General features: G+C 41.8%; 62 protein-coding genes (1 of these 62 running past the window's edge). 19 read left to right on the forward strand and 43 right to left on the reverse strand.

The features are described 5' to 3' along the window. Window positions 1-140 precede the first annotated feature (140 nt). The 13 genes from WFH04_RS09275 to WFH04_RS09335 form a co-directional block, all read right to left on the reverse strand. On the reverse strand, window positions 141-1,196 hold the full coding sequence (locus tag WFH04_RS09275) for a YkvI family membrane protein (protein ID WP_336823773.1): 1,056 nt from the start codon (window positions 1,194-1,196) through the stop codon (window positions 141-143). Window positions 1,197-1,476: 280 nt separating this feature from the next. Then, window positions 1,477-1,995, reverse strand: coding sequence for a type 1 glutamine amidotransferase domain-containing protein (locus WFH04_RS09280; RefSeq protein WP_336823774.1), 519 nt, complete (start codon window positions 1,993-1,995; stop codon window positions 1,477-1,479). Window positions 1,996-2,068: 73 nt separating this feature from the next. Continuing rightward, window positions 2,069-2,677, reverse strand: a complete 609-nt coding sequence (locus WFH04_RS09285; RefSeq protein WP_408020183.1) for a DNA-3-methyladenine glycosylase — start codon at window positions 2,675-2,677, stop codon at window positions 2,069-2,071. A gap of 85 nt (window positions 2,678-2,762) precedes the next feature. After that, complete coding sequence (locus WFH04_RS09290; protein ID WP_336823776.1) at window positions 2,763-3,272, reverse strand: P-loop NTPase family protein; 510 nt, start codon at window positions 3,270-3,272, stop codon at window positions 2,763-2,765. Further along, window positions 3,265-3,918 (reverse strand): uracil-DNA glycosylase, encoded by a 654-nt coding sequence (locus WFH04_RS09295; RefSeq protein WP_336823777.1) that lies wholly within the window; start codon window positions 3,916-3,918, stop codon window positions 3,265-3,267. The genes WFH04_RS09290 and WFH04_RS09295 overlap by 8 nt, the downstream gene beginning before the upstream one ends. A 339-nt stretch (window positions 3,919-4,257) precedes the next feature. Then, on the reverse strand, window positions 4,258-4,941 hold the full coding sequence (locus WFH04_RS09300) for a hypothetical protein (RefSeq protein ID WP_336823778.1): 684 nt from the start codon (window positions 4,939-4,941) through the stop codon (window positions 4,258-4,260). 280 nt (window positions 4,942-5,221) lie between these two features. Continuing rightward, window positions 5,222-6,427 (reverse strand): MFS transporter, encoded by a 1,206-nt coding sequence (locus WFH04_RS09305; protein ID WP_336823779.1) that lies wholly within the window; start codon window positions 6,425-6,427, stop codon window positions 5,222-5,224. Window positions 6,428-6,530: 103 nt separating this feature from the next. Continuing rightward, window positions 6,531-8,477 carry a flagellar assembly protein A gene (locus WFH04_RS09310; protein ID WP_336823780.1) on the reverse strand — a complete coding sequence of 649 codons (1,947 nt, stop codon included), beginning with the start codon at window positions 8,475-8,477 and terminating at the stop codon, window positions 6,531-6,533. 148 nt (window positions 8,478-8,625) lie between these two features. After that, window positions 8,626-9,588 carry a siderophore ABC transporter substrate-binding protein gene (locus tag WFH04_RS09315; RefSeq protein WP_336823781.1) on the reverse strand — a complete coding sequence of 321 codons (963 nt, stop codon included), beginning with the start codon at window positions 9,586-9,588 and terminating at the stop codon, window positions 8,626-8,628. 14 nt (window positions 9,589-9,602) lie between these two features. Next, window positions 9,603-10,364, reverse strand: coding sequence for an iron ABC transporter ATP-binding protein (locus WFH04_RS09320; protein WP_336823782.1), 762 nt, complete (start codon window positions 10,362-10,364; stop codon window positions 9,603-9,605). Continuing rightward, window positions 10,361-11,311, reverse strand: a complete 951-nt coding sequence (locus tag WFH04_RS09325; protein WP_336823783.1) for an iron chelate uptake ABC transporter family permease subunit — start codon at window positions 11,309-11,311, stop codon at window positions 10,361-10,363. Before WFH04_RS09325 ends, WFH04_RS09320 begins: the two co-directional genes overlap by 4 nt. Continuing rightward, window positions 11,304-12,254, reverse strand: coding sequence for an ABC transporter permease (locus tag WFH04_RS09330; protein ID WP_336823784.1), 951 nt, complete (start codon window positions 12,252-12,254; stop codon window positions 11,304-11,306). The genes WFH04_RS09325 and WFH04_RS09330 overlap by 8 nt, the downstream gene beginning before the upstream one ends. Before the next feature lie 668 nt (window positions 12,255-12,922). Further along, a complete protein-coding gene (locus WFH04_RS09335; protein ID WP_336823785.1) occupies window positions 12,923-13,789 on the reverse strand; it encodes a DUF6612 family protein in 867 nt (288 codons plus the stop codon). 228 nt (window positions 13,790-14,017) lie between these two features. On the opposite strand from WFH04_RS09335, the gene WFH04_RS09340 reads away from it, so the two are divergent. After that, a complete protein-coding gene (locus WFH04_RS09340; protein ID WP_336823786.1) occupies window positions 14,018-15,736 on the forward strand; it encodes an ABC transporter ATP-binding protein in 1,719 nt (572 codons plus the stop codon). Between the two features lie 87 nt (window positions 15,737-15,823). On the opposite strand, the gene hflX is transcribed toward WFH04_RS09340, so the two are convergent. The 4 genes from hflX to putP all read right to left on the reverse strand — a co-directional run bounded on the left by hflX (window position 15,824) and on the right by putP (window position 20,550). Next, window positions 15,824-17,095, reverse strand: coding sequence for a GTPase HflX (gene hflX / locus WFH04_RS09345; RefSeq protein ID WP_336823787.1), 1,272 nt, complete (start codon window positions 17,093-17,095; stop codon window positions 15,824-15,826). 244 nt (window positions 17,096-17,339) lie between these two features. After that, complete coding sequence (locus tag WFH04_RS09350) at window positions 17,340-18,044, reverse strand: VOC family protein (protein ID WP_336823788.1); 705 nt, start codon at window positions 18,042-18,044, stop codon at window positions 17,340-17,342. Window positions 18,045-18,367: 323 nt separating this feature from the next. Then, a complete protein-coding gene (locus WFH04_RS09355) occupies window positions 18,368-18,733 on the reverse strand; it encodes a DUF2871 family protein (RefSeq protein WP_336823789.1) in 366 nt (121 codons plus the stop codon). A gap of 329 nt (window positions 18,734-19,062) precedes the next feature. Next, on the reverse strand, window positions 19,063-20,550 hold the full coding sequence (putP, locus tag WFH04_RS09360) for a sodium/proline symporter PutP (RefSeq protein ID WP_336823790.1): 1,488 nt from the start codon (window positions 20,548-20,550) through the stop codon (window positions 19,063-19,065). 160 nt (window positions 20,551-20,710) lie between these two features. Between putP and WFH04_RS09365 the strand changes: the two genes are divergently transcribed. Together WFH04_RS09365 and WFH04_RS09370 are read left to right on the forward strand one after the other, a co-directional pair. After that, on the forward strand, window positions 20,711-21,187 hold the full coding sequence (locus WFH04_RS09365) for a nucleoside deaminase (RefSeq protein WP_336823791.1): 477 nt from the start codon (window positions 20,711-20,713) through the stop codon (window positions 21,185-21,187). 44 nt (window positions 21,188-21,231) lie between these two features. Beyond that, the gene (locus tag WFH04_RS09370; RefSeq protein WP_336823792.1) at window positions 21,232-21,597 is read left to right on the forward strand and encodes a DUF2188 domain-containing protein; all 366 of its coding nucleotides are present in this window, start codon (window positions 21,232-21,234) and stop codon (window positions 21,595-21,597) included. A gap of 95 nt (window positions 21,598-21,692) precedes the next feature. Here the strand turns inward: WFH04_RS09370 and WFH04_RS09375 are convergent, their stop codons facing one another. Both WFH04_RS09375 and WFH04_RS09380 read right to left on the reverse strand, forming a co-directional pair. Further along, window positions 21,693-23,336, reverse strand: coding sequence for an AMP-binding protein (locus tag WFH04_RS09375; protein WP_336823793.1), 1,644 nt, complete (start codon window positions 23,334-23,336; stop codon window positions 21,693-21,695). 120 nt (window positions 23,337-23,456) lie between these two features. Next, window positions 23,457-25,016, reverse strand: a complete 1,560-nt coding sequence (locus WFH04_RS09380) for an FMN-binding glutamate synthase family protein (RefSeq protein WP_336823794.1) — start codon at window positions 25,014-25,016, stop codon at window positions 23,457-23,459. Window positions 25,017-25,106: 90 nt separating this feature from the next. On the opposite strand from WFH04_RS09380, the gene nfsA reads away from it, so the two are divergent. From nfsA to WFH04_RS09395, 3 genes are all read left to right on the forward strand, one after another. Continuing rightward, window positions 25,107-25,838, forward strand: a complete 732-nt coding sequence (nfsA, locus tag WFH04_RS09385; RefSeq protein ID WP_336823795.1) for an oxygen-insensitive NADPH nitroreductase — start codon at window positions 25,107-25,109, stop codon at window positions 25,836-25,838. A 78-nt stretch (window positions 25,839-25,916) separates the two neighbouring features. Beyond that, window positions 25,917-27,101 (forward strand): class I SAM-dependent methyltransferase, encoded by a 1,185-nt coding sequence (locus WFH04_RS09390; RefSeq protein WP_336823796.1) that lies wholly within the window; start codon window positions 25,917-25,919, stop codon window positions 27,099-27,101. Between the two features lie 4 nt (window positions 27,102-27,105). After that, window positions 27,106-27,432: a nucleoside triphosphate pyrophosphohydrolase gene (locus WFH04_RS09395; RefSeq protein ID WP_336823797.1), complete on the forward strand. Its 327-nt coding sequence runs from the start codon at window positions 27,106-27,108 to the stop codon at window positions 27,430-27,432. A gap of 69 nt (window positions 27,433-27,501) precedes the next feature. Here WFH04_RS09395 and WFH04_RS09400 read toward each other — a convergent pair whose 3' ends face one another. From WFH04_RS09400 to WFH04_RS09410, 3 genes are all read right to left on the reverse strand, one after another. After that, complete coding sequence (locus WFH04_RS09400) at window positions 27,502-28,077, reverse strand: integrase (protein WP_336823798.1); 576 nt, start codon at window positions 28,075-28,077, stop codon at window positions 27,502-27,504. A 190-nt stretch (window positions 28,078-28,267) separates the two neighbouring features. Then, window positions 28,268-28,906, reverse strand: coding sequence for a tetratricopeptide repeat protein (locus WFH04_RS09405; RefSeq protein WP_336823799.1), 639 nt, complete (start codon window positions 28,904-28,906; stop codon window positions 28,268-28,270). Between the two features lie 112 nt (window positions 28,907-29,018). After that, window positions 29,019-29,684 (reverse strand): Dph6-related ATP pyrophosphatase, encoded by a 666-nt coding sequence (locus tag WFH04_RS09410; RefSeq protein ID WP_336823800.1) that lies wholly within the window; start codon window positions 29,682-29,684, stop codon window positions 29,019-29,021. Between the two features lie 406 nt (window positions 29,685-30,090). On the opposite strand from WFH04_RS09410, the gene sigV reads away from it, so the two are divergent. After that, window positions 30,091-30,591 (forward strand): RNA polymerase sigma factor SigV, encoded by a 501-nt coding sequence (gene sigV, locus WFH04_RS09415; protein ID WP_336823801.1) that lies wholly within the window; start codon window positions 30,091-30,093, stop codon window positions 30,589-30,591. Continuing rightward, window positions 30,584-31,456, forward strand: coding sequence for an anti-sigma-V factor RsiV (rsiV, locus tag WFH04_RS09420; RefSeq protein ID WP_336823802.1), 873 nt, complete (start codon window positions 30,584-30,586; stop codon window positions 31,454-31,456). Before sigV ends, rsiV begins: the two co-directional genes overlap by 8 nt. A 65-nt stretch (window positions 31,457-31,521) precedes the next feature. Here rsiV and WFH04_RS09425 read toward each other — a convergent pair whose 3' ends face one another. The 9 genes from WFH04_RS09425 to WFH04_RS09465 all read right to left on the reverse strand — a co-directional run bounded on the left by WFH04_RS09425 (window position 31,522) and on the right by WFH04_RS09465 (window position 39,748). Further along, on the reverse strand, window positions 31,522-32,052 hold the full coding sequence (locus tag WFH04_RS09425) for a DinB family protein (RefSeq protein ID WP_336823803.1): 531 nt from the start codon (window positions 32,050-32,052) through the stop codon (window positions 31,522-31,524). A gap of 160 nt (window positions 32,053-32,212) precedes the next feature. Next, on the reverse strand, window positions 32,213-32,713 hold the full coding sequence (locus WFH04_RS09430) for a PCYCGC motif-containing (lipo)protein (protein ID WP_336823804.1): 501 nt from the start codon (window positions 32,711-32,713) through the stop codon (window positions 32,213-32,215). A gap of 63 nt (window positions 32,714-32,776) precedes the next feature. Then, window positions 32,777-33,181 carry an HIT family protein gene (locus WFH04_RS09435; RefSeq protein WP_336823805.1) on the reverse strand — a complete coding sequence of 135 codons (405 nt, stop codon included), beginning with the start codon at window positions 33,179-33,181 and terminating at the stop codon, window positions 32,777-32,779. Window position 33,182: 1 nt separating this feature from the next. Then, window positions 33,183-34,565 (reverse strand): class II fumarate hydratase, encoded by a 1,383-nt coding sequence (fumC, locus tag WFH04_RS09440; RefSeq protein ID WP_336823806.1) that lies wholly within the window; start codon window positions 34,563-34,565, stop codon window positions 33,183-33,185. Window positions 34,566-34,665: 100 nt separating this feature from the next. Next, the gene (locus WFH04_RS09445; RefSeq protein ID WP_336823807.1) at window positions 34,666-35,121 is read right to left on the reverse strand and encodes an NUDIX hydrolase; all 456 of its coding nucleotides are present in this window, start codon (window positions 35,119-35,121) and stop codon (window positions 34,666-34,668) included. 105 nt (window positions 35,122-35,226) lie between these two features. After that, the gene (locus WFH04_RS09450) at window positions 35,227-36,510 is read right to left on the reverse strand and encodes an ABC transporter permease (protein WP_336823808.1); all 1,284 of its coding nucleotides are present in this window, start codon (window positions 36,508-36,510) and stop codon (window positions 35,227-35,229) included. Then, a complete protein-coding gene (locus WFH04_RS09455; protein ID WP_336823809.1) occupies window positions 36,500-37,198 on the reverse strand; it encodes an ABC transporter ATP-binding protein in 699 nt (232 codons plus the stop codon). The genes WFH04_RS09450 and WFH04_RS09455 overlap by 11 nt, the downstream gene beginning before the upstream one ends. A gap of 462 nt (window positions 37,199-37,660) precedes the next feature. Then, the gene (gene floT, locus WFH04_RS09460; RefSeq protein WP_336823810.1) at window positions 37,661-39,190 is read right to left on the reverse strand and encodes a flotillin lipid rafts scaffold protein FloT; all 1,530 of its coding nucleotides are present in this window, start codon (window positions 39,188-39,190) and stop codon (window positions 37,661-37,663) included. A 24-nt stretch (window positions 39,191-39,214) separates the two neighbouring features. Further along, the gene (locus WFH04_RS09465; protein WP_336823811.1) at window positions 39,215-39,748 is read right to left on the reverse strand and encodes an NfeD family membrane protein; all 534 of its coding nucleotides are present in this window, start codon (window positions 39,746-39,748) and stop codon (window positions 39,215-39,217) included. A gap of 226 nt (window positions 39,749-39,974) precedes the next feature. Between WFH04_RS09465 and WFH04_RS09470 the strand changes: the two genes are divergently transcribed. The 3 genes from WFH04_RS09470 to WFH04_RS09480 all read left to right on the forward strand — a co-directional run bounded on the left by WFH04_RS09470 (window position 39,975) and on the right by WFH04_RS09480 (window position 41,961). Next, window positions 39,975-40,595 carry a DUF47 domain-containing protein gene (locus WFH04_RS09470; RefSeq protein WP_336823812.1) on the forward strand — a complete coding sequence of 207 codons (621 nt, stop codon included), beginning with the start codon at window positions 39,975-39,977 and terminating at the stop codon, window positions 40,593-40,595. Between the two features lie 13 nt (window positions 40,596-40,608). Further along, the gene (locus WFH04_RS09475; protein WP_336823813.1) at window positions 40,609-41,607 is read left to right on the forward strand and encodes an inorganic phosphate transporter; all 999 of its coding nucleotides are present in this window, start codon (window positions 40,609-40,611) and stop codon (window positions 41,605-41,607) included. Between the two features lie 153 nt (window positions 41,608-41,760). After that, the gene (locus tag WFH04_RS09480) at window positions 41,761-41,961 is read left to right on the forward strand and encodes a cold-shock protein (protein ID WP_336823814.1); all 201 of its coding nucleotides are present in this window, start codon (window positions 41,761-41,763) and stop codon (window positions 41,959-41,961) included. 328 nt (window positions 41,962-42,289) lie between these two features. On the opposite strand, the gene WFH04_RS09485 is transcribed toward WFH04_RS09480, so the two are convergent. The 4 genes from WFH04_RS09485 to WFH04_RS09500 all read right to left on the reverse strand — a co-directional run bounded on the left by WFH04_RS09485 (window position 42,290) and on the right by WFH04_RS09500 (window position 44,592). Beyond that, complete coding sequence (locus WFH04_RS09485; protein ID WP_336823815.1) at window positions 42,290-42,424, reverse strand: hypothetical protein; 135 nt, start codon at window positions 42,422-42,424, stop codon at window positions 42,290-42,292. After that, on the reverse strand, window positions 42,421-42,900 hold the full coding sequence (locus WFH04_RS09490) for a hypothetical protein (protein WP_336823816.1): 480 nt from the start codon (window positions 42,898-42,900) through the stop codon (window positions 42,421-42,423). The genes WFH04_RS09485 and WFH04_RS09490 overlap by 4 nt, the downstream gene beginning before the upstream one ends. Window positions 42,901-42,946: 46 nt before the next feature. After that, window positions 42,947-43,597, reverse strand: coding sequence for a pentapeptide repeat-containing protein (locus WFH04_RS09495; protein WP_336823817.1), 651 nt, complete (start codon window positions 43,595-43,597; stop codon window positions 42,947-42,949). A 128-nt stretch (window positions 43,598-43,725) separates the two neighbouring features. Beyond that, on the reverse strand, window positions 43,726-44,592 hold the full coding sequence (locus WFH04_RS09500) for a methyltransferase domain-containing protein (RefSeq protein WP_336823818.1): 867 nt from the start codon (window positions 44,590-44,592) through the stop codon (window positions 43,726-43,728). A 154-nt stretch (window positions 44,593-44,746) separates the two neighbouring features. On the opposite strand from WFH04_RS09500, the gene WFH04_RS09505 reads away from it, so the two are divergent. Continuing rightward, complete coding sequence (locus tag WFH04_RS09505) at window positions 44,747-45,877, forward strand: CAP domain-containing protein (protein WP_336823819.1); 1,131 nt, start codon at window positions 44,747-44,749, stop codon at window positions 45,875-45,877. Between the two features lie 73 nt (window positions 45,878-45,950). After that, a complete protein-coding gene (locus tag WFH04_RS09510; RefSeq protein WP_336823820.1) occupies window positions 45,951-47,090 on the forward strand; it encodes a zinc-dependent alcohol dehydrogenase in 1,140 nt (379 codons plus the stop codon). A 44-nt stretch (window positions 47,091-47,134) separates the two neighbouring features. Here WFH04_RS09510 and WFH04_RS09515 read toward each other — a convergent pair whose 3' ends face one another. Further along, entirely contained in the window at window positions 47,135-47,692 is a 558-nt protein-coding gene (locus WFH04_RS09515; RefSeq protein WP_336823821.1) for a superoxide dismutase family protein, read from the reverse strand. A 112-nt stretch (window positions 47,693-47,804) separates the two neighbouring features. On the opposite strand from WFH04_RS09515, the gene WFH04_RS09520 reads away from it, so the two are divergent. Beyond that, window positions 47,805-48,128: a hypothetical protein gene (locus WFH04_RS09520; protein WP_336823822.1), complete on the forward strand. Its 324-nt coding sequence runs from the start codon at window positions 47,805-47,807 to the stop codon at window positions 48,126-48,128. A 13-nt stretch (window positions 48,129-48,141) separates the two neighbouring features. On the opposite strand, the gene WFH04_RS09525 is transcribed toward WFH04_RS09520, so the two are convergent. Continuing rightward, window positions 48,142-48,822, reverse strand: a complete 681-nt coding sequence (locus tag WFH04_RS09525) for a phosphoribosylaminoimidazolesuccinocarboxamide synthase (protein ID WP_336823823.1) — start codon at window positions 48,820-48,822, stop codon at window positions 48,142-48,144. Between the two features lie 146 nt (window positions 48,823-48,968). After that, window positions 48,969-50,012: a GGDEF domain-containing protein gene (locus tag WFH04_RS09530; protein ID WP_336823824.1), complete on the reverse strand. Its 1,044-nt coding sequence runs from the start codon at window positions 50,010-50,012 to the stop codon at window positions 48,969-48,971. 204 nt (window positions 50,013-50,216) lie between these two features. On the opposite strand from WFH04_RS09530, the gene WFH04_RS09535 reads away from it, so the two are divergent. Then, on the forward strand, window positions 50,217-50,936 hold the full coding sequence (locus WFH04_RS09535; RefSeq protein WP_336823825.1) for a YebC/PmpR family DNA-binding transcriptional regulator: 720 nt from the start codon (window positions 50,217-50,219) through the stop codon (window positions 50,934-50,936). Between the two features lie 567 nt (window positions 50,937-51,503). Then, the gene (gene dacB / locus WFH04_RS09540) at window positions 51,504-53,024 is read left to right on the forward strand and encodes a D-alanyl-D-alanine carboxypeptidase/D-alanyl-D-alanine endopeptidase (protein ID WP_408020184.1); all 1,521 of its coding nucleotides are present in this window, start codon (window positions 51,504-51,506) and stop codon (window positions 53,022-53,024) included. 302 nt (window positions 53,025-53,326) lie between these two features. Here dacB and WFH04_RS09545 read toward each other — a convergent pair whose 3' ends face one another. Beyond that, window positions 53,327-53,710, reverse strand: a complete 384-nt coding sequence (locus tag WFH04_RS09545; RefSeq protein WP_336823827.1) for a hypothetical protein — start codon at window positions 53,708-53,710, stop codon at window positions 53,327-53,329. Window positions 53,711-53,906: 196 nt separating this feature from the next. On the opposite strand from WFH04_RS09545, the gene WFH04_RS09550 reads away from it, so the two are divergent. Genes WFH04_RS09550 through WFH04_RS09560 form a run of 3 tightly spaced genes read left to right on the forward strand, consistent with a single transcriptional unit; the run spans window position 53,907 to window position 55,668 of the window. Further along, window positions 53,907-54,800, forward strand: coding sequence for a prenyltransferase/squalene oxidase repeat-containing protein (locus tag WFH04_RS09550; protein WP_336823828.1), 894 nt, complete (start codon window positions 53,907-53,909; stop codon window positions 54,798-54,800). A 19-nt stretch (window positions 54,801-54,819) separates the two neighbouring features. Then, the gene (locus WFH04_RS09555; protein WP_336823845.1) at window positions 54,820-55,167 is read left to right on the forward strand and encodes a VOC family protein; all 348 of its coding nucleotides are present in this window, start codon (window positions 54,820-54,822) and stop codon (window positions 55,165-55,167) included. A gap of 30 nt (window positions 55,168-55,197) precedes the next feature. After that, window positions 55,198-55,668 carry a DinB family protein gene (locus WFH04_RS09560; protein ID WP_336823829.1) on the forward strand — a complete coding sequence of 157 codons (471 nt, stop codon included), beginning with the start codon at window positions 55,198-55,200 and terminating at the stop codon, window positions 55,666-55,668. Between the two features lie 101 nt (window positions 55,669-55,769). Here the strand turns inward: WFH04_RS09560 and WFH04_RS09565 are convergent, their stop codons facing one another. The 4 genes from WFH04_RS09565 to WFH04_RS09580 all read right to left on the reverse strand — a co-directional run. Next, a complete protein-coding gene (locus WFH04_RS09565; protein ID WP_336823830.1) occupies window positions 55,770-56,006 on the reverse strand; it encodes a hypothetical protein in 237 nt (78 codons plus the stop codon). A gap of 15 nt (window positions 56,007-56,021) precedes the next feature. Further along, the gene (locus WFH04_RS09570) at window positions 56,022-56,408 is read right to left on the reverse strand and encodes a hypothetical protein (protein ID WP_336823831.1); all 387 of its coding nucleotides are present in this window, start codon (window positions 56,406-56,408) and stop codon (window positions 56,022-56,024) included. A gap of 116 nt (window positions 56,409-56,524) precedes the next feature. Further along, window positions 56,525-57,493, reverse strand: coding sequence for a S66 family peptidase (locus WFH04_RS09575; RefSeq protein WP_336823846.1), 969 nt, complete (start codon window positions 57,491-57,493; stop codon window positions 56,525-56,527). 14 nt (window positions 57,494-57,507) lie between these two features. Continuing rightward, window positions 57,508-57,671, reverse strand: the end of a protein-coding gene (locus WFH04_RS09580; protein WP_336823832.1) for a GNAT family N-acetyltransferase. The gene runs 295 nt beyond the window's last position; 164 of the gene's 459 nt are visible here — the last part of the coding sequence; its start codon lies off the right edge, out of view; the stop codon is at window positions 57,508-57,510.

Genomic DNA, 57,671 nt, shown 5'->3' on the forward strand with positions numbered 1-57,671 from the left:
GGAAAGCGTCCGACCGCAGTGGAAATCAACTTTTCTAGTATTACTTCTATTTTAAAAGAAAAAAGACTGTAGGCAAACACCAAAAATTCCTGGTGTTTGTCTACAGTCTGACGCGATCACAACATAGTGATCGCGTTTTCTTATCGATGTACTTTTTTGGGCAACTTAATTGAAGAGTATATTAATACAGCCATTAGGAATAAACCGAAATAACCGATTGTAGGATAACAGTACGCCACTAAATCTGTAAACTTTACAAAACTTAGCACAAAACCTATAACTAACGTAATCAAAACGAACATTTTAAAGCGTTTCGTGCCGATTGTAACGAATCTCGCTCCAAACGCGTAAAACATGCTGACCGCTGTATTGAAAATCATGCCATACAATACGAATGCCATAAGCGTAGCCAAAATCGGAGATATCTCATTTATAATTGCCAACATTGGCAAATCTACATCTGCTACCATATCCACTTTTGAGAAAATCGCCAAATGACTCAAAATGATTAAAATCCCTAATCCTAAACCGCCTACTAATCCGCCAAGCGCCGCAACTTTCTCATTTTTCTCCGCTCCTCCCATAACGAGCGACATCGAAGCACCTAACGCAATGTTGAAGGATACATAATTTATCCCAGAAATGAACCAGTTCGGCAATGTTGTGCGGACATTTGTAGCAACCGGATCCAATACAGCAAATGAAGTATCCATTGTCACCAAACAATAAACGGAAACGACGACAACCGCCAAAATGAGAAAAGGCGTAATGCTTCCGATTACTGCCACGACTTTATCGACATTCATCAAAATCGTTACAAAAACAAGAACTACCATTAACAAGCTGCCTATGTAAGACGGAATGCCAAATTGCTGTTCCAAGTTCGAACCTGCTCCAGCCAACATTACGACACCGACACCGAATAATGTAAAAATGATGATATAGTCAACAATAACTCCAATATAACGTCCACTTATTTTGTAAATTACTTCTTTATGAGAAGTTGTCTTCAATCGGCTTCCAAGTCGCGTCAACGTCATCCCCATATATGCAAACAAAACGGTGGATAATATAGCTGCCGCAATTCCCATCATTCCGAAACTCGTAAAATATTGCAGAATTTCTTGACCGGAAGCAAACCCCGCACCGACAATGATCCCGATGAAAGCGCTCCCCATTTTAAGAACCCTTTTCATATGCATTGTTCCCCCTCGTTGTAAATCTATCTAATACTGTCTGAACATTATGATCCGCATCATTGTCTCGTTTAAATTTACCATGTACAAAACAGTATTTCAAGAACATTACGTATTATCCATTTACATAATAAATTTACTAAAATACTCAGCAGTTACCGCTCGTTTATAGAAGCTGATAAACGAGCCACCACAAAAAAAGAAGATCCCTGTCCCTCCTACGGACAGAGATCCCCTAAAAAAACTGCCCGGCATCACAGCAGGACAGTTCCATTCAAACTTATTTGCCTTCCAATAACTTTTTCGATTCACGGACAAATGCCGGAATGTCATCGGGTGTACGGCTCGTTACCAGCTGGTTTTGACAGACAACGACTTCCTTATCGGCATATTTCGCTCCGGCATTTTCCATATCCACTTTGATGGATTTATATCCGGTTGCATCGCGGCCGTCTAAAGTTTTCGCTGTAATCAGCAGCTGAGGTCCGTGACAGATGGCGAATACTGGTTTCTTATCGTCCATGAATTTCTTCACGAACTGTACGAAACGATCATCCGCGCGCAGTTGGTCTGGTGAAAATCCGCCTGGAATGAAAAGCGCATCGAAATCATCCGGATTCGCTTCATCGATCCCTAAATCGATTTTCACTGTCGCTTTTTCTTGTTTGCCTTTCACTTCTTTTCCAGCTTCCTTCTCAATCGTCACCACTTCATGCCCTGCTTCTTTAAAAGCGTCCGCAGGCTCCGTGTATTCCGAGTCTTCAAATAGGTTTGTTAGGACTGTTGCAATTTTTGCCATCTCTATGAACACTCCTTCGTTTTACTGAATTGATTACACTTTTATCTTTTCCACAACGGACTCCGACCTAAACCTATGGACGATACTTCGAGACGAAAGAATTATTATTTTCATAGAAACGCCAAGGATAATGGACCGCTTCACCAGAATTGCCTATCCCTACTCTCGGTCCGCTTACAACTTCCGAAGCACCCGGACCTTTGGCAATAAAAAGCGGTTCGTCACCCCAATGATGGCCATAATACGCCATTGTGACACCTAACGCTTTAGATAGTTTCCCGGGGCCATTCGTCCAATCTGTCATCTTCAAATGCTCCCCTCTGCGATCGCGGATTAGCTCAAAGCCCTCAACAGGCTCCGCAGCTCTAATTAAAACGGCATGCGGCGTTCCGATCGGTCCGCTTACAACGTTCATAAGCGTGTGCGTATGCATTTGATACGTATATACTAAACCTGCTTCCCCAAACATGATCTCGGTCCGCTTCGTTCGACGATTGCCATAGCTATGTGCAGCGCGGTCTTCGGGCCCGTGATAAGCTTCCGTTTCAACAATGCGTGCTGCAATGACTCCTTCAGGCAGCTCATGCACAATCATTTGACCAACTAAATTGCGTGCAAGCTCCAATACAGGCATATGAAAAAAAGATTTTTCTATAGGAAAATACATGTGCTGTTCCTCCATCATTTCCGTTCACGTTATACAATCATTCCCTTATGGGAGCAACAAAAAACAGAATCGTCACCATTGAAACTGTAAGCCTTTCTAATTACAGCTCCGCAAGCCAACGATCCGTTTCTTTTGGTGAAGTAAGGACAACTAAATCCGCGTCACATCTGTCCAACATTTGAAAAACACCGGGTCGCTTCTTTTTCGAATACGTCCAAATGAATTTTACAAACTCCCAATCAAGCTTCTCAGTACACCCTTCTGCCATATCCGGGCGGGCTTTTCCATGATACATAATCCTACGCTTAAAAACGCGGGCTAAACAAAGCCAATTGGGATAATCAAGGAAGATGACCAAATCGGCGTACTTCGCTCGCATCTCAATCGTCGAATTGAAATTTCCATCTATAATCCATTCCTCTTCCATCAATGCCCGTTGAAGCTTCTCTCTAAAAACTGGCTTCGGCGTTGGGACCCATCCTTCATTCCAATAAAGGGCATCTAAATGGAGGACGGGAAGTTGAAGTTTCTTCCCAAGTTCCTTCGAAAGCGTTGATTTCCCTGCTCCACTACAACCAATCACAAGAATTCTTTTATAGGGATCAGACATTTCGCATTTCCTCTAACAATTTGCCAATTGATAGCCAGTCAGCATCCAAATCAGGGCGGTGGGATGGCCTATAAAAAACGGATGCCGGATGAAACGTCGGTACGATCCGGTACAAACGCTCCGTCCATTCATATGCTGTTGACGATAAATCAGGCAAGCAACGTACAGGCTTTTCCAGCAACTGTCCATGCAACTCTGTCACCTTTGCTTCCTTGCCAAGCAATCGTTGCAAGCCAACATTGCCCAACGTGACGATCAATTTCGGTTTAACGTTTGCCAATTCATAATCCAACACCGGAGCATGTGCCAAAATTTCTTTTTGCGTTGGCGGCCGATTGTATTTCCGTTCCGTCAACGTACCATCCCGCTCCTTTTTCATCCCCCATCTATATGGCCTGCTCCTCACCGCACTCGTTATGTATACATCTTCACGCGATAATCCGATTGACCCTAAGGACCTCATCAACTCTTTGCCTGCCCTGCCGACAAAAGGAATGCCATCCACTATTTCAAACTCTCCCGGGGCCTCCCCAATTAGCATAAGCTCGGGACGCTCAGGACCTTCCCCATAGACAAAACCTTCAACAGGAAATCCATTAATCCGTTCCTTACCGACCGCAGCAATCGATTCCGGTATCCGAAACATCAGCACACTCCCTCCCAAAACACTTCTCCCTTTAACAATACCCTTCTTGAATGAAGAATAAAAACCTTTTGAAACGCCACATCATCACTGCCTACAGAAACGCAAAAAAAATTATACATAAATGCATAAAAATCAACAAAGAACACATAAATACTTACAATAACGCATAATCAACTCCAAAAAAGCATAAAACTACACTCCCGCGCATAAATCAAATAAATAACGCATAACCACCGCAGCTCCACTATTTCATTCCGTTCAATACTTCCATATAACGACCAATTATCCCTCCCTTACTAAATAAAAAAACTGACCGCCCGTAAGCAGTCAGTCTGTCAATTAGCCTTCTAATATTTCCTTAATGTCCGGATCGTTTTGATTGCCAATCATAAACTCAAGCCAATTTCCTGATTCATTGCTAAGTAAATATTGAAGTCCATTTTTGTCAATAAACTTTTCGGAGTCGTCGCCATCTTGCTTCGGATCAGACAATCCAAGCTCTTTTAACAAGCCTTTCGTTTCTGCATCGCTAACGTTCGGATTAGCGGATTCGATAATTGCTTGCACTAAACCGATTGTTTGCTCCCGGGACTCGTAGCCACCCACTTCCAATAAAACTGCTTTTAAATCTCCGCCATCTTCCTTTACAAGCCCATTTAAATGGACATCTTCGTGCAGTTCAATCGTAGTCGCTTTCAGCCCTTGTTCTGTATCTTCCCACTCCATATCGCCAATTGTAAAATCCAAGTTTGCCTCAGCGGATTTTTCATTGAAAACTTTTGTAAATTCCTCCATCGTCACGCCGATGGACTCATCATCTGCCAATTCGTTTTCATCCTCTTCGTCCTCCGCTTTCTCTTTTTCTTCTTCATTCACTTCATTCTCATTAGCGCTTTCTTCAGCAGCGACTGCCGGAGTTTCATTTTTTGGCGCTGAAGTTTCCTCATTGTCTTTGTCGTTGCTGCATGCAGCAAGCGCAAACACCATCATGAGGCCAATTAAAATTTGAAATTTCTTAGTCATCGTTATCTCTCCTATCAATTTTCAACTTTCTACTATAAATATCCTCTGTTTATATTGCAAAGGATAACTGACTATTTCAACAAAATTACACCATTTGACCCTAAACATTATGAGTAGAATGGCATACTCATAAAAAACTTCTTTCATTAATCGTCTAATCAAACTAAAAAAATGCAGTTCTTACTATTTCATTTCAACTAACGACTTAGACAATAAAAAAAGCTATAAAACATCCCAGCATCTCTACTGCAATGTTTTATAGCCTTATTGTGATTTACTATTATTCCAATTCAACTTGCTTCGTTTCGACACCTAAAAAAACGACTGCAAAAACTGCTACAAGTATCGAACCGCAGAAGATGCCAAAAATAATTCCAAAACCATAGCCTGCCTGCAGCATCCAACCGACCAACAATGGTCCAAAAATACCGCCAATTCGGCCGACAGCAGCCGCGATGCCTGAACCTGTCGCCCGGACAGAAGTCGGATATTGCTCCGGAGAGTAAGCGTATAGCGCGCCCCAAGCCCCTAAATTGAAGAACGACAGAAAAGCCCCGGAGAATAACAATAATGTCAACGACTCCGCATTCCCAAAGACTAACGCACTCAACGCCGTTCCGATCAAATAAGTCGAGAGGACAAATTTTCGCCCAGCCCTCTCTATCAAATACGCCGCTGTAAAATATCCGGGCAGCTGAGCAAGCGTCATAAGCAGCACATATCCGAAGCTTTGAATCATATCGAAACCTTTCATGACCATCACGCTTGGTAGCCATAAAAACATCCCGTAATAAGAAAAGACGACCATAAACCAAACAATCCATAGTGTCAGCGTCCTACGTGCATACGGCTTTGACCAAACGATCTTCAATCGTTGCCTAAATGATTGCTTCGGCTTTCCGTCTCTTTCGAATTTCGGTGAGTCCGGTAAATTCCGCCGTAGATAAATCGCATAAAAGGCCGGCAAAGCCGTTAATATTAATGCAATGCGCCATCCGAACTCTGGAATGACAAAGTAAGCAATTAATGCAGCCAATAGCCATCCGGCCGCCCAGAAGCTTTCAAGCAGCACGACTACTTTCCCACGTTCTTTAGCCGACACGCTTTCGGAAACTAACGTGGAAGCGACCGGCAACTCTCCACCAAGTCCAGCTCCAACTAAGAAGCGCAAAAGCAAAAAAATTGTCAACGATGTCGTCAATGCTGATAATCCGCTCGCAAGCGAAAATAATACCAATGTCAGCATGAATACCGACTTGCGCCCGATTCGGTCTGCCAAAAGTCCGAATCCAAAAGCGCCAACCGCCATGCCGATCGAATTGACACTGCCGATCCAGCCCATTTGTTCAGTCGATAAATGCCAATCAACTGCTACTGCAGCGATTACAAATGACAATATGCCGACATCCATCGCATCAAACAACCAGCCAGTCCCCGAGATAACTAATAATTTATTGCGTGAAATCGGCTCATTCTTTTTATTCACAATCCGTCTACCCTTCGTTTAGTAGTGTCATGACACATGTCATTATACTATTGACACGATCAGGCGACAAGGTCTATCGTTTCACACGGAATGTTTTCAACATTCATTCAATTAAAAGCTCATTACCGACAATGCGGGCATGGACACCTAACTTGTCTTCGTAAAAATGGTATACACGTTCACCTAACCAAATTTCCGTTCCGTAGTGGGCAAGACCGATTGAAATAATTCCACCCTCGCCCGTTTTAATAACTGTCTTTACACCGTTCGAGGAGCCTGCTTCTTGAATGGATACCTTTTGCTCAGCATACACTTCTCCCCCTCGGCATACACCTTCTATGAAAACCTTCTCCGTGGCAGAAACTGTACAATTGTGTAGCCCTTTTTCTGTAACATCGATTATGCCGCTGCAAGACAAAATGCTATTCACCGCATAAGGTAATTTCAATACAGGCCTGTTCGCATCCGGAGCAGAAATTTGACTATAAAGCACTCGCCCATTATCTAAGAACTCTTCGAATTGTGCAGCATTCCGAATGATTGTCAAAGACGTATCCGTAAAAAGTCCATCCAATTTACTTATGAAGTCTGTCCATTCAGGCGCTAAATCTGCTTGATGCAAATCAACCTTCTGTAAAAACAGCTGCTTCTCTTTCTGATAATCAAAATACCGATCCTTTAAAATAATTCTGAACAGATCTTTTAATTCTCTCGCATCAATTTCATCCATGCCAATTCCACGGATATGAATGATTTGCCGAATCGTTTCAGCAATCTGTTCAAAATAAACGATCAACCCTTGTAAAAGCGAAGAAATCTCCGACAAATCCGCCTCTTTTTTACCGACCGTAACAGTTGAAGAGAAAACATTTCCCTCGATATAAGCAGATTGCTCCGATTCTATAGTCGCCTTACGGACAGATCCTCCAATGCACACTTTCCCAGTAGCACTTACACACATTGAGGGAGTGACATCTTTGCTTATCATTACATCGCCGGTAAAACGGATATTGCCGCTTGATAGATCGACATTTCCTTCATGTATGTATTCGTGTTGTACGTCTATTTTTATATAAGAACCGTGATTCTCTAAATGAAATATACCTGATGACAAGGCATAGATTTCATTATCCCTCATTTCAACATGGTCGCCTAACCGGATATCCAAATCTTGAACCGGATCCGTCGGCACTTTATTGCCGAAAAGATCCATACCATCCACACCCGCTACCGCAGGCAAATAAGCTGCTATCCGCTCATTTTTCTGGACAGAAATAATGCGATTCATTTCCCGATAGTCAACTTTTTCTTGTTTGTTGCAAGTATCCCCATTCGTTTTTACGTAAAGTTGAATATCGCCATTAATGCCCTCCACTGGCAAATGACCTCTCGCTACGATTGCTTCAAAGTCGATGAGCGTCTCTGTCGCTTCTTCAATCGCTTTCAAATTCAACCTCTCAGTAATTCCTAATTCAGAAAGCTTTTCGATAATCTGTTCCGCCTCTAAATTGTTGAACAGCTCAATTTCCTCATGAGCTTCTATATGAAGTATGTCACTAAAATCTGTATTTTGTAATGTCCGCTTAATCCGCATGCCTGGCGTCACTCTTATTATGGCGATGATATTTTGTTCAATTAAAGTAATCGAAAATTGAGGAGGTGAAATTTCATCGTTCATACGGATTCGGATATCATCTTCCGGATATGCGATAAAGCGATCTTTTATCGCAACTCCATTTTTCAAGACTGTCACGTTATTTTTAGGTATGATAACGGGAAAATTAGGTGCATCTGCAACAACCTCTACCCGTTTCCCGATAATTCGTGCACCAGTTGCCGCTTCTGCAGTTCCCGAAGGCATGACAGGCACCTTTACTTGTAATTGCGTTACACATACTTCCGCCAATCTATTTTTAAGGCCGTATACGCCTGAACCTGGGTTTACGATTACATCTACTTCGACATCTTCAAGCTTCAATCCTAACTCTTCTAAAGCGATGTCGACAGCCGATTCAACTGTAGGTGCCTTTACCCTGACCGATTTCCCCATCTTTCCACCTCACGTTCATCTTTTTAACCTATATTATCATAACCATATGTTACGACGGTATTATGATAATATACTAATCCAAACGAAAAAGAAACGTTCCGAGAAGCCGATAGACGGCCCTAAGAACGTTTCTTCATGTAATCAAATATTATAGCGCTGTTTCGACTTCTCTTACCATCTCTTTAATAGACTGAAGTCCGCCGCCAGATAGGTACCAGTAGTCTGGATCAAGATAAATAATTTTACCGTTTTCATAGGCAGAGGTTTTTTTCACAAGCTCATTTTCAACAGTCTCTTTCGCGCCGATTTCTCCACCTACAGCTGCACTACGGTCAATTACGAAAAGAATATCCGGGTTTTTCTCTAAAACATATTCAAATGTAACTCCTTGGCCGTGTGTAGAAGCTTCTATTCCCTCATCCGATTGTTTAAACCCGAATACATCATGGATAATGCCGAATCGTGATTTTGAACCGTAAGCGCTTGTTTTCCCTTCATTAGCCAAAATGATAAGCGCTTTGTCTTCCGTTCCAGATGTTTTTTCATTAATTGCAGCAATATCTTCATCGATTGCCGCTAGTTCATCTTTAACTTGATCTTCTTTGCCAAAGATTTCACCGATTACTTCAATGTTATGTTTAAAAGATTCCATATAGTTCTCATTATCGACTCCTACGTAAATCGTAGGTGCGATTTCCGTGAATTCATCATACATAGCAGATTGACGGCCAGAAATAATAATTAAATCTGGATTTAAAGCATGGATTGCTTCGAAGTCAGGCTCTTTTAAGCTCCCAACGTTTGTATATTTATCATCATCGAATTTAGAAAGATAGCTTGGGATATTCGTTCTAGGCAATCCTGCAACTGCATCAATTCCTAACTCATCCAACGTATCAAGCGTACCAAAGTCAAAAACAACAACTTTTTTCGGGTTTTTCGGAACTTCTACAGCTTTGTCACTTAATTCATGTTCTACAGAAATTACTTGTTGCTCTTCTGCTTTATCGCTGTTACTGCTGTTATTGCCCTCATTATTATCTTTAGAGCCGCAAGCTGAAAGCACTAGTAGAAATGCTGCCAATAGCAGAGTAAATGAAATCTTTTTCATTCTAACCATCCTTTTTATGAATTAAAATAAACACATATACGGCAATTATTCATTTTTTTAATTGGTATTTCCATATCGTAAATTTCTCTTAATGCATCTGAATTGATAATGTCATGCGTCGGTCCGTCTTTGACAATCCTACCGTCTTTTAAAGCAACAATCCGATCTGAATAGACAGACGCGAAGTTAATGTCATGCAATACGATGACGACGGTCTTCCCTAAATCATCAACCAATCTGCGCAAAATTTTCATGATTTGCACGGAATGCTTCATATCCAAGTTATTAAGCGGTTCATCTAACAATATATAATCCGTATCTTGTGCGATAACCATAGCGATAAATGCCCGTTGACGTTGCCCGCCAGACAGTTCATCCATATAATCATGCTGCATATCCATCAATCCCATATAATCCATAGCTTGCTCAACGATGCGAATATCTTCCGCAGTCAGCTTGCCGCGAGAGTACGGGAATCGACCAAATGAAACCAATTCACGGATCGTCAGCCGCACATTCATGAAATTGGACTGTTTCAAAATGGAAACCCGTTTCGAAAACTCATTGGACTTCATTTTCCGGACATGATCATTATCTACAAGCACTTCTCCAGTGTCCGCATCAATTAAACGACTTACCATTGAAAGCAATGTCGACTTACCCGCCCCATTTGGGCCGATGAAAGAAGTAATTTTACCTCGGTGAATATCGACATTTACTTTTTCCACAACGGCTTTCTTCCCATAGAATTTAGACAACTCTCGAACTTGGATCATGTGGATCGACTCTCCCTTAATAGTAAATAGATGAAATAGATGCCGCCGACAAAGTTAATAATGACACTAAGCGTTGTCGAGAATGTAAACACACGCTCAACAACCCATTGTCCTCCGACAAGTGCAATAATACTCATGACCGATGCACCTGCTATAAGAACTTTATGTTTGTAAGTTTTGAAAAATTGATAGGATAAGTTGGCGACGATCAAACCGAAAAACGTAATCGGCCCAACTAAAGCTGTCGAAACTGCAATAAGCACAGCTGAAATAATAAGCATTAAACGAACGATTCGGTCATAAGGAACACCTAAGTTAATGGCGGTGTCTCTGCCTAAAGACAGAACATCAAGGTCGTTAAACCATTTCCACCCAAAAACAAAAGTCAGTAAGACGATTCCTACAGCCCACCAAACCAAATCTCCATTCACATTGTTAAAACTTGCGAACATCTTATCCTGCACTTGTAAAAATTCGTTTGGATCGATCAGCACTTGGAAGAAAGTCGTGATGCTCCCGAAAAACGTTCCTAAGATAATCCCTACTAATAATAGGAAATAGATCGGCTGATTTCCCCTGCGGAATAAAAATTGGTGCAAAATAAGCGCAAAGAAAAACATTATTAAAATTGATAAAACAAAGTTCACATGCTGATTGACAACTGTTATATGGGTAGAACCAAGAAAGAAAATAATAACAGTTTGCAGCAATAAATATAATGAATCCAGTCCCATAATGCTTGGTGTCAAAATACGGTTATGCGTAATCGTTTGGAATACAACAGTTGAATAGGCGATCGCAACCCCAGTAATGGCCATTGCTAAAACTTTAATACCGCGACGAGGCAATGCATAATCAAAGCTTCCGTTCAACCCTTGGAATAAATACAACGCACAAGCTGCTGCGGCAAACGCCGATAATATAATGAGTTTCGTTGAATTACGCATATGCCTTCCTCCTAAACAACAAGTAGAGGAAGATTCCGCTTCCGATTACACCAACCATAAGGCTAATTGATATTTCATAAGGATAAATGAGCACCCTTCCCAAAATATCGCATATTAGCAAGAAATTCGCACCTAACAAAGCTGTATGCGGCAACGTTTTCTTCAAATGATCTCCTTTGAAGATCGAAACGATGTTTGGAATAATCAATCCTAAAAAAGGAATCATCCCTACTGTCAAAATGACCGTAGTCGTAATTAGAGCGACTAAAATGAGGCCGATATTGACAATCCGCTTATAAGCAAGTCCCAAGTTCTTGGAGAAATCTTCACCCATACCGGCGACCGTAAAACGATTCGCATACAGGTAAGCTATGATGAGGACGGGTATGCTTATGTACAATATTTCATATCGCCCTTTCATGATCATCGAAAAGTCACCTTGTAACCAGGCCGACATATTTTGGATGACATCTGCTTTATAGGCGAAAAAAGTAGTGATCGAAGAAAGGATATTTCCAAACATCAACCCGACAAGCGGAATGAAAATGGCATCCTTAAATTTAATTCGATCCAAAATTTTCATAAACAATAACGTTCCCGCAAGCGCAAATACAAATGCCACGATCATCTTCTCAAACATCGTTGCGTTTGCGAATAAAAGCATAGATACTAAGATCCCTAATCGGGTAGCATCCAGTGTTCCTGCCGTTGTTGGCGAAACGAACTTGTTTCGACTTAACTGTTGCATAATTAGACCGGTAATACTCATTCCTACACCAGCCAATATAATTGCAATTAGACGAGGCAAACGGCTGATTAAGAATATTTCCATCTCTTCCGACTGGAAGTCCAGTAGATCCGCCGGTGTAATGCTACTTACCCCTACAAAAAGCGATAGGAAGGAAAGTATTATGAGCGCTGTAATCAAATAACGTTTCTTCATGAAGAACTCCGATATCGAATATTTGCGCCTAAATGAGAACAGTTATAATGAAAACGATTATCAATTAGCCGCAAATCCAATTATATCAGTTAAGAATTTCATGTCAACTCATAATTGAAAATGATTATCAATTAAACGATATTTTCTTCTGAATATACCGATCAAACATGCTAAATCTCAGTATTTGCGCAACTTGTGGCAAGTTTCGTAAATATTGAACCGTGGCCGATTAAGCAGCACATACCACGCAGAACCAATGCCATATGTAGAAGTGCATAATTCATTTTAAAGACGCATAAAGTCAGTCAAAAACGCATATTCTCATATACACACGCATATTTCTTTGAGGTAATGCATAAAAACTCCCCAAACATGTATAAGCCTCACTCAAATGCGCACAAATCAGCGTAGCGTTCGCATAACCGGATTTTAAAGTCTTAACTTCTCGACTCATCGCAGCCCCTAGTAGCAACTCCCTTCTTCTCCTTCTGTATTACAATTAAATGGAAACGCCATATTCCCCTCTCTCCAACCTAACTTTCCTCGCAATTATGCAGCCCCTTTCCAAATATTGCCGTGCCACATTTCAGCTCACATCAGCCCTGCCATCCCTATCCAACGACTTTTTACCACAAAAAAACGCCAGCCTCGGCTGGCGCTTTCCTTTATTACATTTCACCGAGATCGATTGCATTGTCGACAACTTCTTGTGGAACGACAATCTCGTCAATCTCATTGATTTTGCTCATTACAGCTTTCATTTTTTGCGTAATGTTCATCTCTTGCTCTTCAACTTTCATGTCCATATCCATATCCAAGTTAAATGCATTCGTGTAGAATGTTTCTTTGTCGATAAAGATTTCGATCGTCAAGCCGTTTACATTCATGTTTTCAATGATTTCAGCTTCTTCTGCGCTTAGATCTTCAGGAATGCTTTCGTTCATTAGTTCTAACATTAACTCGTTGAATTTTTCGCCAGATGCGCTTAACGTTAAAATATATTCGTCATCTGTTTGTTCGAATTTGAAATCGTCCTTGAACTCATTGAACATTTCCATGTCTAAAGTTGGGTCAGTTTCTCCACCCATTTCAGCCATGATTTCATCGTACATGTCGTTTGTGAATTTCAACCATTCACCGGATTCAGGGTCTTGCATATAGAACTCGCTGTCTGTTAAATACAGTTCCATATCCATTTTGCCCATATCAGGTCCCATGTCCACGCTCATTTTTTGGTACATGGAAAGCGGCTCAACGATCATGTCCATATCCATTTTAATATTGCTGTCCATTTCGAAATCTTCACTTGGTACAGAGATTTTTTGATCGACATCAACAACTGCATGCATATTCTTTTGCTCTTCAGAGACAGACATTGCCTTGTTATATACTTCTTGAGCAGTCATCTCGCTCTTATTTGTGACATTGGCTTTTTCTCCTGTTTCACTATCCGTTTTAGGCTCTGCTGTGGAACCGCATGCAGCTAAACCGAGTGCAAGAACTCCTGCTGCCATCCCTTTTAACCACTTATTCATCATTGGTCTCTCCTTTTCTACTAACTTATTTGCTTCCAGTTAATCATACGGGAAGAATGGAAAAGGGTTCCACTGTTTTAAGAAAATAATCGTTTTTGATTCTTTCTACACAGAAGAATTCTCTGAAACTTTTTTCCTTCTTTATCATTCGGAGTTCGAAATTTTAGTAACCTATCTTTACGAATTTCCGCTATAATAGCAATTAACTATAGAAAGGAACAATAGTAAATGCTTAAAAAATTCTTTTCGTATTATAAACCACACAAACGCCTTTTCATTATCGACTTCTCAAGCGCAATAGCTGTCGCATTATTGGAATTGGCATTTCCGATGGCTGTCCAATGGTTTATTGATCAGCTTTTACCTTCGGGCGACTGGGGAAGAATCGTAACGGTCAGCATTTTGCTTTTCACTGTATATTTGTTAAGTACATTCCTTCAATATGTCGTTAGTTATTTAGGTCATAAATTAGGAATTAACATCGAAACAGATATGCGCCAGCAATTATTCAATCATGTGCATCGCCAATCATTCCGGTTTTTCGACAATACGAAAACCGGACATGTCATGAGCCGGATTACGAATGATTTGTTTGACATCGGCGAGTTAGCGCATCACGGGCCGGAAGATGCTTTTATTGCGGTTATGACGATCGTCGGTGCTTTCTTGCTCATGTTCTCAATTAATCCTGAGCTTGCTATTATTGCGATTCTTATGATTCCGTTCCTAATTTTGCTCGTTACATTTTGTAACGTGAAAATGAATGCAGCATGGCAAAATATGTATGGAAAAATCGCGGATGTCAACGCCCGTGTCGAAGACTCCGTTTCAGGAGCACGCGTCGTTAAATCATTTACAAATGAAAACTTTGAAATGGCACGCTTTGAAACAGACAATGGCAATTTCCGCAAAGCGAAACTTGTCGCATATAACGTCATGGCTTGGACTCACTCAAGCATGTATATGATGACAAGACTCGTTACACTCGTCGTATTAGTAGTTGGAGCTTGGTTTACAATCAAAGAAAAACTGTCAATCGGGGAAATGGTCAGTTTCATATTATTCGTTAACATTCTAATTAAGCCTGTCGACAAAATCAGCGCGCTGTTAGAGCTCTATCCAAAAGGGATGGCCGGTTTCCGTAGATTCAGGGACTTAATTGAACAAGAACCTGAAATTCAAGACCGTCCCGGAGCAATCGCCGTTTCTCATTTGAATGGTGATATTTTATTCGATGATGTCCATTTTAGATACGATGACAATAAAGACGTATTAAACGGCATCAATCTATCGATTAAAGCGGGGGAAACAATCGCATTTGTTGGACCTTCAGGTGCTGGTAAAACAACGATTTCTTCACTCATTCCAAGGTTTTATGATGTAAATGAAGGAGCAATTTCGATCGATGGAATTGACATCCGCAATATGACACAGCAATCATTGCGTTCGCAAATCGGAATTGTGCAGCAGGATGTGTTTTTATTCACAGGGACCGTTAAAGAAAATATTGCTTACGGTAAATTGGATGCAACAGATGAGGAAGTATTCGAAGCGGCACAAAAAGCTCATTTGGAGGATTTCATCGCTTCCTTGCCTGATGGCTATGAAACACAAATCGGTGAAAGAGGCTTGAAACTGTCAGGTGGACAAAAACAACGCCTCGCCATCGCTCGCATGTTTTTAAAAAACCCGCCGATCCTCATTTTGGATGAAGCAACTTCAGCTTTAGATACAGAAACGGAGCGAATCATCCAACAATCTTTAAATGAACTCGCAGAAAATCGAACGACATTAGTCATCGCTCACCGCCTCGCGACAATCCGTGATGCAGACCGTGTCATTGTCGTAACAGAAGAAGGCATCGCCGAGGACGGCAAATACGAAGAGTTGGTGAATAAGGGCGGCATTTTCTCCCGCCTACATTCAATTCAATTTCAAGAGGTTTAACTTTTTGAGAATCGGGCATACTATTACCATCCCACCCCCTTTCTCTTTATAAATAAGAACTGCACCGCAACGAAGCGGTGCAGTTTTTTAATGGCTTACGATATACTCCTCAAACTTCGTTTTCTCACTACTGTCCATTTCTACAGTCATAAGTGTTCCACCTTCTTCATATTCCGTATGTTTGACATTCGCTTTATCATTCAAATAAGAAACTATGTCCCCACGTTCAAATGGAATGAGCAACTTGCACGTAATATATTGGCCGAAAACCGTTTTCTTAATCAAATCGATCAGCTCGTCCAATCCTGCCGCTTCCTTTGCAGAAATCCATACCGTACTTCCGCTCGTCCTCGGATAAGGGACTTCCGCTAAATCCGATTTATTATATACATTGATCGTTTGGACGCTTTCCACGCCAATCTCATGCAATGTTTCATTCGTCACTTGCATCATATATGGATAATCCGGATTCGACACATCGACAACATGCAATAGCACATCAGCATTTTTCGCTTCTTCAAGCGTTGAACGGAACGCTTTCACAAGATGGTGAGGCAGCTTGGAAACGAACCCGACTGTGTCCGTTAGCAAAAATTCTTTTTTGTCGGGAAGCTTCAAATGACGGACTGACGTATCCAAAGTCGCGAACAGCATATCTTCCTCGTACACGTTTTTCGTATCGTCGTCATTGAATCGTTGTAATAACTGATTGAGCAACGTTGACTTTCCTGCATTCGTATAGCCGACAATCGATACGACCGGAATCCCGCTCCGCTTTCGCTGTTTCCGTTGCGTTTCCCGTTGCTCCTTCACCTGTTCAAGGTCCCTGCGAAGCTTTGCAATCTGATCCTCGATTTTCCGGCGATCAAGCTCCAATTTTGTTTCACCGGCACCTTTATTTTGAAAACCGCCGCCCGTACCTCCTCCTTGCCTGCTCAATGAAGCACGCAGTCCGACGAGCCGTGGAAGCGAATATTGCAACTGTGCCAACTCCACTTGCATCCGTGCTTCATGCGTCCGTGCCCGACGTGCAAAGATATCTAAAATGAGCATCGTCCGGTCTATTACCTTCACCTCTAACTCTTGCTCTAAGTTACGAATTTGAGAAGGCGACAATTCATCATTAAAGATAACTAAATTCGCCCCCGCCTCCTCATAAAAACGACGGATCTCTTGGATTTTACCTTTTCCAACATAATGAGTCGAATTCCGCCGCTCCAAATTTTGCGTCACACTCCCGACGACCGTCACATCGATCGCCTCAGCTAAGTTTTTCAGCTCTTCCATCTCATACTCAAAATGCTCATCATTTTGTTCCTGTACGCCTACTAATAACGCATACTCCACTAGTATCTCCATAAAAAATCCCCTTTCACAACAACCCAATTCCTAAACACAATAGCATCCGATCGAATCAGCATTGATTTGCAAAGTACAGCATTCTAAACACATCATCAGCATATAAACAAAGCCAAATGCGCATAATTCACTTTGTAAACGCATAATCAATGCTGTCACCTACAAAAAGTCTCCCAGTCCCGCATAATCTGCGTCCATTCACGCAAAAATCATTTAACGCTCAACAATGCTACAAAACAACTTCTTACTCCACAGCAGCGCCAATCACAACTTCTTGCAGTCTTTCACGCTTCAAATCGCCTTCAGCTTGGACAAATTTCAAGCGGACGTTTTCCAGCACAATGTTATGATCATCGCCAACTTTTTGTGACAGCAATACAGCCCACTCTCCAGTCTCCTTCAACGGATCTTCTACTGCAAAAACACACTCATGAATTGCAAGATTTTCATTTTCCGCAGTCAAAATACCCTGTTCGCGAAGCTTCGCAAGACGCTCTTCCTCACTCTCTTCCCACTCAATGAAAAACGGGAAAGGCAATTCGCCTGACACAGGCTGCTCAACAAATAGCATTTTCCATCTCTTCAATTCGCCTGAAGTCGTTTTCCGTTCAGCATCTATCACACCGGAAGTCCGAAATCCTTTATTCTCAATTTCGTCACGAAAACGCTCAATTCCTTCAATTGATAAACAAAGTGTTCCCCATCCATCCCCATACTTAACATCATGTAGCAATAATCGGGTCAATGGATGATCTACATTCTCAGCAATATCCATATGCTCAACGGAAAGCCATTCCACATATGCATTTTTTACATATAATAATGCGTTATGCGTTCCCCACTTCTCGTGGCGCCCACCTTCCACGACATGCTTCCCTTCATCTTTCTTCTCCTTAACAACTTCTTCGGGACTCTTGTTCGTAAAATAAACAACATGATCTAACTTCATAATCCATACCTCCTCAGCCATTTTTCTCACTATACAATATTCAGGCTTGTCCGTTAATCCAATTGATACAGCGATAGATTGATACTATTCAATATGCTTTACAAAGATCAGAGCATAATTAGAATGCATCCTTTATCCCCAATCAATTCCCAGCCATCCATCTATGAGCGGACGGTATTCTTGAATACAACCAATAGCACTTTCAAACAGCGTATCATACAAGGAACCCCCAGGCGATCATTGTGATGCCATAGTCCAATTGTTTGGCAACGATAAAAATCCTCCGGTCCTAACCGCCAACCAGAGGATGATCGTAAGGTCTATTATTTCAATCTAAATAAAACATTAAAGCCAAAACAGAAAATACCAATCAAAACAGCCGCTCCTCCAGCTGTCGCAAGAGGGAAAAAGAATGACGGGCCGCCCAAAATAGCTGCTGCAATGCTAATCATCATTACTGGCAAACCAATATTATGGAGCCAAAAATGCACCTTCGCCAAACTATTTCGTTCTAACGACGGGTACAAATGATAGATCAAGCCGATTAGAGCCAATGACATCCAGCCCAATAAATTTACATGCACATGAACCGTTGTCAGTTTAAATACATGCGTCATCGACATATACAATCCAAAAGCGATACCGATCATAAAATATACGACAGATATCTTTAACAACGTCTTCCCCACATTATCCACCCCCTTCCCATACCAATCACTACTTACTATTATCCTATGTTTTTTTACAGCAACCGATGAGGGAAAATGAACTACTAAAAGGTTAGGATATTCATATAATAAGGGAGGGGGTAGAAAGGTGTTGAGCTATCGCTTTATCTTGTCATACAAGCTCTACATTGCGTTTGCGTTTCATTGTAATGCAAATGAATAGCGCATCGTTTGAATGCGAGCGAGTTACATTGTGTTGCAAGCCAATTGCAAGGCACTTTGTGAGATGCCCTCACTACAATTTAAAAATCCCCCAGCCCATTAATGAACAGACCGGAGGATATTATTCATTATTTCCTTTCAGATTCAAGCAACTCAAGCGCATCATCGAATTCTTTTTCGATTTCAGCGTTCGGTTTGTATGTGATCAAACTAACGATGTAAGTGACGATAAGGCAAACAATGAAACCTGGAACAATTTCATACAAGTTATCTGTTAATACTTTGATATTGCCCCAAATTCCAACTGTAATTGCGCCTGTGACCATTCCCCATAAAGCACCTACAGCAGTGATCTTTCTCCAGTATAAAGATAAGACGATAATCGGACCAAACGCTGCACCGAATCCTGCCCATGCAAATGACACAAGCTTTAATATAGATTCTTTGTTCGGCCAAGCTAAGATGATCGCGACGATCGATACGATCAATACTGCCATTCTTCCTAAGAAAACATATCGCTTATCATCCGCATCTGACTTGATGACAGCTTTGTATAAGTCTTCAATTAGCGCTGAGGATGTTACAATTAATTGTGAAGAAATCGTACTCATAACCGCTGATAATACGGCTGCAAGGATCACCCCTGCGATAAGCGGATGGAAGAATACTTGACCAAGTGCGATGAAAACGGTTTCAGGGTCGACCAAAGTCGCGTCCGTATTTTGATGATAGTAGGCAATACCAACTAATGCAGTTCCGATCGCTCCGAATAAGCTTAAGGCCATCCAACCAATCCCGATTCGTCTTGCACTTTTCGTTTCTTTTACCGATTTGATCGCCATGAAACGAACGATAATATGCGGTTGGCCGAAATAGCCGAGTCCCCATGCAAGTGATGAAATTACTGCAGCTACTGATACACCTTTTGTCAAGCTAAGGAAATCCGGATTCACGTCACGAATACTTTCCAGCGTTCCACTAAATCCACCTGTTAATGTTAACCCGATAATTGGAACTAATAGCAATGCGAAGAACATGACCAAACCTTGAACGACATCTGTATAACTTACCGCTAAGAATCCGCCAAATAATGTATATGCGATAACAACTGCTGACACAATCAATAAACCATAATGATAGTCAAGCCCAAATGAACTTTGGAAAAATTTCCCGCCGGCTACCATTCCTGAAGAAACGTAAAATGTAAAAAAGACAAGTATGATTAATCCTGAAGCGATACGCAAGAAGCGTGATGTATCTTTCAGACGGTTTTCCAAATAACTTGGAATTGTAATTGAGTCACCGGAAACTTGCGTGTATACACGAAGACGTGGTGCAATTAAGAGCCAGTTCAAGTAAGCTCCTATTGTCAGACCGATAGCAAGCCACGCTTCCATAAGACCTGAAGAATAAATGGCACCAGGCAGACCCATTAGCAGCCAGCCTGACATATCTGCCGCGCCAGCACTTAAAGCGGTAACAGCAGGGCCTAAAGAACGCCCGCCTAACATATAGTCCGTTAAGTTGGATGTTTTTCTAAAAGCATACCAACCGATGAAAAGCATTAAAGCCATATATAACGCGATGGAAATTAACTGATATGATTCGTTAGTCACAATATTCCCCCTCCAAACTTTCTGTTTAATACCATCATTTTTATACAATAAAGTATATACTTTAAATGTCAATACCCCACAAAGCTAAAAATAGACATGGTATGATAAATTTACATTCATTTCCCGGGAAATGAATCATTTCGACAAGGAGGATTCGACAATGACACATAATGAATGGCTTCAAACGACGATCGATATGGCAATTAAAAATGTTCAAGACGGCGGTGGACCTTTCGCCGCGATTGTCGTAAAAGATGGAAAAATAATTGGGCAAGGAACAAATCGTGTGCATATTGAGAACGATCCATCTGCACATGCTGAGTTACTTGCCATCCGGGAAGCTTGCTCCGCTCTCCAAACAGTGGACTTATCAGATTGCGTTTTATATGCAAGTGGAGAACCTTGCCCTATGTGTTTAGGGGCTGCCTATTGGTCAACGATCGGCGAGATTTATTATGCAGCAAGCAAAGTCGATGCGGAGAACGGAGCTGGTCATCCGAACCCATTATCGCAATTCTTTTCGGATCAACTGAAACAGCCTGAAGAGCGAAAAGTGCCCTTTATTCATATGAAAACGGAAAGAGCACTTGAACCTTTCTTAGCTTTCCGGAAAAAAGATCGAAATACAGGCGTTTAACTTGAATCCTATCGGGAATTGTTTTTATAAGGAGGCGATTCCCTATGCCGTGGACAAGAACAGATTACCCCGATTCATTTAAAAACTTAGAACCTGAAATACGAAACAAAGCGATTGAAATTGCCAATGCTTTGCTACGGGAAGATTATGACGAAGGACGTGCGATTTCGATCGCCACTGCAAAAGCAAGGGAATATGTGACCGGAGATGACAACGATCGACCAACATATGTAGCAAAAGCCCGTGATGACCATTGGGTGTTAATGAAAAAAGAAGGCGAAAAAGCCATCTTTAAGGAAGAAACAAAAAATGAATTATTAGAGAGAGCCAAACCTTATGTAAATGCGCAAAATGGTGTTTTAGCAATTTACCATATGGATGGAACACTTGAAACAACGTTATATGAATGACTCTTTAATAGAATGGCTTCTTATGAAAATTTCATGCATAAAAAAGGACTACACGCCAAATTACAGGCTGCAGTCCTTCATCTTTCGTTGTTAATCTATATTCCATACGTAACCGACTCTTCAAGAGCCATTTCACGCAATTTGTATTTTTGGATTTTTCCAGACGCTGTCATTGGATATTCGTCAGTAAACTTAATATACTTCGGGATTTTATGGAATGAAATATTTCCTTTGCAAAAAGACCGTACGGATTCTTCATCTATGGTGGCCCCTTTTTTTGGAATAATCCATGCCATCATTTCCTCACCATACTTAGGATCAGGAACTCCTACGATTTGGACGTCGGAAATGCCCGGATGTGTATAGAGAAATTCCTCAACTTCTCGCGGATAAATATTTTCACCGCCTCGAATGATGACATCCTTAATCCGTCCGGTAATATCGATGTACCCATCTTCATCCATAACAGCGATATCCCCAGTATGGAGCCAGCCATCTTCATCAATCGCTTCACGTGTCGCTTCCTCGTTATTGTAATACCCTTTCATTACATGATAGCCTCGCGTGCAAAGTTCCCCCGGACTTCCAATAGGCATTTCATCTCCGGTAACCGGGTCGATAATTTTCACTTCAACATATGGATGCGGTTTCCCGACAGTCATCACTCTTTTTGCAATTGGATCATCTGTCAAAGTCTGTGTAATGACAGGTGATGATTCCGTCTGTCCATAGCAAATCGTAATTTCGTTTGCCCCCATATCATTGATTACCCGCTTCATTACTTCGATTGGGCAAGTAGAGCCTGCCATGATGCCTGTACGTAATGTAGACGTATTATATTTTTTAAAATCAGGATGGTTTAACTCTGCAATAAACATCGTCGGCACACCATGGAGCGCAGTGCACTTCTCACTTTCTACAGCTTCCAGTACATCTACCGGATCAAACTGCTCCAACAGTACCATCGTTGATGCATGTGTCACTGCTGCCATTGTCCCTAAGACGCAGCCGAAACAGTGGAAAAAGGGTACCGGAATACAAACACGATCTTTTTCCGTTAACTTCATGCAGTCCCCAATAATCTTACCGTTATTTACAATATTTCGATGCGTTAGCATAACGCCTTTAGGAAAACCAGTCGTCCCGGAAGTATACTGGATATTGATTACATCGTCCGGAGACATTTCACTACTACGCTGCTTTAGTGTTTCATCGGATACTCCTTCGGCATGTGCCAAAAACTCGGACCATTTGTAAATGCCTGCCTCTTCCCGATCCGTCATCAAAATTATTCTTTTCAATTTTGGCAATTTCTCTGAAGTAACGACGCCATCTTTGTTTTCCAGCAAGTTTGGACAAATTGAACGAACAATGTCAATATAGCTCGTTCCTTTGAAGCCTTCATCCAAAATTAATGTCGTCGCGTCAGACTGCTTCAATAAATATTCAAGTTCTCTCGCCTGGTAATTCGTGTTCACAGTAACGAGGACAGCCCCCATTTTGCCCGTCGCATACTGGCTGAGCAGCCATTGCGGCTTATTATCAGACCATATTGCTACATGCTCCCCTTTTTGAATCCCCATACCGATGAATGCCTTCGCTAACATGTCTGTTTCCTGATCGAAATCCTTGTAGGTTTTCCGCAAATTTAACTTCGGGTAAACATACGCTTCATGATTCGGTAATAAGTCCGCCCATTCCCTCACGATCTCGCCAACTGTTTTATTTAACAAAGACATCCACCATTCCCCTTTCTATGAAACTTTAGTTACTTTTATATTATCATAAAATTCCGATACAGTCTTAGGACCTTTTAATCAAAATGCATGTTTTACTCACAGGCAAAATGGCATGTTATCTTATTCAATTGGAAAAACCCTTCCTCTTTCATCTTTATAAAGGACATGATGCCGCTCTAATTTTGTCGGAGAATCAAGACCAGCAGCTGCCGCAATTCTGAACAATCCTTCACGCATCGTCAAAATGTAATTGGTTACCCGATATTTCTTCTCTTCGACGACAAGCCCTTTTTGTAAATGTTTGTCTGTCGTTGCGACACCTGCAGGACATTCATTCGTATGGCAACGATGTGCCATAATACAGCCTACCGATATCATGAAACCGCGAGCAATTTGTACTAAATCTGCTCCCATTGCCAGTGCAATAGCTGCCTTATCAGGCGTTGTAATTTTGCCGGATGCAATAATTTTCACTTCATCTCGCACTTCAAATTTCCTAAGTGCATCGTCCAACAATATAAGAGCCGATTTAAGCGGCAGCCCTACACTATCCGCTAAATCTTGATAAGTAGCACCCGATCCTCCCTCGGCACCATCAAGTGAAATAAAATCAGGGCCCTTCCCTGTCTCCCGCATAAAAGAAGCAAGCTCTTCAGCATCTTCTTTGCCTCCGATAACGATTTTGATTCCTACAGGTTTGCCTGTATGATCGCGGATTTTCTCAATGAAATCAAAAAGTGTCGGATAGTCATTAAACTGTTTGAAACGGTTTGGACTATTAATTGTCGTAAACGGCACGACATTTCGGATTTTGGCAATTTCTTCGGTTACTTTTTCACCTTCTACATGACCGCCCCGCATTTTTGCCCCTTGTGCCATTTTAATTTCGAATGCCCGAACTTGTGGTATTTCAGCCTTTTCACGAAGTCGTTCAAAGCTAAACTCTCCATCCTCTGTCCGAAAACCAAATAGTCCTGAACCGATTTGAGCGATAATATGTGCATCGCCTGCTAGATGATAAGGTGACAAACCGCCTTCTCCCGTATTCATCCAAGCTTCTTTCGCCATCCCAATTCCTTTTGATAATGCAGTAATTGCATTTTCTCCAAGCGCTCCATAGCTCATGCCCGATTGACCTAACAAACTGCGAACTCGAAAAGGATGTTCGCAGTTCGGACCGATGACAATCGCATCCTCTTCTGGCAATAGCCACGGCAAAGCAGGGATCTTTTCTCGATGCTCCTTACGAGAAAAGAGCCCATCTTCATCGACTTTGTATCGCATTGTTTCAATTAACGTCTCATTATCCACTCGCATTTCCTCGTTCTGTTTCGTAAACATAGCATTGCGAATAAAATAGCCAGGACGTTCAAAGTCCCGTTTCGATCCGAAGCCGATTACACTATTCAAGTATTTACCCGGCAACACCATATGCAAATAATCTTCCCGGTTAAAAGGCTCTCCGCCATTATCATCATCAAACAAATATTGACGCAGCTCTGGCCCTGTTTTTTCCAAGACATATCGAACTCGCCCCAATACAGGGTAATTCCGAAGAATTGCATGCTGTTTCTGTCTTCTGTCATAATAATAAAGGAAGATGGCTACAGTAATCGGAATGACAACTAAAAATAAAACAATGAGCGTTGTCGTCAACGATATGCTTTCAATCCATCCCAATTTAATGCACATCCTTTCTTAAATTTTTATCGTAGTGTAACATGAATATAATCAGCAAATAGAGAATAACGAAAAAATGGAGGTTGTTTTATGGTCATTGAATTGCTAAAATCACACGCATCCGTAAGAAAATATAAAGACATACCGCTTACAAAAGACGACGTGAAAGAAATTGTATCTGCCGGACAGCATGCGGCAAGCTCCCATTTCGTCCAAGCCTACTCTGTCATACATGTCACTGATATGGGCAAGCGTGAACAATTGGCGGAGCTATCTAAGAATAAATCGCAAATGCTGTCGGCTGGAGCCGTACTTATTTTTTGCGCGGACTATTGCCGTCTTGCAAAAGCTGCGGAACTTAACGGTAAGGAAATAGACTTTTCTTATGTAGAAAATCTGTTAGTCGGCTCAATTGACGTAGCGCTATTTGCACAAAATGTCGCTATCGCTGCAGAATCGAAAGGATATGGCATTTGCTACATAGGAGGAATCCGCAATGCTCCTGAAGAGATCAGTGAATTGCTAAACTTGCCAAATGGCGTTGCACCTATGTTCGCCATGTCTATCGGCGTGCCGGACGAAGCGAATGAAGTAAAACCAAGATTACCTGTTGAAGCAATCATCCATGAAAATAACTACAACGCCGAAAAATACAACGACATCCTTCCATCTTACGATCAAACGATGCATGATTATTACTTGAATCGCGGGTCCAATCAAAAGGACACTGCATGGTCAGAACAGATGGCGGACTTTTTATCCGCACCGAAACGCACATATATGAAGGAATTCTTAGAGAAAAAAGGATTCTCTCTCAAATAATCAATTCAGGAGTTGGCAAATCGCTAACTCCTTTTGTTATTGTAGTAACACATATTTATTAAAAAGGAGTCCGAACATATGACATTTGAAGAGCTTGTGGATCAAATCGTCCACCGGATTCAAGATGGTTCATTCATTCGCGGGACAATTAGCCAGCCGCGCACAAAAACTGCAGACTTGCGAAAAGTGAAACTGAAGCCTGTAGAAATTAAACAAGAAGTCCATATTCAATTTGAATATCACTACGAACGCATCTTGAAACATGAAAATATCAAAATAAGCGAAATCCGTCCGCATATAGCGGAACTATTAGAGCAGTTTAGACAGTTGCAAGCAGAATTTGCAGATGAAAACATCCATATCCAGCTGACAAAAAAGTTCAAGGTTTCTTGGAAAGCTGAGAAAACGAGGGACTTAAAAACAGTAGACTTATCACATGACAGGAAGAAAAACTATTTGTTGGACGGAGAGACTCCTTACCCTTTTCTTATTCGATTAGGCGTGCAAACAGCTGAAGGTAAAGTGAAAAAGCAAAAACACGATAAGTTCCGGCAAATTAACCGCTTCATTGAATTTATTGATGACGCACTCGACTATTTGCCAAAAGACCGCACTGTCCGCATCTTAGACTTCGGCTCAGGCAAATCGTATTTAACGTTCGCGCTCTACCACTATCTTCATATTGAAAAGGGCATAGACATCGAAGTAACAGGGCTGGATCTGAAAAAAGAAGTGATCGAGGAATGTAACCGAATCGCAGAAGACCTCGGCTATGATCAATTGAAGTTTTTAGTTGGAGACATTAATGATTTTAACGAAGAGACCGCTGTCGATATGGTCGTTACATTGCATGCATGCGATGTCGCAACAGATATGGCGCTTGCAAGGGCAGTGAAATGGGGAGCGAATGTCATTTTAAGCGTCCCTTGCTGCCAACATGAGCTGTTCTCTCAAATTCAGTCACCAGCATTGGATATCATGCTACAGCATGGATTGATCAAAGAACGCTTCTCTGCTTTAGCGACAGACTCAATCCGCGCTGAATTGCTATCTTTAGTTGGCTATGACGCACAGCTATTGGAGTTCATCGATATGGAGCATACGCCGAAAAACATTTTAATCCGCGCATACCGGACGAATAAGCAGCCCGCGCCTGAAGCGTTTATGAAATATGAAGCATTCCGAAATATGCTACAAGCGAATCCTTTTTTAGAGCAGGAATTGAAAGCATCCGGATATTTGACATTAGGTAGGAAGGAATAAACCTATGCCAACTTACAATAAATTAGTGCGAGATTTGATTCCGGAAATGATACAAAACAACGGAAAGACAGCAAACTTCAGAATTCTGAATGAAGATGAATATATAGTAGAGTTGAATAAGAAAATGCACGAAGAGCTTTCTGAATATGAGACAGCTACAACAACTATGAATATTGCAGAAGAACTATCGGATCTGTTGGAACTTATACACGCCGCAGCGGATTATTACGGTTTGTCTGCAGCGGATATTGAAAAAATTCGGTCAGAAAAAGCGAAGAGCCGTGGTAGTTTCGAAAGACGTATTTTCTTAATGGATGTAGAAGATCACTAAATGATTTTGCCTATGCAAAAACCGCCATCCAATTTATATCCGGATGGCGGTTTTTATATAAATATAAGTTCAATTATAAACAGCAATGATATTTTCCTGCGTTTCTCTCAGCTGCTCGAAAATTTCGTAGTCTTCCTCATAAGCTGAACAATACGTAGCCATGCTATGGTCCTTTACTTTTTCAAAGCTATCCCAATCTACCACTCCATAAAAGCGATTTAAAATTTCCGCGTTTGCCCATGCCGTTTCTTCGAAGGCAATATCTGTTTCATGCTCTTCTAAAAGCATTGTGACAAACGGCAAATCTTTCGGTCTTTTTTCAGCAGCTGCCTGCTTTTTGGCCTCAATGATTTCAACAGCTCTATCCAAAGAGGAAAGAAGTGCTTTTCGATCCATTGAATGACCTAATTCGTGTATTGTTACTGTTTTTATATAAGTAGTAAGCGGCATGGCCGGCGTCATTTCTTTACATGCTTTTTGAACCCTATCAACATCGACGACCACTTCATTTTTAATGAAATCATACATCATGTTCACACCAGTTTTTTCAACGACTAGCTCCACGTCCATATTAACGACTTGAATTGTCGATTCAATTAAGGAGACAATTTCTGAGTTTTTCATCCGTACGTTCTTTTCCCCCATCTAAATTGTTTATCCTCTATCTGTATCGTACACAGCTTACGTTTGTTTACGATTTTTCAAAAGATGTCGCGAACTTTTTTATTATATAAATAAAATTTATAACGTACAATTCATTTGCACTGTACCCTTGGAACAATCATTCATTGCAAAGATACAGTGCAAATAACAAATTCATTCGGTTATCCAAAAGCTACTCATTTAATGAGCGTATCATTTCTTGAACTTCTGCAGCACCTTTTTCATCTCCTGCTTCTAAAAAATGATGGACACTTTTCTGAAAGCTTTCTTTCGCTTCGTCTTTATTTTCGGCAGCTTCATAATACTGGCCTTTTCCTCGATAGGCGCAAGCAATGCACATATGATCTTTGGCAAGATTTCCTTGTTCAATTGCCTCATTAAAGTACTGGAGACTTTCCTCCAAGCGGTTTTCATGTAAGGCGATTAGTCCGAATTCATATGCATTTGCGGAAAACCCGATATGGTCATCTAATAAGCTTTGTTCCCGCACATTTTTTTCCCTCTGAAAATAGTCCTTTGCAAGTGCATAGTCATTGTTCATCCGACAGACCATTCCAATTTGGTGTAGTGCAACAGCTTCACTAAGATGGTTTTGTTCTTTAATGGCGCTAAGTAGAAGGTTTTCATAGCATGCAAAAGCTTCTATATATTCGCCTTTCATGGAGAGAGTAAAGCCTAAGCCATGAAGCGCTGTTTTGGCATCCTGAGAACCTTCTTCTGCTTCCGAAAGACAGGCTCGATAAAGCTGCTCCGCCTCATCAAACCTCTCTTCATAAAATAGGCGAAATGCTTCTGTTAGCTGTTCTTTCACAATTCCAACCTCCTTCTGCTCCAATTTGATTGGATCGATAGCCTTCTTTTACAATATGTCCTTTGAACGCGATTCATATTCGCTAAATACGGCATAGGCTATTTTTTGCTTCTTACATCCCATTCTCCAATTCAACATTTAAAAACAAATAACCGTTTCTTTCATGCTGTATCCCAAATACAATCGGCACACGGCTGCTAAAAATCGGCCCATCCACTACAATCGTATGGAATTCACCCGATTCTCCACAGGAATCAATACCAAGCGCCTCCAACTCATCCATTAGTTCAATCGTAAATTTGCGACCGATAAATTTGCTTGGCATCATTTTCGTGTTGACGACGACAATATACGCTTCAAAACCTTCGTGTACAAATTCTTCCAACAGTTTACGGCGCGGTTCCATCCATAATGGGTGAATTGCCTCCATCCCAACTTTGGCACATGTCTCTTTCACCCAATGTAAATGATCCTCCAAGTCGATATCCCCGAAAACACCGTACGGAATACCTGCATCTACACATTCCTTCATCGCATCTAAAAATTGCGTCTCGTACTCTTCCCAATCCGCCCCGCGCGTCATGAACGGGACACCAATACGATCTGCTTGCGCATGAAGTACTTCCGGAGGCAATGCATGCGATTTTGAACGTTCCTCATCCGCTTCCAACATTGTCCATATCCGTTTCGGAATGCCTCCGGTTTTTAAAGCTCTATAATAAGCAAGCGCAGAATCCTTCCCACCGCTCCACGAAGCTACAAATGGCCAATCCTTCATATCCACCACGTCCCTTTACTTATAAGTAACAAAAGTATAGCATATTCAGATAACGTGAGAGATCGTCTTTTCTATTATGGAAAAAGGTTCTTCATGATTCCCATTCACAATTGCTTATTATGTAAGAAGAGCTTGTTAACAGTATTTGTCAATTCAAAAGTGGATTGGCGAACAGAGTACATATAGCACCCCACCTATAAGTGAAGTCAATATGTTCAGGTTCTGTACTAATAAGAAATAGTGATGAAATCCATTCATATAAAAACTTTTACATAGAGTTGCCCGTTAAACTAAATGAGACGACATCGCGATGCAAACAAATCCGGCTCGATTCCGGAGGCGTCTACAAACTGTGAAGGAGATTCGGCTCTAGTCCAAGAGGAATGAATAGAAGGTGAACGAAGTCATGACAAAAGATGAAAAGTTCGAACTGGTGGAAGCTTTTATCGTGGAACACCAACATGCGCATTATCGTTTGGCATATAGCTATGTAAAAAATAAAGAAAACGCGCTCGATATTGTGCAAGAAGCAATATTAAAAGCATTGCGTTCAGTCGATCGACTTTCAGAAGTGCAATATTTAAAAACGTGGTTTTATCGAATTATTGTTAATACTGCCATTGATTTCATCCGAAAACATCAACGTGTCACTGTCATGGATGACGAAATATTAACAGTACATTTACCAGCATCCGACAATCAAGTAACGGATTTCGATTTGCAGGAAGCTGTCGACCATTTACCTCCAACGTATAAAACAATTATTATTTTACGTTTCTTTGAGGATTTAAAAATCGAAGAAATCGCCGACATTACAGGCGACAATGTCAATACAGTGAAAACAAGATTATATACGGCGCTAAGGAAATTGCGCGTGGATATGGGAGAGGAGTATCAATATGAGTAAATTTGAAAAGCTAAAGAAGGAGTACGAAAACATCGATATTCCAGATGAGCTCAATAAAGTCGTGCAAAATTCTATTCGGGAAGCGAAAAAGGTGAAGAAAAAACGACCTTTCTTCCGCAATTGGATGATTGGGACGGCTGCCGCCGCCGCTCTATTCGTAGGCAGCATCAATATCAGCCCTTCATTCGCACAAGCAATGGGCAATGTGCCATTATTAGGCTCCATCGTTCAAGTATTGACTGTGCAAGAACTAACGATTGACGAGAAGACGTACCAAGCGAATGTTAAAACTCCCGCTATTGAAGGGTTGGAAAATGAAACATTGCAATCTGCTTTGAATGAGAAATACATTGAAGAAAACAAATTGCTTTTTGAACAATTTCAAAAAGAGATTGATGAATTGGAAAAACAAGGCGGAGGACATTTAGGGGTAGATTCCGGTTATGAAGTTTTAACAGATAACGACCGGATTTTGTCGATCGCAAGATACCAAGTAAATACGGCGGCATCTTCATCAACGACAATGCAGTACGATACAATCGATAAAGTCGATAACGTCTTAATTACTTTGCCGAGCCTATTTAAAGATGAACGCTATATCGAGACGATTAGCGCCTATATTAAAGCGGAAATCGAACGGCAAATGGCTGAAGATGAAAACGTCATCTATTTCACAGAAGACGAATTTGATAGTGCTTTCACTTCCATTCAACCTGACCAATCATTTTATATTACCGATAATCATAAGCTCGTCATCTCCTTCGATAAATATGAAATTGCACCCGGTTATATGGGGGTAATCACGTTTGAAATTCCTTCGGATCTTTTAAAAGATTTATTAGTTAGTGATATGTATATTAAGTAAACAAAAAAAGCTGTCCTGAAAAGTCGATGAGACTTTCCAGACAGCTTTTTTAATTGATTAGGGAATTATGAATCAAAATCTCCAGCTGTGATCGTCGCTATTCCATTCATTTTCAATTCATCAATTGTTTTTCGCAACTGTTTAAGATGGCATTTTTCATAGATCCCGATTAGCGGAAACCATTGGATTAACGGAATTGGCCCAATCGTCGGGTGCACCATTGATTTATTGCGAAGCGCTTCCTCACTACATGATTCATAGACATCTAATAAATAGATTCTTGAATTATGCAGCCCTTCTTTGATTTCTGCCGCATTCATGTACTGTTCAGTAGGCTTTGTCGGCTCAGGCAATTCAACTTTCGCCGTACGGCTTCCTGTTAGCAGAATTTTTTTGGAAGCCCGCTCGCTTTCCGGATTTTTCAGTTCCTCTAAAATCTTTGCCGCTATATATGTTTCCATCAACGTTAGATGCTCCAAAATTTGCTTTGGTGACCATCCTCCGCTTTTAGGTTTACCATTCAACTCATCATCGGTTAATCCTTCGATTGCTTGATAAATTTTTCTGCGAACTTTGTTATTCCCTTCAAAAACCATACAATCTCCCCTTCATGTTCATAATGAAATTGAGGTTTTCAAATTTCATTCCCACATCATACGCTCTTTCAAAAGAAATTTAAAGCCCAATATACAAATTCAGAAAAATAAATTGCCTTCATCAAAAAAACGCCCCGCTTTTATGAAGCAGGGCGTCATATTATGCAGGCATCGGCGTGTCCGTCGGCTCTGCATAACCTTCTTTATATTGCTCATCGATGAAAGTACGAATTTCTGTCATCGACTTGCCATCTTGTTTCATTTGAACGGATTGCACTGCTATTTCGAGGCATACGAGACAGCGAGTGCCATGATCATCCCAGACGACTGAGCCGTCTTCACGAATTTCATCAACAAAACAGTTCAAGTTGCTGCCGTGATTGGCGCTTTCTGCACAGCCGCAATAACAAGGCATATATGATAGTACGTCCGAAGCAGTTGCCGCAACTTGATAGACAAGTCTCATGTCTTCCGATTTATCGTCAAGGAACTTAGGCAACACAGCAGCAGATTCAGTCACTTCCTGCAAATCGCCGTTCGGCAATTGCTTTTGCTCTCCTGCCGCCAATTCTTTTTCGTGATCGCCGTCTGCCGTCTTGCTTCCGCATGCGGAAAGGACAAGCGCAAAGATGGCTAAAATGGATAAAAGGGTTTTCTTCATGCAAGTCTACTCCTTTTGATTGTCTTGTCCTTCCATCATAACGGATAGTGCCGTGCAGTGTAGTTACAACTTTGTGGACATTGTACCTCTTTTGTTGTTTTTTTGTTTAATCCAATAACGGATACCTTTCCCCGATAGCGGCTCATCGCTAAACCGAGGGATGACATGAAGATGCGCATGAGGGATCGATTGTCCACCGACAATTCCCGTATTCCAGCCAACTGTGTAGCCTTCATGTTCATACATTTCTTCTAAATAGGCTTTCGCCCGCACCAATAATTGCTGCGTATCGCGCCATTCTTCGGCTGTTAATCCGAACACGTCAGAAACATGTCTTTTGGGCACGATTAAACCGCTGCCTTCCAACACTCGTTGCTCTGACGGCTTTTGAATATACGCGCAAAGATCCGTTTCAAAAATAATTTGCTGTTCAGGGTCTGCTGTGATATTGCAGAACAGGCAATCCATATTAACGTCCAATCATTTTCGACGGAACGACGTACTCATCGAATTGTTCTTCTGTTAGCAAGCCTGTTTTCAGTGCGGCTTCTTTTAGAGTCGTTCCTTCTTTGTGTGCTGTTTTGGCAATTTTCGCTGCGTTTTCGTAGCCGATATGTGGATTCAGCGCCGTGACTAGCATAAGTGAGTTTTTCACTTTATTGTCGATTTCCTCGCGATTCGGCTCAATTCCGACTGCACAATTGTCATTAAAGCTACGCATGCCGTCCGCAAGCAATTTCGCGGATTGCAGGAAGTTGTAAATGATCACTGGTTTGAATACATTCAGTTCAAAGTTTCCTTGGCTCGCTGCAAAACCGATCGTTGCATCATTCCCCATGACTTGGGCAACGACCATTGTCAACGCTTCACTTTGAGTTGGGTTTACTTTGCCAGGCATGATCGAGCTGCCTGGTTCATTCTCAGGAATTGTAATTTCACCGATGCCTGAACGCGGTCCGCTTGCAAGCCAGCGCACGTCATTGGCGATTTTCATCAAATCTGCCGCAAGTGCTTTCATTGCACCATGTGTATAAACGACTTCATCATAGCTAGTAAGAGAATGGAATTTATTCGATGCTGATGTAAACTCAATGCCAACTGATTTCGAAATTTCTTCCGCCACTTTGTCTCCGAAGCCTTTAGGCGCGTTCAATCCTGTACCAACAGCAGTTCCGCCGATCGCCAATTCTTTCATGGATTGCACGCTATCAAGCAACATCTTTTCCGTTTTTTCAAGCATCCGGTGCCAACCACTAATTTCTTGTCCTAATGTAAGCGGCGTCGCATCTTGCAAATGCGTTCTACCGATTTTAATAATATCCATAAATGCTTCTGATTTATCATGCAGCGTCTTTTTCAACTCTTGAAGCGAAGGCAACAGCTCACGCTCCACTGCGATGACTCCTGCAACATGCAATGCTGTCGGGAAAGTATCATTAGAGCTTTGGGATTTATTCACATCGTCATTCGGATGGAGTCGATCCTCTTCTCCCCACTCTTCAAGCAGCTGATTGCCGCGGTTTGCCAACACTTCGTTCATATTCATATTTGATTGTGTACCGCTTCCTGTTTGCCATACGACAAGCGGGAAATGATCGTCCCATTTACCTTCGATCACTTCTTCAGCGGCCGTTTTAATCGCTTTCATTTTTGCTTCAGATAAGTTCCCGAATGAGTGGCTCGCAATCGCAGCCGATTTTTTCAAATGAGCGAACGCACGAATGACGCCCAGCGGAATGCGCTCTCCGCCAATTTTAAAATTCTGCTTGCTTCGTTGCGTCTGCGCACCCCATAATTTATCCGCTGGCACTTTAATTTCACCAAACGTGTCATGCTCAATACGATAATCCATCATTCATCCGCCTTTCAAATTATAAATTGAAAACTCCCTCTTCTATCATGCACCTTTTTTCAAGGGAAATAAAATGAAATGATCCGGTAAGTTATTTTAGTCAACGACTTGTTTTGCCTCTCGACCATTCTACTATGAATTGTTTCTGTCTCGGATTCAGGTTATCTGGCAAGGCATCGCTTTTGAAAAACCGATGTTCTCTCGTTTCCTCGCCGTCCTGAAGCAAGTCACCAGAAAAGGACGTTGTTTGAAAAATGACTTGCACACTATATACTTGATCGCCATTCGAATATGTCACAAAGCACGATTCTCCTGAATAGAGACCAAATAATTTCAGTTCATCCACTACGAGCCCCGTTTCCTCATACGTCTCTCTCTTTGCCGTCTCTTCAAACGTCTCGCCTAACTCCATCACACCACCAGGAATGCACCAATTATCCTCATCCGTCCTATGCTGCAGCAATATGGCGTCTCCCTCTGTAATAATAACGCCGCACCCAACAGTAAGCAAAGGGGCATTTCCTATTAAACTTCTCATTTCATTGATATATGTCATATGCTCTCCTTTTTATTCCGTTTATTCTATATTAACAAATTTCCTCAGCGGGAAAAGAGATTGAAAAATGCAAGGCCTCTTTTACAGACCTTGCATTTTTCATTCTTATAATTCTTGTCTCAATGCTTGAATGACATCGATTTTTGTCGCTTTGCGCGCAGGTCGCCAGCCTGAAATCATCGCTACTGTAATGCTAATAGCTGAAGCGATTAAAATGAGCTGCCACGGAATAATCGAGAATGTTACGTCCATACCGCCTAAATCTTCTTCTCCTAACGCAGATGCTACGATGATTGGCAATAAAAAGTTCGCCACATAACTAACCCCATAGGAGATGATAATTGCAATGACCGTACCTAAGACACCAATCCATGCGCTTTCCATTAAAAACAATCTTTGTATTAATTTCGGGCTCGCGCCAATTGCCTTCATGACACCAATTTCCCTTGTCCGCTCCGTCACCGCCATCGTCATCGTATTGAATATACCGATGGAAGCGATCAAAATCGCGATCGTACCGACAAATATAAGCCCGGCCTTTAGGGCAAGGAAAAATACGTCCATTTGCTCAAGTTCATCCGCAATTGAATAGACAGAATATCCTTCATCCTTCATCGCTTGGCTAACTGACTTAACATTTTCCAATTGGTCGGCATACATTTTTACATCACTATAAAATAAGTCCGATGTTTCCACATCTTCCACGTCACTTACATTTGAATTGAAAATCTCTGCCAGCTTCGGCTTGACAGATGCATCCGCATAAATTTTCACGTCTTGCAGCCAGTCCTTAGAAGGCTCCTTTGCTATGCCAACGATCGTCAGCGGTATTTCATCCACAAACAGCTCGTCCTCTTCATAGAGCCCCATTTTGTATATGAACTGTTCCCCTATCAAATTTCCACTATACGCAATCGGCTCCCCTTCGGTATTCATCTTTTTCGGATCAAACAAGGCTGCAGCAAAGTGGCTGCCGACAACGACTTCATGCTCATTCTCCGGAAGCCGCCCTTCCTTCAGCGCAAAGCCCACTTTTGCCTCCTCACCGAAATCGGAAACGATCAAATTCGGTTCACCTACAAAACCATTCAAATTGGTTTCTTGGCGAATGCCGACGGACTGTCGGTTAACAACCGCCTTCACATGATCACGCTTTTTTAAATTCGCTACATCTGCTTCATCTAATTCACCTGAAAACACATCAATTTCCGTAATTAAACGATTGCTCAACATTTCCTGGCGAATCGTATCTTGAATGCCAAAGCCGACAGACGCTAAAACAATGAGGAAAGCAGTACCCATCGTTGCAGCCAAAATCGTCATAAACACGCGCAGCTTATTTTTTTTAATATGCTGCCTAACAAAATCGACCTGATCTTTAAATTGCATGAATAATACCTCCTTCAACCAATTCTCCATCATGCATCCGATAAATTCGATCGGCAGTTTCCGCAACCGTATCATCATGCGTAATAATGACAAACGTAATGCCACGCGTCTTATTAAGCGATTGAATGAGTAGTAAAATGTCTTGCTCCGTCTCCGAATCCAAACTACCTGTCGGCTCATCCGCAAAAATGATCGGCGGATCCGTCACAAGCGCACGCGCAATACTCACTCGCTGCTGCTGGCCGCCCGACAACTCATTCGGATAATGATCCTGAACCTCCTGCAAACCAACTTGCTCCATAAGCTCCTGCACTTTTCGGCGCCTCTCCCTTTTTGCCACCCCACCCAACTTCAGCGGCAACTCCACATTCTCAAACGCCGTCAAACCCGGCATCAGTTGGAAGTTCTGAAAAATAAATCCGAAATGTTTTAAGCGAAACTGCGCACTCTGCGCCTCATCAAACAGCGACGTCTTTGTTCCATCCACCTCAATCACACCTTCATCCGGCTTCAGAAACCCCGCCATAATATGCAGCAAAGTCGACTTTCCCGAACCACTCCGCCCAACAATCGAAACAACCTCTCCTTCACGTATATCAAAAGAAAGCCCCTTCAAAACAGGCACCCTTCTCTCCTTGTCTTTCTTTCCAATCTTAAATGAATGGGACAACTCACGAACCCGTATCATCAAAACCCCTCCATAACGTAATCTATGGATTCATTGTAGCCGGAAAATCTTAAGGCACAGTGAGGATAAAAATGAAGATATTCTTAAGATGTTGTGTTTGGGGGGATGGATACTAGCGTGAAGGGCGATGTTTCTGGCTCGAAATAAAGGGGTACTGGCGCTATGAGGAGATTTTCTGGCGCAAGAGCTTACCTTCTGGCGGGGCATCGTAGAATACTAGCGCGACTGACCATTTTACTGGCGTAACTTATTGCAGTGCTATAAATAAGGTTTGTAGTCATGAGATAGGTGTTTGCCCAGCTTGGCTTGAAAACGCTTGTCAGACAAGGCGCGAAGTCGAGCGAAGACCCGAATAGAACTTAGGTTCATGAGGGGACGAGCGAGACGAGCAACGCAGTATGCGAGCGTTTGTCAACAAGCTGAACACCCAAACCGCCAAGCGGTTTGGGTGTCGATTGCTTATTATTCTTCTTCAGCAGCCGTCTCTGATTTGGAGGCGCGGATTTCTTCTGTTAAGTTGTCGATACTTGGGCGTAAATTGTTTTTGCCTACATAGCTTTCCATCATTTCTTTTACATCGATACCTGATGAGGCTTTCAATGATTCTTGCAATGTTGACATCAGGTTTGTGGCATAGGAAGTGACTTTATTGGCACCGCCGCCTTCGCCACCGCCTGTGTCAACGACTGTAATTTTGTCGATGTTGGAAAGTGGGCTTGCAACTTGTTTCGCGTATTCAGGGATCATCCTGACGATCATATCGAGCACAGCAGCTTGGCCGTATTGTTCGAAGGCTTCCGCAATTTTTCGTTTTGCTTCCGCTTCTGCAAGACCTTTCATGCGGATAACATCTGCTTCGGATTCACCTTGTGCCCTTTGTGAATCGGCTTTCGCTAGACCATCGAGCCTAATCTTTTCAGCTTCGGCAGCTGCACGCGCTTCGATACGGTATTTCTCAGCATCTGCTTCCGCCAATTGACGAGATTTATCAGCAGCTGCATTTTGTTCGATTGCATAACGGTCCGCATCCGCCTTTTTCTTCACTTCTGAATCGTATTGTTTTTCACGGCGTAGTATCTCTTTTTCTTCCAATTCAATTTGTTTTTGACGCTCGATGATTCGAACTTGCATCTCTTGTTCAGTTACTTCTTGTTTCGCACGTGCGGATTCCAATTCGTACGCTTGGTCTGCGCGCGCTTTTGCGACATCTTGCTCGCGGCGATATTCGGCAACCTTCAATTGGTTTTCCTTTTCCGCTTCTGCGATTTCTGTCGCGCGTTCCAATTCGGCACGCTGTGCATCCTTATCTGCTTCCGCCCGTTTAATGCGTGTTTCTTTCTCCGCTTCTGCTGTCGCAATGTCTGCGTCACGCTTCACTTGCGCAATTCGAGGCTTACCTAATGAATCAAGGTATCCATTTTTATCCCGAACATCTTTAATTGTAAATGAAACGATGACTAATCCCATTTTTGCAAGGTCCTGTGTCGCAACACGTTGAACTTCTTGCGAGAACTTATCACGATTTTTGTAAATTTCTTCTACTGTCATCGATCCTAAAATAGAACGTAAATGACCTTCCAAAACTTCTTTTGCTTCGTTTTCACGATCCTCTTTCGATTTGCCTAAAAATTGTTCTGCTGCTGTTGCAATTTCAGAAATGGATCCACCGATTTTAATGATGGCAGTTCCATCCGCCATAACTGGTACACCTTGCTCCGTATACACTTCGGGCGTCGTTACTTCCAATTTGCTTGAAAGTAAGCTTAGCGGCTCTGATTGTTGGAAAATCGGAAATACGAATGTACCGCCGCCTCGGATGATTTTCACCCGATTGCCCGAATCATCCGTATGTACATTTTTGCTTCCTAAATAACTACCCGTAACGATTAATGCCTCATCCGGGCCAACTGTTTTGTACTTGGAAATATAAACAAGTACGATTGCTAACAGAATAAATACGACAATCCCGATGACAATAAAAATTCCTGGCATCTTTATTTCCCCCTTTTTGAATAATTACTTAAAACGGAAAGGCTCGTATTCTTTTACAATAAACGTCCCTTCCTTTACCTCAATGATCAATACTTCTTTCCCGTAATCAATCTCTTGATTCTCATAACCCGCCGCTCGCTTTGAAATGATTCCATTGACAGTGTCAATGACAATTTCCCCATAACCATCGGCTGGTATCGGAACAATCACCTTTCCTACTTGCCCTGTCAAAGAATCATCCGTATAGGCCAATGAGACTTCTGCGGACTTTAAAGGTAGGAGTACGAAGAAGTACAAAAGGAAATCCAATGCGGCTGCAACCCCTGCTGCTATAACCAAGATGAGTGCATGGTTCCATTTCGTTGCAATTTCCAAAATATATCCAATCGCAGATGTAAAAGTAATAAAAGCCAAAATAACTGCTGGATCCAACAGCGGGCTAGCTTCGCCAATTCCTTCTGTAATGTCGCTGAAAAACAAATACAATACCGTTGCCAACCCCGCAATGATCAAAACTGTCAAATAGACGTTCACAACCGGCATGCCGAACAGCTCCATATCTTCACCTCCAATTCCATACGAGCGCGCTTCGCAGGAAGTAAGTTACCTTCTAAATTTATATACGAATGGCTTCTGGTTAAGTTTCAATTTTCTATGAAATTTTTTTACGATTCTTGTCACATTATCTTTACAATCATGTGTTTAAATTTGTATTTATCTTTGTCGATTTTTGCTATGATAGGTACATTGAAATTTGATTCCGGAAACGGATGGAGGCAGAAAGATGTTTAGTCAACGTAAAACTGATCCTTTTTTCGCTGCACTGCTGTCGATTGCTGAGCATGTAAGAGAAGCTATGCATTATGCAAATGATTTTAAAGTGACTTCAGTTGCAGACTTGAAGGAAGTAAGCATTCGGCTGAAGGAGTATGAGACGACTGGAGATGACATGATCCATGACCTCATTTCGAAGCTGAACACTTCATTTATGACGCCTATTGAGCGAGAAGATATTTTACAGTTAGCAATTAAAATGGACGATATCCTTGATGGCATCGAACATTTTTCCGCAAATCTTGAAATGTTTTCGCTTACTGATATCGATGAATACGTACAAAAATTCATGGATAACATCGTGAAAAGTTCGGATGAAATCGTGAAGGCGATGGAATTGCTTTCGCGGAAGAAGTTGGTTGCGATGCGCGATCACGCTGTTTTGATAAAAGAATATGAACGTATTTGCGATGAAGTCCTTCGTACGTCCATTAAACAACTATTTATCCGTGAAAAGGATCCGATTCGGATTATCCAGTTCAAAGACGTTTATGAACTATTAGAAGACATTGCTGACCATTGTCAAGACGTGGCAAATGCAATTGAAACGATAATTATGCGGAACGCGTAAGGAGCTCTTTTTTATGGATATGGTATTGTATTTAACGATAGCAATTGTCGTTTTTGCATTGGCTTTTGATTTCATCAATGGTTTCCACGACACGGCGAACGCTATTGCGACATCCGTATCGACGCGGGCGTTAAAACCACGTACAGCGATTTACATGGCTGCCGTCATGAATTTCATAGGCGCCTTAACATTTACTGGTGTTGCAAAGACAATTTCAAAAGATATCGTTGATCCGTTCGTATTGGATAATGGATCGTTAGTTATTTTAGCTGCACTCATTTCGGCAATTGCCTGGAATTTAATCACTTGGTATTACGGAATTCCTTCGAGTTCCTCCCACGCCTTGATCGGTTCAATCGCAGGCGCTGCCATTTCTGCAGCCGGATTTGGAATTTTAAACTACGGCGGTTTCCTGAAAATTATGGAAGCCCTTATACTATCCCCGTTCATCGCAATAGCGGGCGGTTTTCTCATGATGTCCCTGTTCAAGGTTTTGTTAAAAAACCGGAATTTGTTTAAAGCAAATAAAAGAATCCGCTATTTGCAAATCGGAACTGCCGCGCTGCAATCATTCACCCACGGTACGAATGATGCGCAAAAAGCGATGGGGATTATTACGATGGCATTGATTGCAGCAAACTTGCAAACCGGTGATGACATCCAACTATGGGTCCGCATAGCTGCCGCTACGGCAATGGGGCTCGGAACTTCCATCGGTGGTTATAAGATCATTAAAACAGTCGGCGGAAAGATTATGAAAATCAGGCCTGTCAATGGCGCAGCTGCGGATTTGAACTCAGCAATGATCATTTTCGGTGCTACATTGATCCATCTGCCAGTCAGCACGACTCACGTCATTTCATCATCCATTATGGGCGTTGGTACGGCACAACGCGTTAAAGGCGTAAAATGGGATGTCGCAAAAAAAATCGTTATGACATGGATTATTACATTGCCGATCTCAGCTACATTAGCTGCGATCATCTATCAGCTCTTAGACATATTTTTTTAAATCTTTTTGCTTGCATTGAGAAAAGAGCTCTGCTATGATAAAGGAGAATTATTTTTGTTCGGCGTGATGGTCACGATTCATCGCTTGACCGCTTCAAGACTTGAGCAAGGATAGTAACACAATGTGCCTTTAGTGCACGAGGAGGAAACAAACATGGAACAAGGTAAAGTAAAATGGTTTAACGCAGAAAAAGGTTATGGCTTCATCGAACGTGAAGATGGCGACGATGTATTCGTACACTTCTCCGCTATCCAAGGCGACGGCTTCAAAACTCTTGAAGAAGGCCAAGACGTGACTTTCGAAATCGAACAAGGTCAACGTGGACTTCAAGCAACTAACGTTGTTAAAAACTAATTTAACTTTTACATTCCAAAACCACTTTCTTCGGAAAGTGGTTTTTTTATATGTACTGGAATCCTTCTTGAAATTGATATTGCGATAAATAGCGTTGCAACTGGGCAAAATCTTCATCGATCTCGATGTTGCATAACAACCGCTCTGATGAGGTGCCTGCCCGATACTTCAGTACAATCATTCAATACGATCAGGTATCTTGCTCAACCGCCCAATCCCAGGCAGCATTCCGCACGATCCTGCCTTATAGCCCCCCACTGCCCAATATCACACCACATCCAAAAACGCATCCAGACTCAACGTCTGAATGCGCGCCGAAACCCCACTTTCAATCAACAATCACTGTCTCCACTGTTGTTCCGCTTTCATCTTTTTCAAATTGCGCCATCATGGCGAAGTAGATGACTGCTACGATAATCAGAACGAACAGGACGAGGCCGATGACGAGTGTTCTGCCTTTCATTCTTTATCACCTCCGCCTACGATGCGTTCAAACTTTTCTCCGTGTAAATAGTCAACCGCTTCTTCGTAGTCTCCGAAGCCATCTTCGAGGTTGTAGCCGTGGTAAACATTGAAGAACCCGTCTTCCTCAAGCAGTGTTAGCTTTTGTCCTTCGGCGTTCTGCCAGATTTCTTCAAGCGGTTCCTCTTCCTCTTCTTCAGTCGATAATGCATGGATTGCGTCATTTATCGTTTGAATCAATTCTTCTTCGGTCGCTTCCCGGATATTGACGAGGCCGCGTCCATCAGGTTCGTATCCTTCAATGCCTTCCACATATACGAAGCCATTGCCGTTCGGATGCAAATGCTGAACGACGACCGTTTTTTCGTACAAACTCTCTTCATAATGGTAGTTGAGCCGTTTCATGGACACTTCCTTCTTCGAAAGTTCCGGGAATGTCTCTTCTATAATTTTTTGTTTTTGTTCGAATGTTAACATCGATTTTTTGCCACGCTTTCTGTTTCAAAGTGATTTTAGTATACCATCAATCTTCTTTCACCATTAAACCCAATACTTGTGCAAACCCGATCGCCTGCTCTTTGGAGACGATGCAGCCCGCGATTTTCGGCAAGCTCACTTCGATGCGATCGTATGTATTTCCGGATAAGTCGACCCCTTCCAAATCCGTTTCTGAGAAATTGCTGTTCTCTAATTTGCAGCCTTCAAAACGAACTTGTGCAAAATTACACTCGTAAAAGTCGGAATCCGTCAAATTGCAATCTGTATAATCCACTTCCTTCAACTCCGAGAAATTGAAGTTCATATAACGTCCTTCGCATTCCGTAAAAAGAACATGGGCCAATTTTCCACTTGAAAAATCTGCGCCTGTCAGTTTGGAATGAATGATTTCGCATCGGCGGAACACTGCGTTTTCAAATACCGCATTCGAAAAATCGCATCGTTCAAAAACGACATCTACAAATTCTGCACCTTTCATCTCAGCACTTGAGAAAGACACATCTTTGAATAAGCAATCATCGAAAACGAACCGTTCCTCTTCTCCCCCATACACCGTTCCCCCTTCAAAACGGACCTTTTCAACGAAGCGATCCTTTCCCCAAATATCTTCAATGTTCATCCGTTCATGCTCTGCCGACAATTTCGGCTTTTGCCGCTTGCCCTTCTTTTCAGCCAATGAAATCTCCCCTATCTCGTTTTAAATTCAATAAAAACGACAATTAAAATTACAACTACAATCGCCAATATATAAAACCAACTTGGAATTGCGCTAATTCCACCAAACATCCAACACAGCTCCTCTCGTCAATGACGCCTCTTATAGCCAGAAAGAATTCTTAAGTCGACTGTCATTTCATGCAAACCGGCTTGCATTGCCTGTCCAATTTTCGCTTCATCAGCATTCCATGTTAGCGGCGTCATGCGAATAAGCGAAGCTAATAATGATTCTGACAATGAAAAACGGTAAGTGATCTGCTCTGTTTCAACTTCATCGAAATATTGGCTGAAACGTTCTAAAAAATTCGTATCCTCCTTTTTCTCACCGTCATGAAAGATTTCACGTAATTCCACCAAATATTTGCTCTCCGGTACAACTTTCATCATATAGCCGTCCGAACATAGAATACGTCCAAATTCTGCGTAATTCGCAGGAGATAATATATTTAATACGGCATCGAATTTGCCATCTTGAAATGGACAATTCGCAAGGTCTGCCACACTCCATACATAACCTGGATAATTTTTTGCTGCGGCGATTATCCCTTCTTTCGAAATGTCGATTCCCGCTCCTATTGCATTGCCCTTCAACCGGGAATGAATGATCGATAAATGCGTGCCCTCCCCACAACCAGCATCCAAAAGAAGTGGCCGTTCCCGATTTTCGAACTGAGCATCCAACCGGGAAACGATCTGCTCAATAACCGGCTCAAAAAATCCGCTCCGCATCACTTCAGTCCTCGCCTCGAACAAAGATTGATCGTACTTTGTCGCATGTGCTTGCGGCGACAGGTTGACATAGCCGTTCTTCGACAAATCAAATGAATGACCATTCCCGCAAACGAGGCTTGCCCGGTCGATAAGCTTCATATCCAATCCGCAGTTCGGGCAGATGAACAGCGGCTCGTTTTCTTCTATTACAAGCGCATTTTTCATTTTCTTCGATAATGTCATAGTCATTCTCCGTTCCATCATTGTCCTATCAGTATACCGTCTTTTCCTCCTGCCTGAAACTCTTACGGACAACCGTGCGTATATAGGATGTCTGAAGCATATGCTGTATTCATCGCAGCCTTTGCGGGTACAATGAAAGAGAGGAGGCGATCCCGTGAAAAGACTATTTATATTTCTTTTATTCATAGCAGGACTCTATATCGCAAAACCATTATGGGAGGAACCCGTTTCAAAATACATCGATCTTTCATTCTTAGATTCAGTTGAAGATAAAGTGGATCAAACATTTACTAAAGAAACGATGTCAGAAACAATGAGCTCGATTCGTACAACGATGGATAAACTATTTTCTTTCTTGACTTCTAAAACAGCTGAAGTGGAACAATTCATTCCTAAAAAAGTGGATAAGCCTTCCTTATCAGCACCTGATCACTCAGCTTTTTCCATTCACAATATTGAAATCGGCTCTACGGAAGAGCAAGTAAAATCCGAATTAGGTGAACCGCAAAGTCATTCTATGAATGAATACGGTACAGAATGGTTCACCTATCATGAAAACTATCAAAATTTCGTTATGATCTCATTTGATGAAAAGTGGAAGGTGAATGCGATTTATACGAATGACGATCTCATTTCTTCAAAAAGCGGCGTTCAATACGGCACACCGAAACCCGAAGTACGGGAAGCATTGGGAGAACCGTTAAAAGAAATCCGAAAAGGGTTAAACGTCTTTGTATTCCAGGAAAATGAAGGAATGGACTTATTTAAATTAGGCGATCTATACGCTTATGTGTTTTATGATCTTCACGAGCAAGATACCGTCACAGCAATCCAGTTAGTGACGACAACTTTGGAGCATAAAAAAGTCGGCATGTACGCGGAAGGAGACGTCTCTTTGCGTAACGGCTTCGAACAGCAGCTGTTCGATTTAACGAATGCTGCACGCGTTAGGCATGGACGTTCTATTTTGCAATGGGACGACACAATTTCCGTAACAGCACGCAAGCATAGTATGGATATGGCGATCAATGATTATTTCGCCCATGATAATTTGAAAGGACAATCCCCATTTGACCGGATGAAAGAGGATCATATTTCCTTCCGCAAAGCTGGGGAAAACTTAGCATACGGCCAATCGAGCAGTATTTTTGCCCACGAAGGTCTTATGAACTCAAAAGGCCATCGAGATAATATCTTAATAAAAGACTATAGCCATTTAGGCATCGGAGTTGCTTTCAATGAAAAGTCTCAGCCCTACTACACGGAAAACTTTTTTTTAAAATGATTCTTTCCATTTCTCACGACTATATCTACTATTGCGGGGAATTATAAGGGATATAGTTATGAGGAGGGATTCAATGAAAGCTGTAACATTCCAAGGTGTGAAAGACATCCAAGTGAAAAAGGTGGATGCTCCGAAAATCGAAAAACCGGATGATATTATCGTCAAAATTACATCCACCGCCATTTGCGGATCTGATTTGCATATTTATTTAGGAGCTTTGCCGACCTATAAAGATTACGTCATCGGCCATGAACCGATGGGAATCGTTGAAGAGATCGGACCGAATGTGACGAAAGTGAAAAAAGGCGACCGTGTCGTCATTCCGTTCAATATTTCTTGTGGACAATGTTTTTATTGTGAGCATCAAATGGAAAGCCAATGCGATCATTCGAACCGAAATCCACATGTGGATACGGGTGGTTATTTCGGATTCACGGAGCGCTACGGGGATTACTCAGGTGGACAAGCTGAATATTTACGCGTTCCTTACGGGAATTTCACACCTTTTGTCATTCCTGAGTCTTGTGAATTGCCGGATGAAGCCCTTCTGTTCTTGTCTGATGTTTTGCCGACTGCCTATTGGAGTGTAGAAAATGCCGGTGTAAAACAAGGGGATACCGTAGCTGTTTTAGGTTGTGGACCAGTTGGTTTAATGGCCCAAAAATTTTCTTGGATGAAAGGCGCAAAACGTGTAATCGCCATCGATCACGTTCCATATCGACTGAGGCATGCTGTGGAAATGAACAAAGTAGAAGCTTTCAACTTCGATGAGTATGACAATATGGGAGCGCATATTAAAGAATTGACGAGCGGCGGAGTAGACATCGTCATCGATTGTGTAGGCATGGATGGAAAGAAAAACATTGCGGAGAAAGTCGGGCAAAAAATGAAACTGCAAGGCGGAACATTAAGCGCAATTGAAATCGCCCATCAAGCTGTCCGCAAATTTGGCACAATCCAGTTGACCGGTGTCTACGGCTCGCTCTACAATATGTTTCCTCTTGGACATCTGTTTGAACGGAACATTACGTTAAAAATGGGTCAAGCTCCTGTCATCCATTTTATGCCAATGCTTTTTGATCAAATTTCAAAAGGCGAATTCAATCCGACAGAAATTATTACTCATGTCGTTCCGATGGAGGAGGCTCCTGCCGCGTACAAACATTTTTACGAGCACGAGGATGATTGCATTAAAGTAATTTTAAAGCCTTAAATGAAAATTCCGGCCCGCGCACCTATTGCACGAGCCGGATTCTTTTATTGTTTCGCCGTAATTGCTGCGCAAGCAATTCGATTACCTGAATTTCCTGCTGGGTCTGTTTTATAATCGTCCGGCTTTTCGTGGATAACAATTGCACTGCCGTCTTCATCCAAAATAGAGTTTTCAACACCGCGTTTCAATGTAATCTCTTCAGTCGTCAATTTCATTGAAACGACTCCTTCTGAATCTACTTCGATATTCGGCAAATCACCTAAATGGAAACCTTTTGGATTATCAAATCCATGCTCTCTTCCAGTCGGATTAAAATGGCTGCCTGCAGATTCGAAGCTCGGCGCTTCACATACACCAGTTTCGTGGATATGGATGCCATGCTCGCCGGGAGGCAATCCTTCAGCCTGTACATTGATCGTAACGCCTTCCCTATCTTCCGTCAAAGTCACTTCACCAATCTGCTTGCCTGTCGAATCCAGTAATTGTGAGACGATCGTCTCCACCTTTTCACCACTGACCGGTAATTTTTGATTCGTTTTCCCACATCCGGCTGCGACTATGCAAAAAACTGCAATGACGGCAATTAACCACTTTTTATTCACATATATTCCTCCTCAATCATTTCTCTTGCCAAGGTTTGCCTAAAGTTAAGCAAATTATGAGTGGAAACTTATTCCTACCCGGGGCGTCCTTATAGTAAAAGGAGGGAACTTCATGAATATTCATAGTATGTTCATTGCTATTGCAGTTCTGATCATTGCAGGTCAACTTCTTACCATTCTGTTCATCATGAAAAATCGATTCGTTTTTGCCAACCGCTTTCTTCTCTATTGTACATCCATCCTACCTGTCCTCATTGCTTTTCAATTAGGTTTACTGAACGGCACAGTCATCGATGAACTTGGGATGAACGGGAACGCAACGCTGTTTTACTTGATCATTGCTATCATTTCACTTGGACTACTAACACTGTGGTTTTCATTTTCCATTTCAGCGAAAATCGAGAAAACCGCTGCGCATTCCTCTTCTTTGGAATGAACAGCGGTTCTATTTAATCGAATAACAACTTTTCAAGATCAAGCGGCGCTATGTACTGACCATCTTTATATACACGCATATTGCCTCCGGAAATCTCGTCGATCAGCATGACATTTCCTAATGCATCGCGACCAAACTCCAACTTAATATCGTATAAATCAAGCCCTTTTGCAGATAGATCTTCCTTTACAATTCGGGAGATTTTTTTCGTTAAGGCTTCTAAAATTTCATATTCATCCTTCGTTAAAATACGTAACTCTTCTAAAGCATTTTGTGAGATTGGCGGATCATTGCGATCATCATCTTTAATTGTCACTTCGACGAAAGCATCAAGCGGTTGCCCTTCTTCACAATAGGCGCCGTATCTGCGCAAGAAACTACCGACTGCCCGAAAGCGGCAAATAACTTCCAGCCCTTTCCCGAACACGGTTGCAGGCTTCACCGTCATCGATACTTCGTCCAAATCCGCATCGATATAATGTGTCGGAACACCTTTTGCTTCCAGTTCCTCAAAAAAGAATTTCGTCATGCGGAGTCCTGATTTCCCCGCCCCTTCAATCGTCAATCCTACTGTGTTGGCGCCGGGATCAAATACACCATCTTCCCCGGTTACATCATCCTTAAACTTCAATAAAACATTGCCATCTGTTAGCTTATATACATCTTTTGTCTTCCCTTGGTATACAAGATTCATGCCCACGTTTCCTTTCCATTCGAAAATGTAGTGCCACAATCAGTATAAAGTACTTTCCCTCTTATAAAAAGAGAAAACCTGACTCGTATATCCATTAAACCATCATGCATCCAAATATGTTCATAGAGCAATACTATAAATGCCAATCAAGTTACAATCTTGCCCGTTACTCGGTTCCTGCCTTTTTCCTTCGACAAATACAATCGTTTATCTACACGCAACAAAATCGTTCCCGCGGTATCGCCTTCCATATTGCTTGTCACACCAAAGCTTGCTGTTACTTGTCCAACATATGGAAAGTCATGCGCAGCAATTGCCAATCGTAATTTTTCGGCAATTTCATACGCAATGCATTCAGGTTCCTTGAGAAGGACAATGAACTCCTCTCCTCCCCATCTGCCGATATGCTGTTCAGCAGACAACTGCTGTCGGACGATCTGGGCAACCGCCTTTAGCACTTCATCGCCTGCTTGATGGCCAAATTGATCGTTCACACGTTTGAAAAAATCAATATCAAAAAAGACGACTGACACTTCTCCTAATTTAACCGTTTCATGTAATAAATCTTTTAGCCAAATATCAATTTGATGGCGATTTCCGACTTGAGTCAGCTGATCGACATAAAATTGCTTCTCAACCGCTTTGATTTCTATATATGAATTGATTATTGACTGAGCGACAAACAAAATGACGATATAAATAATAGATGCAACATAAAACTGAAGCAATGAATCTCGGAATCCATCATGTAAGCCACCATACAATAGCACACTTGGAATGAATGGGAGAGCAACGACTACGATGGAAGCAAACAATGCAGACTTTCTGGGAAGCACCATAAAAATATACATCATAAATAATGGATACCAAATTGTAAAAATACTTAACGCATCGTTTTCTCCTGTTTGATAGTTTAGAAGAACTTCAAATAAAATCGTAACAACATAATAGCATCCAATTATGACGATAAGAAATTTTTCGAACAAGACGAATGGATGCCTTTTATATGCAAGGATCCATAGGGTAATATAAAAAAGCATAAATATAATAGTACAATAAAACTGTAGCGAGTAATTACGAGTCGCAACTTGTAATAGTAAAGTGGATATAGCTGCCACCAATAAGCCGGGTAAGATGAACAAATAGGTTATTCTCTTTAAATCATTTATTGAATTTACATTTTTGAACATGCCTACCCTCCTTCTCTTTCTCAATGTTAGCGAGTCTATCGTTATCTGTCTAATAATCATCATCAGCCATCTTTTGGTAAAAACCATTCCTTTCGACTGTAAAACTCTTGCGAACTATTGAGATTTTTCACTTGTCAATATTTAGCCTACGGGTGTATAATAACTCGATTGAACTTAAGCTCATATCGAAAGAGAGTGGTTACGATGGGCCGTAAATGGAATAATATTAAAGAGAAAAAGGCTTCAAAGGATGCAAATACGAGCCGTATTTACGCAAAATTTGGCCGTGAACTTTACGTAGCAGCAAAACAGGGCGAACCCGATCCGGAATTGAACCAAGCGTTGAAAATGGTCGTGGAACGCGCAAAAACATATAATGTGCCAAAAGCGATTATCGATCGCGCAATCGAAAAAGCGAAAGGCGGTGTCGAAGAGAACTACGACGAGTTACGTTACGAAGGCTTTGGCCCGAACGGCTCGATGGTCATCGTCGATGCGCTTACAAACAATGTCAACCGGACAGCATCCGAAGTGCGTGCTGCATTTGGGAAAAACGGTGGAAACATGGGCGTTAGCGGCTCAGTCGCTTACATGTTCGACGCGACGGCCGTATTCGGTTTAGAAGGCAAATCTGCCGATGAAGTTTTGGAGATTCTAATGGAAGCAGACGTAGAGGTGCGCGACATTTTAGAAGAAGAGGATACTGTCATCGTCTACGCTGAACCGGACCAATTCCATGCTGTGCAAGAAGCTCTGAAAGATGCCGGCATTACTGAATTCTCAGTAGCAGAGCTGACAATGTTAGCACAAAACGATGTTACATTAGACGCAGACGCCCAAGCGCAATTCGAAAAAATGATCGATGCGCTTGACGACTTAGAAGACGTTCAGCAAGTGTATCATAATGTTGATTTAGGTGAATAAAGTACAAACCGCCTCACGATTCCTTCGTGGGCGGTTTTTTTACATGCCTATGCGGCTTGTTGACAATTGAAGTCACCGGGATAGCGCTTTTCATTAGGACAATGGCATCTGAATAGGGGTATGCTCAATTTTGGATGGTGAGTGATCGGTTCTCATATGCAACCACTCGATTCGCATACCTAACCGCTCGATGAAACTTCGCAACCGCACGACGTACAGTCCCAACCGCTCGATATTTCCTCACAAACGATCGATAAGCTTACTCATCCGATCGTTTCAACCTGTTTACCGCCCGATGTGCAGACTCAACCGCTCAATAGTCTTGCGCAACTGTACGATAATATCTGCTTACAATCGATTCGCTTCCCTATCCGCACAATCTTGCTACAAATAAGCGGTAAATGCTTCATGATAATCTACATCTTTCTTCTATACCCATTCCAAGCTCCCCAACCCCATCAAATAGTACTTATTCATCAATTTATAATTTTCAGGAAGTTATACAGCGACCAGCGCTAAACTATAGTAAGATGAAGGAAAATCGAAAGGATGTGTCGTGAATTGAATTTGAAACAGACGATGAAACGAACGTTTTTGACGCTTGCTATGGCAACTGTCGCATTTTCTCCAATCGTTTATGATGGACAACATCAAACAGTTGCAGCATCTGATGCATTGACGAACATTGCAGCGATTGATTCGACATCCCTAAGAAATAAGATCGATACAATACTTGAAGATCCGAAGCTGTCCGGTGGCATTACCGGTGTTACGGTAAGAGACGCGACGAATGGCGAGGTTCTTTATTCGCACATGGGCGACATCCGTTTGCGACCCGCTTCCAATATGAAGCTGTTGACCGGAACAGTAGCGATGGACGTGTTAGGACCCGACTATCAATTCTCCACCGAAGTGCTGACGGACGGCTTAGTAAAGGGGTCAGTGCTTGGTGGAAATCTATACTTAAAAGGAAAAGGCGATCCTACTTTAATGAAAGAGGACTTGGATCAGTTCGCCAAACAACTAAAGGAAAAAGGCATTTCAAAAATTAGCGGCAATTTGATTGCAGATGATAGCTATTACGATGATGTCCGCTATTCACAAGACTTGAACTGGTCAGATGAGCATAATTACGTCGGCGCGCAAGTGTCTGCATTGACACTTTCTCCAAATGAGGATTATGACGCAGGAACGGTCATTGTTGAAGTGAGCGCTGGCAATAAAACCGGCGTTGCACCGAAAGTGACCGTCACGCCTGAAACCGATTCTGTCGAGATTATCAACAACGCAAAGACTGTTGCAAAAGATGAAAAGAAAAACATTTCCATTGAGCGCGAGCATGGCACGAACCGAATTTTCATTGAAGGGAATATGCCACTTGGAGCCGACAGTTCCAAGTCATGGGCTGCTGTCTGGGAGCCGACAATGCTGACGCTCGATGTATTTAAAAAATCATTGGAAGCGGAAGGCATTACAATTGAAGGAAGCGGTGGAATGAAAATAGGCACTGCACCTGAAATGGCGATTGTTCTCACTTCAAAAAAGTCTGTGCCCTTGAAAGAGCTTTTCATTCCATTCATGAAACTAAGCAACAACGGACACGCTGAAACTTTAGTAAAAGAAATTGGCAAAGTGCAGAAGGGTGAAGGTAGCTGGGATGCAGGCCTTGCGGTCATGAAGGAACAACTAAAGGAGTTCGGTGTCAACACAGATACTATAGTCCTTCGCGACGGTTCGGGAATGTCGCATAAGAACCTCGTTTCCGCTGATGAGCTTTCGAATTTGCTCTATAATGTGCAAAGAAAAAATTGGTTCCCCGTGTTTGAAGCTTCTCTTCCTGTTGCCGGCGAAGCTGATCGGATGGTTGGCGGTACGCTGCGCAACCGAATGGGCGAAGGATTGACAAGTGGAAACGTCAAAGCGAAAACAGGATCCATTACTGGCGTCTCCACCCTTTCCGGCTATGTTACGGCGAAAGACGGCACTGAACTGATTTTCTCGGTAATGATCAATAATTATGTAACCGGCCCTGTTACGCCGATTGAAGATGCAATTGCGAATGTACTCGCAGAATACGAAAGCAACTAATCGAACTTGAATAGGCATTCCCGTATATTAGGGATTGCCTCAGACTGTAGACAAAGTATCTTTTTACTTTGTCTACAGTTCTTTTAAGGTTTGTAGTCATGAGATAGGTGTTTGCCCAGCTTGGCTTGAAAACGCTTGTCAGACAAGGCGCGAAGTCGAGCGAAGACCCGAATAGAACTTAGGTTCATGAGGGGACGAGCGAGACGAGCAACGCAGTATGCGAGCGTTTGTCAACAAGCTGAGGCATTCCCGTATATTAGGGATTGCCTGTTTTTACGGATTTGGTAGTGTTTTTATTTCTTCTATGATAAAGAAATATACAAACATAATAGAAATGCAATACTCGATAAGGGTGTCATAACGACCCTTTCTTTTCTACTTCGGGAAACTATATTTGCTATCGTATTAAAGCCAAGGAAAATTGTAATAGCCCACACGAATATGTTTGTGGATGAAAAATTAAAAGCATGGAAGACATTCGTATGTTGTAGAAAAATGAAGCCCATAAACAAGAGTATGATTGCATTGAACACACTTACAATACGAAGTTTTTTTGGTAAAACCTTATGAAAGCCCCCCATTGCAAACTCGCCTAATGGAAAACCAAGTGAAAGTAGCACTTGAAATACTGCTATAGACACAAACATAATTGCAACAACGACTGATAATATTGAAGCAATATCCATTTTTAACACCTCCTAACATTATTCCTCAATCAGATTCAACTATCTCTACGAACATTGAATTCTTTAAGTTCAACACTGATAATATTTTATTCAACGTATCGGCGACATTACCTTCTCATTTATAAGATTTTTTAAAGGATTCACCAATAGTAATAGCGAATAGATGTATATCCGTAATGAAAGTGAGGGGGTTCCTATGGAAAAATTATCAACTGAGCAATACCAAAGCGCTGTAGAGTTTCTTACAACAAAAGCTCGTCCATTGGAGAAGGCGCTGTTTGAATTCGAGTTTGAAAATGGCAGCCGATCGCGTGTTTTGGAGGAATTGAAAAAGTATCAAAATGAAGATGGCGGTTTTGGAAATGGGCTTGAGCCTGATTTCCGGTGTCAGGCCTCTTCGGCGTTGGCGACGACAATCGGGCTTCAGCATATGATCCGCATCGGGGCGGATGAATCGGAGCCAATGGTTCAAAAAGCGATTCAATATGCTTTGCAAACATTTGATGAGGATCGTATGGGATGGGAAATTGTTCCCGAGGAAGTAGAAACCGCACCGCGCGCCATTTGGTGGAATTATGGCGGGGACTGGCCTTGGGGGAATCCAAGTGCGGAAATGACTGGCTTGCTTCATTATTACAAAGGGCTTGTTCCAGAGAATTTCTTGCGTAAGTTGACAGAGCATGCCATTACATACATCAACCATTTTGCAACAAACGATCATCACGAAGTGCAATGCCTCGTCAAATTCATTAATGAATTACCTGCGGAAGATGCAGCAAAAATAGCTGAAAGAGTTCGTGAAATTGCACAACATAGCGTAACGACAGATCCGGAAAAATGGCATGACTATTGCCTTCTCCCTCTTCAAATTGTGTCTTCACCAAAGTCCTTTCTCTATGAAGATTTTAAAGAACTCATTCCTGCCAATATCCATCATCTTCTTCGCACGCAGGCAGCGGATGGCAGCTATAAACCAACTTGGGATTGGGGACAATTTGAGGACGTTTGGGAAACTGCTAAACAGGAATGGAGTGGCGTTCTGACACTCGATCACCTTAAAAAGTTAAGAGCATTTAACGCAATTTCTTAAAGGAGGCTTCGTGAATACGATGCTATTTGAAAAGGTGGATACTATTTTTATTCCCGTCCAAAACATCGAAAAAGCAATGCCATTTTACGTCGATGTGTTAGGCGGAACGCCCGGTTGGACAGACAACAATGGAAACTATCAAACGATAGCATTCGGAAATACTTCTGTGACACTATGCAGCATTGAGCACAAGCTTGAAAAGAAGCTAGACACAAGTCTATTCAGCTTATATACAACATCCATTGAAAAAGCGCATGCGTATATTGCATCTCACGGTATCGATGTAAGTGAAGTAATGGAAGAAGGCGCAGCATATTTTATTATGAAAGATTCCGACTGCAACCGGATAGAAATCTGTTCTTATTAATTTTGGAAAGCATAGGTGACAAGTGACAAGATGAACATATATGTAAAGACAACATTGCATCAAATTTCCATAGCAGTGCAATCAATTATTGCCATCATGGACTCATTAGAGCAAAACGACCTATCGATACAACCAACCGAAAACAAATTATCCATCGGCGAATTGTTGACGCATCTATCCGTCATTTGCAAAGCGGATCTTCTCATTTCCGATGAAGCCTCTGAGGAACAAATGAGCAACTTCTATTCCTCTAGTTCCCTACAATCAATAGAGGATATGAAAAATGCGTTATTGACGAACTTCGCATTGTTAGAAAACCGTTATCTTCATTACACCGAAGAGGAACTAATGCAAACGACAACATCCTATTGGGGTGTCTCCTATACACGATTTGAATGGTTGATAGAAATCTCCAATCATCTATACCACCATCGCGGGCAGCTGCATGCCATGCTTGTTCATTGCGCTATGAAAGATCCCGACGTTGCGTTGTTTGAATGAGAGAGAAGTAGTCCTGTTAAGTAAGGAACATTTTCAATAAAATAAAAGTGTCTGCAGAGCATTAAATTCGTCATTCAATGTTCTGCAGACATTCTATAGATTTAATCCGAAAAATTCTTGAATAGCACATCCAACTCTTTCGCATCATACATTGTTCCTTCAGCGATAAACTTCTCAATCTCCACTGTGCCATCATCCATAAATTCAACTTCCCATCGTTCTCCTGGAACTGCTACTTCAACGAGAACACTTTCTGAACGAATTTTGCTTAAACGGTAAATTATTTTATTCTGATCCAACTGATTCAAAAAAGTATTGAAGGTAGCGAATATCGTCATTCCATCTCTCCCCAATCACAGTTCTAAATGCTCACTCATCTCAAACACATCAAAAACATTTTTTTGGATAATCAGCGACATGATTTTGCCTTCTTTTTCAAAGTAATGCACATGGCCAACCCGTTTATCTTCAAGCTCCGTCCAGCCCCATCTTTGAATTTCCTCCAAATAATCTTTCGGAGGGGTGCCTTCTTCATCTCCGATGCCTTTCAACTTGTACTTTGCCGATTTCGTGATTTCCGTCGTACAATCTTCCGGCCTTAGCTCATAGGCATTTTTCGGAACCGGAAAGCCTTCATTAATAACCGCCATCCGGTAGCCATCTTCCTCCGTATATTCATACGTACAACCTGTCAATAGCACAGCGGCAAACAGCAACATTGAAATTAATAATCTCCTCACTTCAGCAACCTCCTTACGGAAATGTCACAACTGTTACTTTCAGATTAATAGGAAAGTTACTGTTTGTCTCCCAACGATTTTGTGACAATAGAAAGAGGAGAAAGCACCTACAACATCTAAAATTTCAAAAGCTTTATTAACCCTTTCGAAGCATCCACCTGCACTTCCCCGCCGAGTGGGAAGGTAAACATCGGCTGTGTATGGCCGAAATCCACATCATAGAGCACTGGAATCATCTTCAACATCGGGTGTTTGTCGAGAATGAACAGCAACTGTTCCTCCGACATATTTGATGCCCGCTGAAATCTGCCTATAATAAGCGCCTTGATCGTTTCGGCATTTTGCAATAAAGACGTCAAATCCCTTGCAAATGTCTCGGGAATTGTCATTTCATCGTCCTCAATAAATAAAACCGCGTTTTCGATCGTAGGCATATACTTCGTACCTTGCAGCAAATTGAGCGTACATAAATTGCCGCCCCACAATTCCCCGATAGCTGCTCCGGCATTATACGTCTTCCAAACCGTCTTTTCGAAATGTCGAATCCCTTGATCTCCGCGCCACCAAATGTCATCGCTCCATTGTTCAGATGGCTTCAGTTCAAACGGCTCCTCCTGCATGAGACATTGCGTAAAAAATTGCGTCTGGTAATCTTGGCCTTCCTTCATTTGGAAACTCGAAAAATGCGGTCCTGAATACGTAATAAATCCACATTGCGTTGATATTGCGTTAGCTATCGCTGTAATATCGCTATATCCACATAACACTTTCGGATTTTGTTTAATCAATTCATAATCAACATACGGCAAAAGTTCATTTGAATTAAAACCGCCGATAACCGTCAATATCCCTTTCACATTGCCATCACCAAAAGCATCATGCAAATCATCTACTCTTTGCTGAATGGACGTTGAATTTTGCAAATCCCTTTCAAAAACATGCTTGCCAAAGGTGACTTTAAAGCCCAATCGCTCAAGCTGCTCTTTCGCTAGTTCAATACCATCTGCGGATAAAATATTAGCGCTACGGCTTGGGGCAATTACCCGTATTTCATCTCCCCGCTTCAACTTCTCCGGTATTCTCATCATCATTCCTTCTTTCATTTTTGAATCTCCAACCTTAAACGAACCATATCCATACATTGAATGCCATTTTCCATAATGATCTCGTCATAATGCTCAACAAAAAAATCTTTGATGATGCCCTCAATCCGAAAACCGCATTTCTGATAAAGCGCAAGCTGGCCGATGCTCGAATTGCCTG

The sequence above is a fragment of the Sporosarcina sp. USHLN248 genome (genome assembly GCF_037144575.1).
Lineage (GTDB): Bacteria > Bacillota > Bacilli > Bacillales_A > Planococcaceae > Sporosarcina > Sporosarcina contaminans.

What these genes read in the sequence shown, in the direction of transcription:
- WFH04_RS09560 (WP_336823829.1), top strand. Translation starts at nt 55,198, where the DNA reads ATGAACATATATGTAAAGACAACATTGCATCAAATTTCCATAGCAGTG.
- WFH04_RS09485 (WP_336823815.1), bottom strand. Translation starts at nt 42,424, where the DNA reads ATGAAAGGCAGAACACTCGTCATCGGCCTCGTCCTGTTCGTTCTGATT.
- WFH04_RS09315 (WP_336823781.1), bottom strand. Translation starts at nt 9,588, where the DNA reads ATGAAAAAGATTTCATTTACTCTGCTATTGGCAGCATTTCTACTAGTG.
- WFH04_RS09325 (WP_336823783.1), bottom strand. Translation starts at nt 11,311, where the DNA reads ATGCGTAATTCAACGAAACTCATTATATTATCGGCGTTTGCCGCAGCA.
- hflX (WP_336823787.1), bottom strand. Translation starts at nt 17,095, where the DNA reads ATGGAGATACTAGTGGAGTATGCGTTATTAGTAGGCGTACAGGAACAA.
- WFH04_RS09335 (WP_336823785.1), bottom strand. Translation starts at nt 13,789, where the DNA reads ATGAATAAGTGGTTAAAAGGGATGGCAGCAGGAGTTCTTGCACTCGGT.
- fumC (WP_336823806.1), bottom strand. Translation starts at nt 34,565, where the DNA reads ATGGATTATCGTATTGAGCATGACACGTTTGGTGAAATTAAAGTGCCA.
- WFH04_RS09430 (WP_336823804.1), bottom strand. Translation starts at nt 32,713, where the DNA reads ATGAAGAAAACCCTTTTATCCATTTTAGCCATCTTTGCGCTTGTCCTT.
- WFH04_RS09410 (WP_336823800.1), bottom strand. Translation starts at nt 29,684, where the DNA reads ATGAAGGATTGGCCATTTGTAGCTTCGTGGAGCGGTGGGAAGGATTCT.
- WFH04_RS09490 (WP_336823816.1), bottom strand. Translation starts at nt 42,900, where the DNA reads ATGTTAACATTCGAACAAAAACAAAAAATTATAGAAGAGACATTCCCG.
- WFH04_RS09320 (WP_336823782.1), bottom strand. Translation starts at nt 10,364, where the DNA reads ATGATCCAAGTTCGAGAGTTGTCTAAATTCTATGGGAAGAAAGCCGTT.
- WFH04_RS09530 (WP_336823824.1), bottom strand. Translation starts at nt 50,012, where the DNA reads ATGTTCAAAAATGTAAATTCAATAAATGATTTAAAGAGAATAACCTAT.
- WFH04_RS09425 (WP_336823803.1), bottom strand. Translation starts at nt 32,052, where the DNA reads ATGGTTTTTGAAGGGAATAACAAAGTTCGCAGAAAAATTTATCAAGCA.
- WFH04_RS09275 (WP_336823773.1), bottom strand. Translation starts at nt 1,196, where the DNA reads ATGAAAAGGGTTCTTAAAATGGGGAGCGCTTTCATCGGGATCATTGTC.
- WFH04_RS09375 (WP_336823793.1), bottom strand. Translation starts at nt 23,336, where the DNA reads ATGTCTTTGTTAAATAAAACAGTTGGCGAGATCGTGAGGGAATGGGCG.
- WFH04_RS09395 (WP_336823797.1), top strand. Translation starts at nt 27,106, where the DNA reads ATGCCAACTTACAATAAATTAGTGCGAGATTTGATTCCGGAAATGATA.
- nfsA (WP_336823795.1), top strand. Translation starts at nt 25,107, where the DNA reads ATGGTCATTGAATTGCTAAAATCACACGCATCCGTAAGAAAATATAAA.
- WFH04_RS09300 (WP_336823778.1), bottom strand. Translation starts at nt 4,941, where the DNA reads ATGACTAAGAAATTTCAAATTTTAATTGGCCTCATGATGGTGTTTGCG.
- WFH04_RS09470 (WP_336823812.1), top strand. Translation starts at nt 39,975, where the DNA reads ATGTTTAGTCAACGTAAAACTGATCCTTTTTTCGCTGCACTGCTGTCG.
- WFH04_RS09445 (WP_336823807.1), bottom strand. Translation starts at nt 35,121, where the DNA reads ATGACATATATCAATGAAATGAGAAGTTTAATAGGAAATGCCCCTTTG.
- rsiV (WP_336823802.1), top strand. Translation starts at nt 30,584, where the DNA reads ATGAGTAAATTTGAAAAGCTAAAGAAGGAGTACGAAAACATCGATATT.
- WFH04_RS09400 (WP_336823798.1), bottom strand. Translation starts at nt 28,077, where the DNA reads ATGGGGGAAAAGAACGTACGGATGAAAAACTCAGAAATTGTCTCCTTA.
- WFH04_RS09365 (WP_336823791.1), top strand. Translation starts at nt 20,711, where the DNA reads ATGACACATAATGAATGGCTTCAAACGACGATCGATATGGCAATTAAA.
- WFH04_RS09520 (WP_336823822.1), top strand. Translation starts at nt 47,805, where the DNA reads ATGAATATTCATAGTATGTTCATTGCTATTGCAGTTCTGATCATTGCA.
- WFH04_RS09350 (WP_336823788.1), bottom strand. Translation starts at nt 18,044, where the DNA reads ATGAAGTTAGATCATGTTGTTTATTTTACGAACAAGAGTCCCGAAGAA.
- WFH04_RS09475 (WP_336823813.1), top strand. Translation starts at nt 40,609, where the DNA reads ATGGATATGGTATTGTATTTAACGATAGCAATTGTCGTTTTTGCATTG.
- WFH04_RS09280 (WP_336823774.1), bottom strand. Translation starts at nt 1,995, where the DNA reads ATGGCAAAAATTGCAACAGTCCTAACAAACCTATTTGAAGACTCGGAA.
- WFH04_RS09550 (WP_336823828.1), top strand. Translation starts at nt 53,907, where the DNA reads ATGGAAAAATTATCAACTGAGCAATACCAAAGCGCTGTAGAGTTTCTT.
- WFH04_RS09500 (WP_336823818.1), bottom strand. Translation starts at nt 44,592, where the DNA reads ATGACATTATCGAAGAAAATGAAAAATGCGCTTGTAATAGAAGAAAAC.
- WFH04_RS09535 (WP_336823825.1), top strand. Translation starts at nt 50,217, where the DNA reads ATGGGCCGTAAATGGAATAATATTAAAGAGAAAAAGGCTTCAAAGGAT.
- WFH04_RS09290 (WP_336823776.1), bottom strand. Translation starts at nt 3,272, where the DNA reads ATGTCTGATCCCTATAAAAGAATTCTTGTGATTGGTTGTAGTGGAGCA.
- WFH04_RS09390 (WP_336823796.1), top strand. Translation starts at nt 25,917, where the DNA reads ATGACATTTGAAGAGCTTGTGGATCAAATCGTCCACCGGATTCAAGAT.
- WFH04_RS09480 (WP_336823814.1), top strand. Translation starts at nt 41,761, where the DNA reads ATGGAACAAGGTAAAGTAAAATGGTTTAACGCAGAAAAAGGTTATGGC.
- WFH04_RS09510 (WP_336823820.1), top strand. Translation starts at nt 45,951, where the DNA reads ATGAAAGCTGTAACATTCCAAGGTGTGAAAGACATCCAAGTGAAAAAG.
- WFH04_RS09450 (WP_336823808.1), bottom strand. Translation starts at nt 36,510, where the DNA reads ATGCAATTTAAAGATCAGGTCGATTTTGTTAGGCAGCATATTAAAAAA.
- WFH04_RS09285 (WP_408020183.1), bottom strand. Translation starts at nt 2,677, where the DNA reads ATGGAGGAACAGCACATGTATTTTCCTATAGAAAAATCTTTTTTTCAT.
- sigV (WP_336823801.1), top strand. Translation starts at nt 30,091, where the DNA reads ATGACAAAAGATGAAAAGTTCGAACTGGTGGAAGCTTTTATCGTGGAA.
- WFH04_RS09295 (WP_336823777.1), bottom strand. Translation starts at nt 3,918, where the DNA reads ATGTTTCGGATACCGGAATCGATTGCTGCGGTCGGTAAGGAACGGATT.
- WFH04_RS09340 (WP_336823786.1), top strand. Translation starts at nt 14,018, where the DNA reads ATGCTTAAAAAATTCTTTTCGTATTATAAACCACACAAACGCCTTTTC.
- WFH04_RS09370 (WP_336823792.1), top strand. Translation starts at nt 21,232, where the DNA reads ATGCCGTGGACAAGAACAGATTACCCCGATTCATTTAAAAACTTAGAA.
- WFH04_RS09525 (WP_336823823.1), bottom strand. Translation starts at nt 48,822, where the DNA reads ATGAATCTTGTATACCAAGGGAAGACAAAAGATGTATATAAGCTAACA.
- WFH04_RS09575 (WP_336823846.1), bottom strand. Translation starts at nt 57,493, where the DNA reads ATGAGAATACCGGAGAAGTTGAAGCGGGGAGATGAAATACGGGTAATT.
- WFH04_RS09545 (WP_336823827.1), bottom strand. Translation starts at nt 53,710, where the DNA reads ATGGATATTGCTTCAATATTATCAGTCGTTGTTGCAATTATGTTTGTG.
- WFH04_RS09435 (WP_336823805.1), bottom strand. Translation starts at nt 33,181, where the DNA reads ATGGATTGCCTGTTCTGCAATATCACAGCAGACCCTGAACAGCAAATT.
- WFH04_RS09330 (WP_336823784.1), bottom strand. Translation starts at nt 12,254, where the DNA reads ATGAAGAAACGTTATTTGATTACAGCGCTCATAATACTTTCCTTCCTA.
- WFH04_RS09565 (WP_336823830.1), bottom strand. Translation starts at nt 56,006, where the DNA reads ATGACGATATTCGCTACCTTCAATACTTTTTTGAATCAGTTGGATCAG.
- floT (WP_336823810.1), bottom strand. Translation starts at nt 39,190, where the DNA reads ATGCCAGGAATTTTTATTGTCATCGGGATTGTCGTATTTATTCTGTTA.
- WFH04_RS09310 (WP_336823780.1), bottom strand. Translation starts at nt 8,477, where the DNA reads ATGGGGAAATCGGTCAGGGTAAAGGCACCTACAGTTGAATCGGCTGTC.
- WFH04_RS09465 (WP_336823811.1), bottom strand. Translation starts at nt 39,748, where the DNA reads ATGGAGCTGTTCGGCATGCCGGTTGTGAACGTCTATTTGACAGTTTTG.
- WFH04_RS09555 (WP_336823845.1), top strand. Translation starts at nt 54,820, where the DNA reads ATGCTATTTGAAAAGGTGGATACTATTTTTATTCCCGTCCAAAACATC.
- WFH04_RS09455 (WP_336823809.1), bottom strand. Translation starts at nt 37,198, where the DNA reads ATGATACGGGTTCGTGAGTTGTCCCATTCATTTAAGATTGGAAAGAAA.